The sequence below is a fragment of the Bradyrhizobium sp. MOS003 genome (assembly GCF_003020125.1).
Classification (GTDB): domain Bacteria; phylum Pseudomonadota; class Alphaproteobacteria; order Rhizobiales; family Xanthobacteraceae; genus Bradyrhizobium.
Genome location: NZ_PYFW01000002.1, coordinates 113,014 through 167,971 on the forward strand (window position 1 = coordinate 113,014; position 54,958 = coordinate 167,971).

General features: G+C 64.2%; 57 protein-coding genes and 2 tRNA genes (2 of these 59 running past the window's edge). 29 read left to right on the forward strand and 30 right to left on the reverse strand.

All coding sequences use genetic code 11. The annotated features are described in order from the left end of the window. Positions 1 to 80, forward strand: the end of a protein-coding gene (locus C7G42_RS10905; protein ID WP_106949017.1) for a hypothetical protein. It extends 157 nt beyond the left edge of the window; 80 of the gene's 237 nt are visible here — the last part of the coding sequence; the start codon falls outside the window, past its left edge; it ends in the stop codon at positions 78 to 80. 18 nt (positions 81 to 98) lie between these two features. Here C7G42_RS10905 and C7G42_RS10910 read toward each other — a convergent pair whose 3' ends face one another. The 4 genes from C7G42_RS10910 to dnaG form a co-directional block, all read right to left on the reverse strand. Next, complete coding sequence (locus C7G42_RS10910) at positions 99 to 473, reverse strand: thiol-disulfide oxidoreductase DCC family protein (protein ID WP_106949018.1); 375 nt, start codon at positions 471 to 473, stop codon at positions 99 to 101. 2 nt (positions 474 to 475) lie between these two features. Further along, entirely contained in the window at positions 476 to 871 is a 396-nt protein-coding gene (locus tag C7G42_RS34750) for a hypothetical protein (RefSeq protein WP_147250240.1), read from the reverse strand. A gap of 154 nt (positions 872 to 1,025) precedes the next feature. Next, a complete protein-coding gene (rpoD, locus tag C7G42_RS10915) occupies positions 1,026 to 3,185 on the reverse strand; it encodes an RNA polymerase sigma factor RpoD (RefSeq protein ID WP_106949019.1) in 2,160 nt (719 codons plus the stop codon). Between the two features lie 374 nt (positions 3,186 to 3,559). Then, positions 3,560 to 5,584: a DNA primase gene (gene dnaG, locus C7G42_RS10920; protein WP_106949020.1), complete on the reverse strand. Its 2,025-nt coding sequence runs from the start codon at positions 5,582 to 5,584 to the stop codon at positions 3,560 to 3,562. 162 nt (positions 5,585 to 5,746) lie between these two features. On the opposite strand from dnaG, the gene C7G42_RS10925 reads away from it, so the two are divergent. Further along, positions 5,747 to 6,310, forward strand: a complete 564-nt coding sequence (locus tag C7G42_RS10925; RefSeq protein ID WP_106949021.1) for a chlorite dismutase family protein — start codon at positions 5,747 to 5,749, stop codon at positions 6,308 to 6,310. Here the strand turns inward: C7G42_RS10925 and C7G42_RS10930 are convergent. Beyond that, on the reverse strand, positions 6,307 to 6,705 hold the full coding sequence (locus C7G42_RS10930) for a gamma-glutamylcyclotransferase family protein (protein ID WP_106949022.1): 399 nt from the start codon (positions 6,703 to 6,705) through the stop codon (positions 6,307 to 6,309). The two genes, C7G42_RS10925 and C7G42_RS10930, sit on opposite strands and share 4 nt — an antisense overlap. A 74-nt stretch (positions 6,706 to 6,779) precedes the next feature. Here C7G42_RS10930 and C7G42_RS10935 point away from each other — a divergent pair, with 74 nt between their 5' ends. Then, positions 6,780 to 7,586 carry an N-formylglutamate amidohydrolase gene (locus C7G42_RS10935; RefSeq protein ID WP_106949023.1) on the forward strand — a complete coding sequence of 269 codons (807 nt, stop codon included), beginning with the start codon at positions 6,780 to 6,782 and terminating at the stop codon, positions 7,584 to 7,586. Here C7G42_RS10935 and C7G42_RS10940 read toward each other — a convergent pair. The 3 genes from C7G42_RS10940 to C7G42_RS10950 form a co-directional block, all read right to left on the reverse strand. After that, positions 7,583 to 8,566 (reverse strand): DUF3592 domain-containing protein, encoded by a 984-nt coding sequence (locus C7G42_RS10940; protein WP_106949677.1) that lies wholly within the window; start codon positions 8,564 to 8,566, stop codon positions 7,583 to 7,585. The genes C7G42_RS10935 and C7G42_RS10940 overlap by 4 nt on opposite strands. Before the next feature lie 82 nt (positions 8,567 to 8,648). After that, on the reverse strand, positions 8,649 to 9,269 hold the full coding sequence (locus C7G42_RS10945) for a LysE family translocator (RefSeq protein ID WP_162308369.1): 621 nt from the start codon (positions 9,267 to 9,269) through the stop codon (positions 8,649 to 8,651). Between the two features lie 243 nt (positions 9,270 to 9,512). After that, positions 9,513 to 10,958 carry an LVIVD repeat-containing protein gene (locus tag C7G42_RS10950; RefSeq protein ID WP_106949024.1) on the reverse strand — a complete coding sequence of 482 codons (1,446 nt, stop codon included), beginning with the start codon at positions 10,956 to 10,958 and terminating at the stop codon, positions 9,513 to 9,515. 116 nt (positions 10,959 to 11,074) lie between these two features. Between C7G42_RS10950 and C7G42_RS10955 the strand changes: the two genes are divergently transcribed. From C7G42_RS10955 to C7G42_RS10965, 3 genes are read left to right on the forward strand one after another with little or no spacing between them, the layout of a single operon-like run. Then, entirely contained in the window at positions 11,075 to 11,389 is a 315-nt protein-coding gene (locus tag C7G42_RS10955) for an ArsR/SmtB family transcription factor (protein WP_106949025.1), read from the forward strand. Continuing rightward, entirely contained in the window at positions 11,382 to 11,852 is a 471-nt protein-coding gene (locus C7G42_RS10960; protein ID WP_106949026.1) for an SRPBCC family protein, read from the forward strand. Before C7G42_RS10955 ends, C7G42_RS10960 begins: the two co-directional genes overlap by 8 nt. Continuing rightward, positions 11,849 to 12,361: an SRPBCC family protein gene (locus tag C7G42_RS10965; protein WP_106949027.1), complete on the forward strand. Its 513-nt coding sequence runs from the start codon at positions 11,849 to 11,851 to the stop codon at positions 12,359 to 12,361. Before C7G42_RS10960 ends, C7G42_RS10965 begins: the two co-directional genes overlap by 4 nt. A gap of 18 nt (positions 12,362 to 12,379) precedes the next feature. Here C7G42_RS10965 and C7G42_RS10970 read toward each other — a convergent pair whose 3' ends face one another. Beyond that, positions 12,380 to 12,601: a hypothetical protein gene (locus tag C7G42_RS10970; RefSeq protein ID WP_106949028.1), complete on the reverse strand. Its 222-nt coding sequence runs from the start codon at positions 12,599 to 12,601 to the stop codon at positions 12,380 to 12,382. 263 nt (positions 12,602 to 12,864) lie between these two features. Here C7G42_RS10970 and C7G42_RS10975 point away from each other — a divergent pair, with 263 nt between their 5' ends. Both C7G42_RS10975 and C7G42_RS10980 read left to right on the forward strand, forming a co-directional pair. Then, positions 12,865 to 13,671: a transglutaminase-like domain-containing protein gene (locus tag C7G42_RS10975; protein ID WP_106949029.1), complete on the forward strand. Its 807-nt coding sequence runs from the start codon at positions 12,865 to 12,867 to the stop codon at positions 13,669 to 13,671. Beyond that, complete coding sequence (locus C7G42_RS10980; protein WP_106949030.1) at positions 13,671 to 13,862, forward strand: hypothetical protein; 192 nt, start codon at positions 13,671 to 13,673, stop codon at positions 13,860 to 13,862. The genes C7G42_RS10975 and C7G42_RS10980 overlap by 1 nt, the downstream gene beginning before the upstream one ends. A 27-nt stretch (positions 13,863 to 13,889) precedes the next feature. Here C7G42_RS10980 and C7G42_RS10985 read toward each other — a convergent pair whose 3' ends face one another. After that, on the reverse strand, positions 13,890 to 14,663 hold the full coding sequence (locus C7G42_RS10985; protein WP_106949678.1) for a DUF2189 domain-containing protein: 774 nt from the start codon (positions 14,661 to 14,663) through the stop codon (positions 13,890 to 13,892). A 240-nt stretch (positions 14,664 to 14,903) separates the two neighbouring features. Here C7G42_RS10985 and C7G42_RS10990 point away from each other — a divergent pair, with 240 nt between their 5' ends. Then, the gene (locus C7G42_RS10990; RefSeq protein ID WP_106949031.1) at positions 14,904 to 17,132 is read left to right on the forward strand and encodes an ATP-binding protein; all 2,229 of its coding nucleotides are present in this window, start codon (positions 14,904 to 14,906) and stop codon (positions 17,130 to 17,132) included. A gap of 78 nt (positions 17,133 to 17,210) precedes the next feature. On the opposite strand, the gene C7G42_RS10995 is transcribed toward C7G42_RS10990, so the two are convergent. From C7G42_RS10995 to C7G42_RS11025, 7 genes are all read right to left on the reverse strand, one after another. Next, positions 17,211 to 17,654, reverse strand: coding sequence for a hypothetical protein (locus C7G42_RS10995; protein WP_106949032.1), 444 nt, complete (start codon positions 17,652 to 17,654; stop codon positions 17,211 to 17,213). A gap of 2 nt (positions 17,655 to 17,656) precedes the next feature. After that, positions 17,657 to 18,025 carry a nuclear transport factor 2 family protein gene (locus C7G42_RS11000; RefSeq protein WP_106949033.1) on the reverse strand — a complete coding sequence of 123 codons (369 nt, stop codon included), beginning with the start codon at positions 18,023 to 18,025 and terminating at the stop codon, positions 17,657 to 17,659. A gap of 82 nt (positions 18,026 to 18,107) precedes the next feature. Beyond that, positions 18,108 to 18,575, reverse strand: a complete 468-nt coding sequence (locus C7G42_RS11005) for a MarR family winged helix-turn-helix transcriptional regulator (RefSeq protein ID WP_106949034.1) — start codon at positions 18,573 to 18,575, stop codon at positions 18,108 to 18,110. A 9-nt stretch (positions 18,576 to 18,584) separates the two neighbouring features. Further along, a complete protein-coding gene (locus C7G42_RS11010) occupies positions 18,585 to 20,195 on the reverse strand; it encodes an acyl-CoA synthetase (RefSeq protein ID WP_106949679.1) in 1,611 nt (536 codons plus the stop codon). A gap of 131 nt (positions 20,196 to 20,326) precedes the next feature. Further along, complete coding sequence (locus C7G42_RS11015; protein ID WP_106949680.1) at positions 20,327 to 21,463, reverse strand: epoxide hydrolase family protein; 1,137 nt, start codon at positions 21,461 to 21,463, stop codon at positions 20,327 to 20,329. 129 nt (positions 21,464 to 21,592) lie between these two features. Continuing rightward, positions 21,593 to 22,048 (reverse strand): GatB/YqeY domain-containing protein, encoded by a 456-nt coding sequence (locus C7G42_RS11020; RefSeq protein WP_106949035.1) that lies wholly within the window; start codon positions 22,046 to 22,048, stop codon positions 21,593 to 21,595. Positions 22,049 to 22,099: 51 nt separating this feature from the next. Then, positions 22,100 to 22,810, reverse strand: coding sequence for an alpha/beta fold hydrolase (locus C7G42_RS11025; protein ID WP_106949036.1), 711 nt, complete (start codon positions 22,808 to 22,810; stop codon positions 22,100 to 22,102). A gap of 146 nt (positions 22,811 to 22,956) precedes the next feature. Here C7G42_RS11025 and carA point away from each other — a divergent pair, with 146 nt between their 5' ends. Further along, on the forward strand, positions 22,957 to 24,147 hold the full coding sequence (gene carA, locus C7G42_RS11030; RefSeq protein ID WP_106949037.1) for a glutamine-hydrolyzing carbamoyl-phosphate synthase small subunit: 1,191 nt from the start codon (positions 22,957 to 22,959) through the stop codon (positions 24,145 to 24,147). 41 nt (positions 24,148 to 24,188) lie between these two features. Here carA and C7G42_RS11035 read toward each other — a convergent pair whose 3' ends face one another. Then, a complete protein-coding gene (locus C7G42_RS11035) occupies positions 24,189 to 24,404 on the reverse strand; it encodes a hypothetical protein (RefSeq protein WP_094895092.1) in 216 nt (71 codons plus the stop codon). Positions 24,405 to 24,547: 143 nt separating this feature from the next. On the opposite strand from C7G42_RS11035, the gene C7G42_RS11040 reads away from it, so the two are divergent. Next, positions 24,548 to 25,069 carry a cupin domain-containing protein gene (locus tag C7G42_RS11040; RefSeq protein WP_199580836.1) on the forward strand — a complete coding sequence of 174 codons (522 nt, stop codon included), beginning with the start codon at positions 24,548 to 24,550 and terminating at the stop codon, positions 25,067 to 25,069. 119 nt (positions 25,070 to 25,188) lie between these two features. On the opposite strand, the gene C7G42_RS11045 is transcribed toward C7G42_RS11040, so the two are convergent. Further along, entirely contained in the window at positions 25,189 to 25,713 is a 525-nt protein-coding gene (locus tag C7G42_RS11045; protein WP_106949039.1) for a Dps family protein, read from the reverse strand. A gap of 104 nt (positions 25,714 to 25,817) precedes the next feature. Between C7G42_RS11045 and C7G42_RS11050 the strand changes: the two genes are divergently transcribed. Both C7G42_RS11050 and C7G42_RS34995 read left to right on the forward strand, forming a co-directional pair. Beyond that, positions 25,818 to 26,519, forward strand: coding sequence for a class I SAM-dependent methyltransferase (locus C7G42_RS11050; protein WP_106949040.1), 702 nt, complete (start codon positions 25,818 to 25,820; stop codon positions 26,517 to 26,519). A 54-nt stretch (positions 26,520 to 26,573) separates the two neighbouring features. Continuing rightward, positions 26,574 to 26,649: transfer RNA gene (locus tag C7G42_RS34995), tRNA-OTHER, on the forward strand. Positions 26,650 to 26,701: 52 nt separating this feature from the next. Here C7G42_RS34995 and C7G42_RS11055 read toward each other — a convergent pair. Beyond that, positions 26,702 to 27,073 (reverse strand): ArsR/SmtB family transcription factor, encoded by a 372-nt coding sequence (locus C7G42_RS11055; protein WP_106949041.1) that lies wholly within the window; start codon positions 27,071 to 27,073, stop codon positions 26,702 to 26,704. A gap of 113 nt (positions 27,074 to 27,186) precedes the next feature. On the opposite strand from C7G42_RS11055, the gene C7G42_RS11060 reads away from it, so the two are divergent. From C7G42_RS11060 to greA, 3 genes are all read left to right on the forward strand, one after another. Next, entirely contained in the window at positions 27,187 to 28,356 is a 1,170-nt protein-coding gene (locus tag C7G42_RS11060; RefSeq protein WP_106949042.1) for an MFS transporter, read from the forward strand. 144 nt (positions 28,357 to 28,500) lie between these two features. Continuing rightward, positions 28,501 to 31,965, forward strand: coding sequence for a carbamoyl-phosphate synthase large subunit (gene carB, locus C7G42_RS11065; protein ID WP_106949043.1), 3,465 nt, complete (start codon positions 28,501 to 28,503; stop codon positions 31,963 to 31,965). Between the two features lie 223 nt (positions 31,966 to 32,188). After that, positions 32,189 to 32,662 (forward strand): transcription elongation factor GreA, encoded by a 474-nt coding sequence (greA, locus tag C7G42_RS11070; protein WP_007596674.1) that lies wholly within the window; start codon positions 32,189 to 32,191, stop codon positions 32,660 to 32,662. A gap of 281 nt (positions 32,663 to 32,943) precedes the next feature. Here the strand turns inward: greA and C7G42_RS11075 are convergent, their stop codons facing one another. Next, positions 32,944 to 33,423 carry an Lrp/AsnC family transcriptional regulator gene (locus C7G42_RS11075; protein ID WP_027547667.1) on the reverse strand — a complete coding sequence of 160 codons (480 nt, stop codon included), beginning with the start codon at positions 33,421 to 33,423 and terminating at the stop codon, positions 32,944 to 32,946. 266 nt (positions 33,424 to 33,689) lie between these two features. On the opposite strand from C7G42_RS11075, the gene trxB reads away from it, so the two are divergent. The 5 genes from trxB to C7G42_RS35245 all read left to right on the forward strand — a co-directional run bounded on the left by trxB (position 33,690) and on the right by C7G42_RS35245 (position 37,550). Next, entirely contained in the window at positions 33,690 to 34,655 is a 966-nt protein-coding gene (gene trxB / locus C7G42_RS11080) for a thioredoxin-disulfide reductase (RefSeq protein ID WP_106949044.1), read from the forward strand. Between the two features lie 5 nt (positions 34,656 to 34,660). After that, complete coding sequence (locus C7G42_RS11085; RefSeq protein ID WP_026201990.1) at positions 34,661 to 35,584, forward strand: LysR family transcriptional regulator; 924 nt, start codon at positions 34,661 to 34,663, stop codon at positions 35,582 to 35,584. 458 nt (positions 35,585 to 36,042) lie between these two features. Next, on the forward strand, positions 36,043 to 36,951 hold the full coding sequence (locus tag C7G42_RS11090; protein ID WP_106949045.1) for a 4-hydroxy-tetrahydrodipicolinate synthase family protein: 909 nt from the start codon (positions 36,043 to 36,045) through the stop codon (positions 36,949 to 36,951). A gap of 175 nt (positions 36,952 to 37,126) precedes the next feature. After that, a complete protein-coding gene (locus C7G42_RS35240) occupies positions 37,127 to 37,273 on the forward strand; it encodes a hypothetical protein (protein WP_199580837.1) in 147 nt (48 codons plus the stop codon). Between the two features lie 130 nt (positions 37,274 to 37,403). Then, the gene (locus C7G42_RS35245) at positions 37,404 to 37,550 is read left to right on the forward strand and encodes a hypothetical protein (RefSeq protein WP_199580838.1); all 147 of its coding nucleotides are present in this window, start codon (positions 37,404 to 37,406) and stop codon (positions 37,548 to 37,550) included. Positions 37,551 to 37,629: 79 nt separating this feature from the next. Here C7G42_RS35245 and C7G42_RS11100 read toward each other — a convergent pair whose 3' ends face one another. Beyond that, positions 37,630 to 38,307: an AAA family ATPase gene (locus C7G42_RS11100; protein ID WP_028150667.1), complete on the reverse strand. Its 678-nt coding sequence runs from the start codon at positions 38,305 to 38,307 to the stop codon at positions 37,630 to 37,632. A gap of 383 nt (positions 38,308 to 38,690) precedes the next feature. Beyond that, on the reverse strand, positions 38,691 to 39,035 hold the full coding sequence (locus C7G42_RS11105; RefSeq protein ID WP_106949047.1) for a hypothetical protein: 345 nt from the start codon (positions 39,033 to 39,035) through the stop codon (positions 38,691 to 38,693). A gap of 435 nt (positions 39,036 to 39,470) precedes the next feature. Between C7G42_RS11105 and C7G42_RS11110 the strand changes: the two genes are divergently transcribed. The 3 genes from C7G42_RS11110 to C7G42_RS11120 are packed head-to-tail and all read left to right on the forward strand — an operon-like array spanning position 39,471 to position 42,508. Continuing rightward, positions 39,471 to 40,637, forward strand: a complete 1,167-nt coding sequence (locus C7G42_RS11110) for a CaiB/BaiF CoA transferase family protein (protein WP_106949048.1) — start codon at positions 39,471 to 39,473, stop codon at positions 40,635 to 40,637. Positions 40,638 to 40,639: 2 nt separating this feature from the next. Next, complete coding sequence (locus C7G42_RS11115) at positions 40,640 to 41,563, forward strand: HpcH/HpaI aldolase/citrate lyase family protein (RefSeq protein WP_106949049.1); 924 nt, start codon at positions 40,640 to 40,642, stop codon at positions 41,561 to 41,563. Between the two features lie 6 nt (positions 41,564 to 41,569). Continuing rightward, a complete protein-coding gene (locus tag C7G42_RS11120) occupies positions 41,570 to 42,508 on the forward strand; it encodes an AEC family transporter (protein WP_106949050.1) in 939 nt (312 codons plus the stop codon). Between the two features lie 131 nt (positions 42,509 to 42,639). On the opposite strand, the gene C7G42_RS11125 is transcribed toward C7G42_RS11120, so the two are convergent. Both C7G42_RS11125 and C7G42_RS35745 read right to left on the reverse strand, forming a co-directional pair. Beyond that, a complete protein-coding gene (locus tag C7G42_RS11125) occupies positions 42,640 to 43,548 on the reverse strand; it encodes a vanadium-dependent haloperoxidase (RefSeq protein ID WP_245427645.1) in 909 nt (302 codons plus the stop codon). A gap of 51 nt (positions 43,549 to 43,599) precedes the next feature. Further along, positions 43,600 to 43,887: a hypothetical protein gene (locus tag C7G42_RS35745; protein ID WP_245427648.1), complete on the reverse strand. Its 288-nt coding sequence runs from the start codon at positions 43,885 to 43,887 to the stop codon at positions 43,600 to 43,602. Between the two features lie 323 nt (positions 43,888 to 44,210). On the opposite strand from C7G42_RS35745, the gene C7G42_RS35750 reads away from it, so the two are divergent. The 3 genes from C7G42_RS35750 to C7G42_RS11135 all read left to right on the forward strand — a co-directional run bounded on the left by C7G42_RS35750 (position 44,211) and on the right by C7G42_RS11135 (position 45,174). Next, on the forward strand, positions 44,211 to 44,459 hold the full coding sequence (locus C7G42_RS35750) for an AEC family transporter (RefSeq protein WP_245427651.1): 249 nt from the start codon (positions 44,211 to 44,213) through the stop codon (positions 44,457 to 44,459). Between the two features lie 269 nt (positions 44,460 to 44,728). After that, a complete protein-coding gene (locus C7G42_RS35000) occupies positions 44,729 to 44,899 on the forward strand; it encodes a hypothetical protein (protein ID WP_158537582.1) in 171 nt (56 codons plus the stop codon). Positions 44,900 to 44,910: 11 nt separating this feature from the next. Next, positions 44,911 to 45,174, forward strand: a complete 264-nt coding sequence (locus C7G42_RS11135) for a hypothetical protein (RefSeq protein ID WP_106949051.1) — start codon at positions 44,911 to 44,913, stop codon at positions 45,172 to 45,174. 223 nt (positions 45,175 to 45,397) lie between these two features. Here C7G42_RS11135 and tenA read toward each other — a convergent pair whose 3' ends face one another. The 4 genes from tenA to C7G42_RS11155 all read right to left on the reverse strand — a co-directional run bounded on the left by tenA (position 45,398) and on the right by C7G42_RS11155 (position 48,653). Beyond that, the gene (gene tenA, locus C7G42_RS11140; RefSeq protein ID WP_106949052.1) at positions 45,398 to 46,072 is read right to left on the reverse strand and encodes a thiaminase II; all 675 of its coding nucleotides are present in this window, start codon (positions 46,070 to 46,072) and stop codon (positions 45,398 to 45,400) included. 376 nt (positions 46,073 to 46,448) lie between these two features. Next, on the reverse strand, positions 46,449 to 47,771 hold the full coding sequence (locus C7G42_RS11145) for a GSU2403 family nucleotidyltransferase fold protein (protein WP_158537583.1): 1,323 nt from the start codon (positions 47,769 to 47,771) through the stop codon (positions 46,449 to 46,451). A 182-nt stretch (positions 47,772 to 47,953) separates the two neighbouring features. Next, positions 47,954 to 48,030: transfer RNA gene (locus tag C7G42_RS11150), tRNA-His, on the reverse strand. 191 nt (positions 48,031 to 48,221) lie between these two features. Then, entirely contained in the window at positions 48,222 to 48,653 is a 432-nt protein-coding gene (locus C7G42_RS11155; RefSeq protein ID WP_094972995.1) for a phasin, read from the reverse strand. 521 nt (positions 48,654 to 49,174) lie between these two features. Between C7G42_RS11155 and C7G42_RS11160 the strand changes: the two genes are divergently transcribed. Both C7G42_RS11160 and C7G42_RS11165 read left to right on the forward strand, forming a co-directional pair. Beyond that, positions 49,175 to 52,582 (forward strand): PAS domain-containing sensor histidine kinase, encoded by a 3,408-nt coding sequence (locus tag C7G42_RS11160; RefSeq protein ID WP_106949054.1) that lies wholly within the window; start codon positions 49,175 to 49,177, stop codon positions 52,580 to 52,582. A 282-nt stretch (positions 52,583 to 52,864) separates the two neighbouring features. Further along, positions 52,865 to 53,908: an AI-2E family transporter gene (locus C7G42_RS11165; protein ID WP_245427653.1), complete on the forward strand. Its 1,044-nt coding sequence runs from the start codon at positions 52,865 to 52,867 to the stop codon at positions 53,906 to 53,908. 42 nt (positions 53,909 to 53,950) lie between these two features. Here C7G42_RS11165 and C7G42_RS11170 read toward each other — a convergent pair whose 3' ends face one another. Continuing rightward, positions 53,951 to 54,958, reverse strand: the 3' portion of a protein-coding gene (locus tag C7G42_RS11170; RefSeq protein WP_094895070.1) for a thiolase family protein. Its footprint extends 165 nt past the window's final position; the window shows 1,008 of its 1,173 coding nt (coding positions 166-1,173); the start codon falls outside the window, past its right edge — the gene reads right to left on this strand; it ends in the stop codon at positions 53,951 to 53,953.

Genomic DNA, 54,958 nt, shown 5'->3' on the forward strand with positions numbered 1-54,958 from the left:
ACCGCGAGATCGCCGAAAAGAGCGGCAAGCCAATGCTCGAGATCAAGCGGCTCGAGCGGGTCGGGGTGAAGAAGAAGTAGGACGACGCAAGCAGGCGCTCACCAGCGCCCGCTCCACTTGTTCCAGACAAACAGCAGATCGGCAAACCGGTCATAGACAAACCGGGTAAACGGCAGCGCCACGCGATTGCCGAACAGCGCCGCAAGCCACCCCTCCCCCGGCGTCAGCCTCCACAACGCAATCGCGACATCCGCACCGACGATGAGCCGCCCGGCCGCGTCGGTCGCATGCAGGCGACGCCTGATGTCGTCGAGCGAGGCGCCAAAGCGTGCCAGCGCGTCCGGCTGCTCGTTGATGTCCTTGAACTCGACCTTACCCGCCCGCACCAGCGCCAGCAGCTTGTTGCGCTGCCAGTCGATGCCGGCGTCGCAGACGGGACAGCGGGTGTTGTAGTAGATGGTGAGGCGAGGAATTTTCAGTTCACCACCTGCTCAAGTGTGAACGCCCCGCTCGTTGGATCGACGTGAGTCACCGGCATAACGAGGTTTTCTCGAGGATAGCAGTCCGCGATTTTTCGAGTCTGACCTTTTTCATCCTTGGGATTAGCTACGAGCACTCTCACGATGCCATCGCAATTGGCGCGAACCCAAGACAGATCTTCCATAAAGAAACGAAAGCCAGGACCATCAGACCAATCTCCGCGGTCGGGCCTCGAATAAACCATCTCCCCCGCTTTACCTTTGAACTCATCCATCCAAAGCGTCACCACGACAGTTTTGCCGTCTGCCGACCTTCCCGACCAGTTCCAATTCGCGTTGCGCGGCTGAACGCCATAAGTTTGAAATGCCTTCGTATGTGTCATTTTGCTCATCGATACATCCATCCTCGTTGCAACGAACAAGCGACTAGGCTTCACCAAGCTGAGTCCAGCCGTTTGGAGCGATAGATATATAAACGGCGGGCTTTCGGCCCGCCGTTTTCGTTTGGATGGATGCCCGGGTGAGCCCCGAACACTACAATCCGAATTAATTATCCAAGAAGCTCCGCAGCTTCCGCGACCGCGACGGATGCTTCAGCTTCCTCAGCGCCTTCGCTTCGATCTGACGAATACGCTCTCTCGTCACGCTGAACTGCTGGCCGACTTCTTCCAGCGTGTGGTCGGTGTTCATGCCGATGCCGAAGCGCATGCGCAGCACGCGCTCTTCGCGCGGGGTGAGCGAGGCGAGCACGCGCGTGGTGGTTTCGCGCAGGTTGGACTGGATCGCGGCGTCGATCGGCAGGATCGCGTTCTTGTCCTCGATGAAATCGCCGAGGTGTGAATCCTCTTCGTCGCCGACGGGCGTTTCGAGCGACAGCGGCTCCTTGGCGATCTTGAGGACCTTGCGGACCTTCTCCAGCGGCATGCCGAGCTTTTCGGCGAGCTCTTCCGGGGTCGGCTCGCGGCCGATCTCGTTGAGCATCTGGCGGCTCGTGCGCACGATCTTGTTGATCGTCTCGATCATGTGCACGGGGATGCGGATGGTGCGGGCCTGGTCGGCGATCGAACGCGTGATCGCCTGCCGGATCCACCACGTCGCGTAGGTCGAGAACTTGTAGCCGCGGCGGTACTCGAACTTGTCGACCGCCTTCATCAGGCCGATGTTGCCTTCCTGGATCAGGTCGAGGAACTGCAGGCCGCGGTTGGTGTATTTCTTGGCGATCGAGATCACGAGACGGAGGTTGGCTTCCACCATCTCCTTCTTGGCCTGGCGAGCCTCGCGCTCGCCCTTCTGCACGGAATGCACGATCTTGCGGAACTCGATGATCTCGAGGCCGGTCAGCGCCGCGAGCTGATGCACCTCGTGGCGGAGGTCCTTGATCCGGTCCTTCTCGTGATGGACGAAATTCTTCCAGCCCTTGGCCGAAAGCTTCGAGACACGGTTGAGCCAGCGCGGATCGAGCTCCGAGCCGGTGTAGTTGCGCAGAAAATCCTCGCGCGCCACGCCGTGGCTGTCGGCGAGACGCATCAGCCGGCCCTCGTACGAAACGAGGCGCTTGTTGATGTCGTAGAGCTGCTCGACCAGTGAATCGATACGCGCCTGGTTCAGGCGCAGCGACTTCACCTCGACGATGATCTCGTCCTTGAGCTTGCGATACTTGCGCTCCTGGTGCGGCGACAGCGAGGGCCCGTGCGAGGTGCTCTCGAGCTGGTTCTGGATGTCCTGCTCTTGCAGCTTGCGGAGCTTCTTGTAGCTGTCGGCGATCTTGTCGAAGATCTCGACGACCTTCGGCTTGAGCTCGGCCTCGATCGCCGCAAGCGACATCTGGTTCTCGAACTCGTCGTCCTCGTCCATGTCCGCTTCGGCGGCGGACTCGGCCGGATCCTTGGCCTCGCCACCCGGGCTGCTGCCGGGGGCGGGTTGCCCGGCGCGGAACGGGGTCGGCGCCGGCGGCGCGGCGGGCGGGGCGACATGCGCGGGCGCGCCGGTCGCGGCGGCCTGGCCGCCCTCGGCGGGCGCTTCACCGTTCTCGCCGGTGGGACCCGCGATCATCGCATTGTTCATGCCGGCCTTGGCGTCGGGGCCGGCATAGGTGGCTTCGAGATCGATGATGTCGCGGAGGAAGATCTTTCCTTCGTTCAATTCGTCGCGCCAGATGATGATGGCCTGGAAGCTCAGCGGGCTTTCGCACAGACCTGCGATCATCGCCTCGCGGCCGGCTTCGATGCGCTTCGCGATCGCGATTTCGCCTTCGCGGGAGAGCAGCTCGACCGTACCCATCTCGCGCAGATACATGCGCACGGGGTCGTCGGTGCGCTCGCCCGGCTCGCTCTTCTTGACCTCGGTGACGGCCTTCTGCGTGACCTCGACGAGCTCGTTGTCGGTCTCGTCCTCGCCGCCCTCGTCCTTGTCCTCTTCGCCTTCGCTATCGTCGGCTTCGGTGACGTTGATGCCCATGTCCGAGAGCATCGACATGATGTCCTCGATCTGCTCGGGCGAGGTCTGGTCGGACGGCAAAACTTCGTTGAGCTGATCGAAGGTCACGAAGCCGCGCTTCTTGGCCTGCTTGATCATCTTCTTCACTGCCGCGTCGGACAGGTCGAGCAAGGGTGACGGCGCGTCCTGGGAGTCCTTCTCCGGCGCGTCCGCTGCCTTGTCGTCTTTTTCCTTGTCCTTCGCCTGCAGCGTCTTTGCCTTGGTGGCCATCCATTGCTCCTAAACGCGCTTCATGCAGACGGTTGCCACGCCCGCGTGAAATCACTTGAACCTGTTGCTCGACGCTCTCGCTTCGCCAGATCTCGACACGGAAAGGGCGGCGCGCATATCTCTCGCCACCCCGACCCTTCTCTCGCCGGATTTGCCTAACGCTTCGTGAGCCTCTTTGTCGCAGCGGATGCAGGTGAAGTGCCAACAGTGATTGCGCGGATTCATTCCTGACGCGTCTGTTCTGCCTGCGGCCGCCTGGGGGCCAAAGTGCTACAAGACCGTTAAGCCTCGATTAACCCTGTTTTTGCCGCCAAACCTTGGATTTGGCGAGTCTTTTAGCGGTTCCGGCCTCGGCCGTCCGCATGATTCTTTCATCACACGCTCTTCTGGAACCGGCCCGACAGCTCGCCAAAACCCTCGATCAGGGCCTCGGTGCCATCGACTTCGGCCAGCCGGGCCTTCACGTCACGCAGCCACGCCATATTGGCCTCGCTGGGATCGTCCCCCAAGGCCAGTTCGGCGTCCTTCAGCTCTCTAAGTAGTGAATGGTACTGGCGATGCAAGGCAACCAGCTGGTGCCAGGTGGCGAGAACATCGTCGGGGGCCGCGCCCTCGCGGGCACCCCAGACGGCTTGCGTCGTGATGCCGTTTTCAACCCTTTGAAGGACTTGCGAAAACCCGCCCTTGGCGAGATCGCCACGCATCTTTTCGGCAAGCTCGCCGGGGTCCGGGGAGTGGTGATGGTCGTTGGCAAAGGCGGCGATGATGCCGGCCCGGAGCTTGTGGGCCTCGGGATGGGCCAGCTCCAGGGCGGCGACCTCCTCGAGGTGGTCGTGCAGCAGCCAGGGGTGATTCATCAGGATTTGCAGGATCAGGGCCTCCCGGCGGGAGATGGCGCTGCGCTGGCCGCGCATGATCGGGCTCGCCGCCAGCTGGGGACTCGCCGCCTGGTATGGGCCTGACGGTATCGGGGTAGGGCCCGGGACGCCGCGGCGCCCGCCCCCGAACCCTCCGCCGAATCCCTGGCCACCGAATCGATTCGCGCCGACCGCAGCCCGGGGCTGGAATTGGCGGGCGCCGCCACCCTGGCGGAAATTGCCCCGGCCGCCGAAGCCGCCGCGCCCGCCCTCGGGGGCAAAGGCACGCTGCAGCCGCTCGACGAAATCGTCGCGGTAATAGCGCCGCACCACCTCGTCGCGGATTCCGTTCGCGAGCTCCTTGATACGCGCCTCCAGCGCGGCGCGGCGCTCGGGGGTGGCGAAATTGCCGCCTTCGAGCTCGCGCGACCAGAGCATCTCGGCAAGCGGCTTGGCCGCCGCGATCACGTCCTCGACGGCGCCGCGGCCGCCGGAGCGCACGAGATCGTCGGGGTCCTGCCCCTCCGGCAGCAGCGCGAAACGAAGGCTCTTGCCGGGTGCGAGGAAGGGCAAGGCAAGGTCCGCAGCACGATAAGCCGCCTTCTGGCCGGCGCGGTCGCCGTCGAAGCAGAGGATCGGCTCGTCCGCCATCTTCCAGAGCAGTGCCAGCTGGCTTTCGGTGAGCGCGGTGCCGAGCGGCGCGACGGCGCCGGCAAAGCCTGCGGTGACCATGGCGATGACGTCGACATAGCCCTCGACCACGATCAACGCGCTGCCGTCATGGGTGGCTTTGCGCGCGGTCTGGTGGTTGTAGAGGTTGTCGCCCTTGTGGAAGAGCGGCGTCTCCGGGGAATTGAGGTACTTGGCCGGAACGTCCTTCTCCAGCGCGCGACCGCCGAAGGCGATGACGCGGCCGCGCATGTCCGTGATCGGAAACATCACGCGATCGCGGAAGCGGTCGTAGGGCACGGGAATGTCGTCGCCGGCCACCAGCAGCCCGGTCTCGACCATGTCCTCGACGGAGACGCCGAGCTTGCCGAGATGCTCCTTCAGCGCGAAGCGATCGGGCGAGGCATAGCCGAGGCGGAATTGCAATTGCGTCGCCGGCGAGATGGCGCGGTCGGCGAGATAGCCGCGGGCCTTGGCGCCGACGCGCGAGGCCAGCGTTTCCGCGAAATAGGTCGCGGCGAGATCCATGACGTCATGCAGCGTGCGGCGGCGCTGCTCCTGCCGCGCCGCATCCGGCGTCACCGCCGGCAGCGCCAGGCCCGCCATGCTGGCGAGCCGCTCCACCGCCTCGCCGAACGGCAGGCCGTCGGTCTCCATCACGAAGGAGATGATGTCGCCGTGCTTGCCGGAGGAGAAGTCGTGGTAAAAACCCTTCTGGTCGTTGACGTAGAAGGACGGCGTCTTCTCCTGCTGGAACGGGGACAGCCCCTTCCACTCCCGCCCCGCCTTCTTCAGCTTGACGCGCTTGCCCACGACTTCGGACACCGAAAGCCGGGCCCGAAGCTCGTCGAGGAATTGGGGCGTGAAGCGCATGATGCTGATTTCTGGGCTGAGTCGGGCGTTATGACCAACCGGATAGGCATATAGGGACGGCCCCGGGAAATACGAAGCATGTGTGGCTTCTCCCGGCTATTCACAGGCGAAAGTTTCGACGGAAAGCTTGAACCCCGCCCGGTTCCACGCTTCCATATCTCCATGTTCAGGACCTTTCGAGGCGGCCACAGCGGGGGCTGGCGGGTGATCTCCGTCGCACCCGTGACGGGCGAGCCCCTGCCCTTCATGCCGGCGCTGTCGGTCACCGACAGCGAGGCCATCGCGTTGCCGCTGGTGCCCTCGCGCAATGCGTGGCGGCTGGTCGGCGCGCCCAGCAGCTTGCGCTACACCGAGCGGCCCGAGAAGCAGCAGCTCACCGCCGTGCAGGCCGGGCTCGGCCGGGTGGAAGCAACCAGCGCGGCACTGATTCCGATCCGCAAATCGCAGGCTTGGTGGGACCTGACCCAGGAAGAGCGCCGCAAGATCTTCGAGGACAAGTCGCACCACATCGCCGGCAGTCTTCGTTTCCTGCCCGCGATCGCGCGCCAGCTCTATCACTGCCGCGACCTCGGCGAGCCCTTCGACTTCCTGACCTGGTTCGAATTCGCCCCCGCGCACGCCTCGCTGTTCGAGGAGCTGGTGGGGATGCTGAGGCGGACCGAGGAATGGAGCTACGTCGAGCGCGAGGTCGATTTGCGCGTGGTGAAGGAAGTGCTGTCGGCTTAGTGATCGAGAAACCGCCCGGACTCGATGATCGGCAAACCGGTGACGGGCCAGTTGTAGACATATGTCCAGGCCTTCCCGGCGGCGCCATCAGGCAGTGTTACATCGACCTGCTCGCGCAGATATTCGGTCGGCTCCGGAAAGCCCTCGCCGCAGGCCTCGTACATGTCGAGCTCGCCCAGCAATTCGTCAGGCACGCGCATCCGGAACAGCTCGCCGTGGACGATGTCGGAGGCTGCCTCGGACGGCAGCAAGCCCGGATAATGCTTCACCAGAACCAGCCGGCCGCGGCAGGTCGCTTCGCCCAGGAAATCCGCATGCCCCGCAAGCAGCCGCGCCATCGGATGGTCGAAGCCGCGCATCAGGGTGCCGTAGACGAAGAGGCGATCGGAGGTCATGCTGTTCTAACGTTGCGACGTCGGTGCAATATCGTTACTCGTTTAGACATGTATTCGTTTCATAGGCAATCAGGATGGACCTGCACAGGGCCGAGGCGACCGATCAGCTGCTCGGCGAAGACGACATTCCGCCCGTGCACGAGGTGAATGCGGCGGGGACTTCGCCCTTCCTGCTCACCGCGGATCATTACGGACGGATGCTGCCGCACGCGCTGGGCGATCTCGGCATCGCGGAAAGCGAGCTTGTCAGACACATCGGCTGGGACATCGGCATTGCCGGCGTCGCCGAGCGACTCGCAAAGCTGCTCGATGCGCATCTGATCGCACAGCGCTATTCGCGGCTGGTGATCGACTGCAACCGCCCGCCGACCGCGGCAAGCTCGATCCCCGTGATCTCCGAGGCCACCACGATCCCGCGCAACGAAGGAATTTCGGATGCCGAGCGCGCGGCACGGCGGCGCGAGATTTTCGAGCCCTATCACCATCGCATCGATGCCGCGATCGACCGCCGCCTGCATGACGAGCGGCCGGCGGTGCTGGTCTCGCTGCACAGTTTCACGCCAGTTTATGCCGGCGTCGCGCGGCCCTGGCACATCGGCGCGCTCTACAACCGCGACATCGTGCTGCCGCAGCTGCTGCTCAAGCATCTGCGCGCAGAGGGCGACCTCGTCGTCGGCGACAACGAGCCCTATGCGGTGAACGACCTCACCGACTACACCATTCCCATTCACGGCGAAGGGCGCGGCCTCGTCAGCACCGGCATCGAGATCCGGCAGGATCTGATCACCGACCACACGGGCCAGCAGAAATGGGCCGAGCGGCTGGCGCGGATCTTTGCCGAGATCGAGGTGGAGCTGCGGGCGGAGCGGCTGGTTATCTAGCCGCCGCGCGTTGCGACGAACAACGCCAGCGCGGCGAAGATCGCGGCGATGCCCCACAGCACATAGGCGATGCGGCCGGCGCCGCGCGCGTCGAGCGTGGCTTCCGCCGGATTTTCGGGATTGACGCGGACCTCGACGGTCGCGCCATCCTGGTAGCGTGCCATGAGCTTTCGCAGCATCTCGTCGGAGGCATCAGGCGTTCCGGCCGCGACGCGCGCGCATTCATTGGTGTAGCTGACGTTCTGATACTGATAGGTGTAGGTCACCCGCTTGCCGAACATCTCGGTGCCGCGACGCTCGCCCGGTTCGCTCGCCAGGCGATAGTCTTCGATCCCCGACAGCTTGATGGTACCCGGCACCACCGGCCAGCGCGTCGCCATCGACGCCTGTCTGTGCACGGCATACCCCATCAGCGCGATGACGAGGCCGAACGCGCCGAAGCCGACCACGAGCCCTGCAAGATCGGGCCGTCCGACGTGATGCGCGAGATAGGCATACGTCTGGTTGAGGCCGAAGGCCGATCCCAACACGATGGCAAGCACGATCAACGTGCCGATGCCGAGGCAGCCCCACAGGCCCTTGGGCAGGTCGCGCTCCAGCACGGCTTGATCGGGATGGCGCGGATTGTAATAGACGGTCACGACCCTGCCGGCCGGATATTTGGCGAGCTTCTCGGCGACCTCGAAATTGCCGAGGTCCTCGCCGATCGAGATGCGGTTGCAGCGCAGCTTCCGCCCGCCGACCGAATATTCGTAAGTCACGTTCGCGAAATTGCGGCTTTCGAGGCGAGAGCCCCCCTCGCGGTCGTCGTCGAAAACCTTGACGTCGCGCAACTCGGCGACCGAGGTCATGACCTTGCCCGGCGCTTGCGGCCAGTTTCGCGCCTCGCGCACCTGCCAGGTCTTGACGATGGCAGCGACCAGGATGAGCCCGAGCGGCGCGAGCAGCATCGCATAGACGAACCAGGGGAGATCGGGCACGGCAAATTCCTTCGTCAGCGGCAATGCCCGATTGGACGCATTGCGGCCGCGAAGGGTTCAAGCCGGACCGGCCATGGAAGGGCTATTTTGCCCGCGTCAGCGCCAGCCAGATACCGCCGCCGATCATGAAGCCGCCGGAGATGCGCGACATCATGCGGGTGCGGCGGGCCGAGAAGAATTTTCGCGCGCGGCCTGCCGCGATGGCGTAGAGCGCATCGGTCATCACGGCGGTGACCATGAAGGTGGCGCCCAGCAAAGCGACTTGCGGAAAGTGCGGCTGGTTCATGTCCATGAACTGCGGGATGAAGGCGCCGAAGAACACCAGCACCTTCGGGTTCGACAGCAGCACCAGGAAACCCTGCAGGAAGAAGCCGCCGCGCGGCGGCACCGGCGGCTCGTCGACATTGACACCCTCGACCGGCGCCCAGATCAGCTTGATGCCGAGCCAGACCAGATAAGCAGCGCCCGCAAAGCGCACCCAGTCGAACCAATAGCCCATGGTCGCCATCAGCGACGTCAGGCCGACCGCGACGATGCCGATGACGATGGCAAGCCCGGCTTGCGCACCGGCCACGTTGGTGAGCGCGGCACGCGTGCCGTGGCGCAGGCCGTTGGCGATGACGAGGGTCACGATCGGCCCCGGCAGCAGCGCCAGTGCAATGCAGGCGGCGAGGAAGGCGAAATAGGCTTGCATGGACATCATGGGAGGACTCGGCTCGTAGGGGCTTGCGGGTATTAATGCATGGGACGGGCGGGAACGGAAGCTGGATGAGCGCAACGTCTGCGCCTCACTACGAGTGTCATCCCCCGCAAAAGCGGGGGATCCAGTACGCCGTGGCGTCTCCGTACTTCACTGGCATCTCGGGCCCGCCTTCGCGGGGAATGACAGCGGAGAATGCGGAAGCGGGCGTACAACATCGACGTTTCATCGCCTCGCGCCGCATCGTCAATTCCTCGGCAGCCCGGCGGCGGCGCGCGCCGTCCCGGTCAGCTCCAGGATATGCAGGCCTGTATTGGCGCGATCGACGATGTAGATATAGCCGCGGTCATCGGTCTCGACATTGTTGGTCTGGATCGCGACCTTGCAGCGCTCGCCGCCCTCGATCGGGATGCAGCGCTTGTCGGTCGCAGCCGTGATCGAGGGAATGAAATGGCCGACTTCCTTCGGATGATAGGGATCGCGGATGTCGAGCGCGCGCACGCCGGCATTGAAGAAGGCGATGAAGGCCATCTTCATGTAATAGACCGGCGCCATGCTTTCGTTGGCGGAATGCGCACCGAACCGGCCGCCGCGCTGGCAGAACCGTCCGCTCGCCTCCGGCACGGTGTAGCTCGAGATCATCATCGGCCGCGTCTCGGTGGTGACGTCGGCGAACCACACCATCTGTCGCGCCTCGCCGCATTCGTTCAGGATGGCCTCGTCCACGATCATCACGATGTCGCGGGTCTTGCCGTCCTTGTCCTCGGCGAATTCAGCGATGGGCATGTCGAGCATCGGAAACGTCGTATGCGCGCCGTTGAAGGCTGACATCGGCAGGCGCGAAATCTCGGGATAGCGCAGATTGTCGGGCGTCGGCTCCTTCGGCCCGTTCAGCAGCCTGTCGCGGTCGACGATCTGCATAATGCCGTCCTTGTCGGTGCCGTAACCGAAATAGACGCGGTTGCCATTGGGCCCGGTCGAGATCGGCCCGTGCAGCTCGGTCGGCACCGCGCCGGTCGAACCGGGCTCCTGACCGGGCAGTCCGAAGTCGCGGATCTTCTGCGGGCGCGCGGGATCGGAGAGATCATAGATCTGCGTCATGCGCCGTGTGCGCCAGTCCGGCGCGCCCGAGACCAGATAGGCAATGCCGGTGTCGCATTCCCACCAGCTCTTGTGGGTGTCCTTCAGACCGCCAATGCGCGTGATGAGCACAGGGCTGGCGGGATCGGTGACGTTCCAGATCTCATGCGCCTCGCTGCCGAAGGTGCGCAGCATGTAGACTGCGTTGGGATCGCCCTTCGGCAACGCCTTGCCGTCGCAGACCCGCACCATCTGCGCGCCGCCGGATTCGTACTTGCCCTCCTGGCCCGGCAGATGCCGCAGATATTTCGGACGCGTGGGATCGGTGACGTCGACGATGGAGGTTCCGTTCGGCTCGGCCTTTCCCGTCATCGGATTGACGGGCGCCGGCACATCATCGGTACCGCCGTGATGGCCGATATAGGCGATCCAGCGATTGCCCTGGTGATGGATGGTCGGCTGATAGGCGCTGCGGGCCTGGAGATCGTTGCTGCCGACGAGCTTCATGTTGGAGGCTTCAGGCGGCGCGCCGACGGTTTGCTGCTGCGCCTCGGCCGCGGTGCTGCACGCGAAAAGGGCGAGGGCGGCAGCAGTCAAGACGCAGCGGAACATCAATGTCCTCCCGGAACCAATCTGTGCTGGCTGAGCTTCGACGGTAACACAGCCGAATGCGGACGCCAAAGACACCATCTTGACATGCAACCATTTGGTTGCCTATTATCCCGGTTATGGATGAGGTCTTCAAAGCGCTCGCCGATGCGTCACGACGATCGCTGCTCGACAGGCTTCACGCGAGGAACGGCCAGACGCTGAACGAGCTCTGCGACGGCCTTGCAATGACGCGGCAGGCCGTGACCAAGCACCTTGCGATTTTGGAGGAAGCCAATCTCGTCACCACCATCAGACATGGCCGCGAGAAGCTGCATTACCTCAACCCGATGCCGATCCATCAGATCGGCGAACGCTGGATCAAGAAATTCGAGCGCGGCAAGCTGGCCGCACTCGGCGAGTTGAAACGCCAGTTGGAGAAGCGCGATGAGTAAGCCGGACTTCGTCTACGTGACCTATATCGAGACCACGCCGGAAAAGCTGTGGGAGGCGCTGACGTCGAGCGAATTCACCAGGCAATACTGGTTCGGCGCCGAGGTCCGCTCCGACTGGAGGGTCGGCTCACCCTTTGCGCTCATGCTCGACGGCGAGGTCACCGATTCCGGCGAGATCCTCGAGGCGGATCCGCCGCGGCTTCTGTCCTACAGCTTCAAGCACCGGAAGTTCGAAGAACTGCGCGGCGAGCCGATCTCGCGCGTCGTCTTCACCATCGAACCGTTCGGCGCGCTCGTGCGTTTGACCGTGCTGCACGACGGCTTCGTCGAGGGCGGCAAATATCTCGGCGCCGTCTCCAACGGCTGGCCGGCGATCCTGTCCGGGCTCAAGAGTCTGCTTGAGAGAGGCAAAGTGCTCGCCATTCCCCGCACGGCCCTCAACAAGGGATTCGACGCAAAATGAAGCTCGATCAGTTCAAGCCGCTGACGGTCTACACCATCTACATCGCGTCCACGCCGGAAAAGGTGTGGGAGGCGCTGACCTCGGCAGAGTTCAGCCGCAAATACTTCTCCGGCTTTGCGGTGGAGATGGAGCCGAAGCTCGGCGGCAGCTTCATCGTGCGCGCGCCTGACGGCTCCGAGCACATCTCCGGCGAAGTCTTCGAATACGATCCGCCGAAGAAGCTCACAGTGAGCTGGAACGTCAACTGGCCCGACCTCGTCGCAAAGCTCGGCGCCACGCTCGTCACCTACGAGATCGAGCTCGCGGGCGAAGCCGTCCGCCTCACCATGAGCGAACGCCACGATCGCGAGATCGGCGACGACATCCTCGAAGGCGGTCGCACCGGCTGGCCCGCGATCCTATCGGGGCTGAAGAGCCTGCTGGAGACGGGCAAGGCGCCGCAGATCAAGATGGCACCGCCAGCGCAGATGCTGGCGGCGCTGAAGGCGATGGGGATCAAGACGCCGTAGCGTCCGGAATCTGCGCCCTCACCGCTTCTTCTTCACCGGCGGCTGAATCTCGTCGATCTTGCGACGGCAATCCCCTTCCGAATCGTGCGGGCCCGAGACAAAGGTCCCGCTGACCTTGATCGCGTACCAGCCAGACTCCACGCCGAGCCGAAGTGCTTCGTCCGTCTTGACCTGCCGTGGCGAGAGAGCTTGTATCGGTTGAGTTTGCATCGGGTGCTTTCGGTTGAAGTTCGATCTCATATCGAACGCATGTGGAATCTGTCACGCAGCCGTGGACGAGCGCCGCGCGTGCAGCATCGTGGCGCCGCGTGTGCGCAGAGACGACCGCTCTTTCCGACATTGACGGACCGTGCGCGCAATCGCGGCAATTAGCTATCGTTTTCTCGTTCGCGCCGCGCTTTTGCAGCGCCAAATGCCGCTCCCGATCGAATAAGACCGTCGAAGCCTTGTGTTCGACCGCTTCGTAGCCATCTTGAGAGCTCAGCCAAGGGAAAGTCTTTCGTATGAAGCTCCGCGTCGGGTTCGAGATGCTGTACGAGTTCCCGCAGCCGACGCCCATGATCATGGTGCTGGGCACGCACTTCACGCGCGCCTCCGACGTGATCGTGCCCGATCTGCTGACCACCAGCCCCTCCGTGACCATCAGTCCCTATCGCGACCTCTTCGGCAATTGGTGCAGCCGCCTCGTGGCGCCGGCCGGCAATTTCCGCCTTTCCGGCGATGGCATCGTTCGCGACAGCGGCCTGCCCGACCCCGAGTTTCCGAACGCGTGTCAGCACGCCGTCGAAGCGTTGCCGGCCGACACGCTCGTCTATCTGCTCGGCAGTCGCTACTGCGAGACCGATCGCCTGACGGATATCGCATGGAAATTGTTCGAGCGGACGCCGCCCGGCTGGAAGCGGGTTCAGGCCATCTGCGATTTCGTTCATCGCCACATCACGTTCGGTTATGAGCACGCGCGCGCCACAAAGACGGCCCGGGAAGCTTACGACGAAGGCAAGGGCGTGTGCCGCGACTACGCCCATCTGGCCATCACATTCTGCCGCTGCATGAACATCCCGGCGCGTTACTGCACCGGCTACCTCAGCGACATCGGCACGCCGAAGCCCTGGGCTGCGGGAGATTTCGCTGGCTGGTTCGAGGCCTATCTCGGCGGAAGCTGGCACATGTTCGATCCGCGCAACAACACGCCGCGGATCGGCCGCGTGCTGATCGCGCAGGGACGGGATGCCGCAGACGTTCCGATCACCCAGACCTTCGGTCCGAATAAACTGCTCAATTTCAAGGTATGGACCGACGAGGTCGCCTGATGACGGACAGCACCGCCGCGCTCAGCTCCGATGAATTTGCGTCGCTGACCGAAATCGGCAAGGGCAAGGCGCAAGGCGACATTCCGCAGGCGCACGGCGAGCGCCTGGTCGACCTGGGTTATGTGATCAGGCGGCTTGGCGAACTCGAACTGACCTCCTCCGGCACTCGTCGCCTGGCAGCGGGCCAATAGCGCGCCGCCGCTACGTCCGGCTCCCTCTTACGCCACCGGCACCACCAGCCGCCGATAGAGATGCCATGTCGCATGCCCGAGCACCGGCAGCGTCACGATCAGCCCGAGAAAGTACGGCAGCGCCGAGACGATCAGCAGCATCACGATCAGGCCGGCCCACGTGATCATCGGCAACGGACTCGTCACCACCGCCCGCACGCTCGTCACCATCGCCGTGACGAAATCGACATCGCGGTCGAGCAGCAGCGGAAACGACACCACGGTCAGCGAGAACAGGATCAGCGACAGCACGGCTCCGACGGCATTGCCGATGCCGAGGAACAGCAGGCCTTCATTCGTGGTCAACACCACGGTCATGAATTCCTGAAGGCTGGAGAACGAGGCGTGCAGACCGAGCAGGAGCGCGATCAGGAGCCGGACCTGGTACATCCAGACCACGAACACGAACAACGTGACGAACGCCATCCAGCCGATCTCGCTGCGCGAGCGCACGGCGGACCAGATCGCGCCGAAAGAGACCGGCTCGCCGCGCTCGCGGCGGCGGCTGATCTCGTAGAGACCGATCGCCACGAACGGTCCGATCAAAGCGAAGCCTGCCGCCAGGGGATAGACGAGATAGACCATGCCAAAGGCCGTGAAGCACAACATGATGGCGATGCCGCCGGCGGCGTAGAGCCCGCCGAAGCAGAGACCGTAGAACGGCAGCGCCTGGAAATCGCGCAGGCCCTCGACCAGCGCCTCGGCGATATCGGTCGCCGCGACGGGACGCACCACCGGATCGACCTTGCCCGAGATGGACATCAGCTTCCTCCACACATCGGCGCGATCTTTCGCCGCGCGCATGCGCGATATTAGCGCCGCCGCGCGCCGGCGCAACTTGATGCCGGCTGGCGCGAGGCGTGGCAGCGAGGCGACAATGCTCGCGGTGCGAAATCCTTGACCGTTGATGCATTTTCCCGCCAATGGCTATGGACTGCGCAGACGATGGTGCCGCAAATTGTACCTCCGAGCAGATACGCCTGAGAGCGGACCGCCCCACCGATGAGCCTGCGTACCCGGTTACTGATCCTCGTCATCGCAGCCATGCTCGTGCCGGCGATCCTGGTCGGGCTGCGCTTCGTGCAGAATCGGGCCAGCGAGATCGACGCGGCGCTGGCCAATCTAGCCGCATCCGCGGACGACATTGCCGCCGATCTCGACGAGAAGATCCAGGGCACCGCCCAGCTTCATTATGGGCTCGCCCGTGCCCGCGACCTCGACACGCGCGACAAGGCGGCGTGCTCGGCGTTTCTGTCCGATGTCCGCCAAGAATATCCGCAGTTCACGGGTATCCTGACCATCGATCCCGACGGCAGCCTGTTCTGTGACTCGCTGCGAACCAACCGCACGCTCGACCTGAACGACCGTGGCTATTTCAAACAGGTCAAGGGGCTTACGGGCGTCGTCGCGGTGGAGCCGGTGTTCGGCCGTCTCACCGGGCTGTCGGTGCTCCAGATCGCCTACCCCGTGCGATCGGAGGCGGGCGCACTGAAGTTGGTGCTGCTCGCGTCCTTCAACCTCAACAAATTCGTGGAATTTCACGACAAGCGGCTGCTCGCCGAGAAGGACATCCTGCTCGTCGACGCCAAAGGTACGGTCCTGGCCGCCCCCAAAGGCGGCGGCTGGAGCGAGCCCGTCGGCGGGTCGATTGCCGGCTCCGACCTGTTCCGGTTTGCGGCAGCACCCGACGGCGAACCATTCCGGGAGGTCACCGACCGCGAGGGCCGCACGCAGATCTGGGGCGTTGCCCGCTCGCCCTCGATCCGCAAGGCCGGTCTCTACATCCTGGTCGGACGCTCCAAGGACGGGCTGGTCGCGGCGGCGAACCGCCGGCTGTACGAGGACCTGGCGATTCTCGCGGTGGCCTCGCTGCTGCTGCTCGCCGGCCTGTGGATCCTCACGACCGTGAGCATCGGCCGCCAGGTCGGGCGGCTTGCCACCATGGCGAAGAGGCTCGGGCGCGGCGATCTCAGCGCGCGCATTCCGGAGCCGCATCCGGGCGGCGAACTCGGCGGGTTGATGACCCTGCTCAACAGCACCGCCGAATCGCTCGAACAGCAGCGCGCCGCCATCGCGGATCTCAGCCACAAGCTCAGCCAGTCCCAGAAGATGGAAGCCATGGGCCAGCTGACGGGCGGCGTTGCGCATGATTTCAACAATCTCCTGACCGTCATTCTCGGCAACTCGGAGCATCTCGCCGACAGGCTTGCGGGCAACAAGGAATTGCACAGGATCGCCGGCGATATCGCGACCGCCGCCGAGCGCGGTTCGGACCTCACACGGAGCCTGCTCGCCTTCGCGCGCAAGCAGCCGCTGCGGCCGCGAGAGATCGACATCGCCGAGCAGGTGACCGGCATGAAGCAGCTGCTGCGGCGGACCCTTGGCGAGCACATCGAGTCCAGCTTCACCTTCGCGCCCGATCTATGGCTCGCCAGCGTTGATCCCGGCCAGTTGGCGACCGCCGTGCTCAACCTCGTGCTCAACGCGCGCGATGCGATGCCCGACGGCGGCAAGCTGGCGGTCGAGGCGCGCAACGCATCGCTCGGCGAGTCCGATCTCGACGTCAACGGCGAGGCGCGGCCCGGCGACTACGTCATGCTGGCTGTGAAGGATACCGGAGCCGGGATGAGCAGCGAAGTGTTGGGGCGCGCGTTCGAGCCGTTCTTCACCACCAAGGAGGTCGGCAAGGGGACCGGCCTCGGCCTGAGCATGGTCTACGGATTCGTGCAACAATCCGGCGGACTCGTGCAGATGCAGTCCGAACCGGGACGAGGCAGTACGATCAGGCTGTTCTTTCCCCGTCTAGCAACACCGCCGGGCGAGGACTTGCGCCCCGCGCAGGCGACCGTCACACACGCAGGACACGAGACCGTCCTGCTCGTCGAAGACGACGACATGGTGCGAGCTTATGTCGAGAACGAGCTCAGAACGCTGGGCTACCGGGTCATCGCGACGTCGAACGGACCCGCAGCGCTGGAGGTGTTGCGCCAGCCCGAGGACATCCAATTGCTGTTCACCGACGTCGTGATGCCCGGCGGCATGTTCGGGCCGGAACTGGCGAAGCAGGCAGCCGAGCTTCGGCCTGATCTCAAGGTGCTCTTCACCTCCGGCTACAGTCAGGATCCAGTCAAGACGCCGGACGGAATCAACGCCCGCATTCTGACCAAGCCGTTCAAGCGTCAGGAGCTTGCCGCGATGCTGAGGTCCGCGCTCTCGGAGCCGTCGCGATGAGTCCACCTGTCCCCAGCGGGGAGAGGCGATCCGAGTCGCGGCCAGTGCCGAATTCAACTCAGCAGCATTCGCTCGTTTTCAGGAAGCCATCGCGAGGCGGAGCGCCACCGCGAGATTGGCCGCGAACAGGCCCGCGTCGATGATGAAGATCCTGAGCATCGGGCCCTTCAGCACCGGCCAGTAAGCGACGCCAACGCGTCCGCCACGCATCAGCACCGGAAGATTATAGGCGAACTGGCTGAAATGGCAGGCGGAGAAGAACAGGAACAGCGCGAACTGCGCCTCGACCGGCTGGAAGAAGAGCGGACGCGCGGCCAGAAGGTAGAACGACAACAGCCCGATCGGCAAATTCATCCCGCCCAGGAACGCCACGCTCGCCGCCAGGGTCGGCGCGATCGGATTGCTGCGCTCTTCCCGCGGCAGCAGGATCTTGAGCGTGTTGCGTTGCGCAATGCTGAACTGAACGAAGGCGCCGCCGAACCACAGCGCGTTGAGAAGCAGGACGATATCCGAGAGGCGCATGATCATTTTCCGTAAAAGGCTTCGCTGCGGACGACGCGGCCGGAATCGTCGAAATCCATGAACTCGCTGGCGCGGGTGTCGCCGAGCTGCCACCACACGACCAGCCGCGCGATCGTATCGTCCCAGCTCCAGCTCAGAATCTTCAGGTCGGCGCTTTCGACATGGCCATAGGCCTTCCGCCAATAGGCGCGGATGTTCTCGGCACCGCTCACGACGGGCGAGCCGGTCAGCGTCAAAGCCAGCGGACTGCGCATCTGCGCGTCCGTGGCGAAATGCGCGACGACGGCGTCGATATCGACCTTGGACCAGCTCGCGCACCAGGCCGCGACAAAGGGTCCGGCCGCCGCGCGATTCATTGCCTGTCCGCCCATGATGCGGCCCTCCCCTCGCTCATTGGCGAGGAGAGTGGCAAAGCCGCCACCTCATGTCAACCATATTGACTTGAGAGTTTCGTCAACTGCGGTCGGCGATCGCCCCCATGACCGCCATCCATGCCGCCGCCCCGGATGCGCCGACGCGATCGAACGCCTGGCGCATGACGCTACGCTCATGGTCGGATGCGCGCTGCTCGATGCGCTGCCCGGCCGCCGTCAGACGCAACAATTTGGAGCGATGTTGCTCCGGCGAGCGCTTCGACGTCACGAGCTTCCGCTCTACCAGCAGATTGAGCGGCCGGCTCAGGGCTTGCTTGGAAATGCCAAGGACCTCGAGCAGCGAACCGATCGCGATATCGGGCCGGCGCGCCACCACGTAGAGGATGCGATGATGCGGCCGCGACAGGCCCTGCTTCGCGAGGTATTCGTCGGCCTCCAGCGTCATGCCGCGCCAGCCGTAATACATCAGCTCGAGCGCCGCATCGAGATCGTGCAGCTTGTCGAGCGAGGCGCGGTGGAGCCCCGCGGCTTGAGACGTCTTTGCCATTGTCGGAAGCTAGCCCTTCGCCCGCAATTCGCGCCGCAGCACCTTGCCGGTCGCCGTCATCGGCAGCGTCTCGGCGAATTCGACGAAGCGCGGATATTCATGCGCGGCGAGCTGCACCTTGACGAACTCCTGGATCTCGCGCGCCAGCGCGTCGGTGCCGGTGAAGCCCGGACGCAGCACGATCCAGGCCTTGATCGATTCGGTGCGGATCGGATCGGGGATGCCGACCACCGCGGCCATCGCCACGGAGGGATGCTTCATCAGCGTATGCTCGATCTCGGAGGGGCCGACGCGATAGCCGGCGGTGGTGATGACGTCGTCCTCGCGGCTGACATACCAGAAATAGCCGTCTTCATCCTGCACGCCGAGATCGCCGGTGAGCAGGAATTCGCCGGCATATTTCTTCGCCGTCGCCTCCGGGTTGCGCCAGTATTCGAGCATCGTGCACGGGCACGGCTGGCGCACGCCGATGATGCCGCGCCGGCCGCGCGGCAATTCCTCGCCCTTGTCGTTGACGATGCGGACGTCGAAGCCCGGCGTCGCCTTGCCCATCGATCCCGGGCGGATCGGAAACAAATTGGAGTTGCTGCCGATCACGAGGTTGCACTCGGTCTGGCCGAACACCTCATGCGCGTCGATGCCGAAGGTCTCGCGCACCCAGCCGAGCAGCTCGCCGCCGAGCGATTCACCGCCGGTGAAGATGCTGCGCAGCTTGACGCCCGGATGCGTCACGCCGGCCTGCCGCATCAGCTTCAGCGCGGTCGGCGGCAGGAACACGTTGCGGACGCCGAGGTCGGACATCATCTGCATCGCCGCCTGCGGCTCGAATTTTCGCGCGCGATGGCCAACGAGAGGAATGCCGTGATACCAGAATGCGAGCAGGCCGTTGACCAGGCCGCCGATCCAGGCCCAGTCCGCCGGCGTCCACATGAGATCGCCGGGCCTGGGTAAGAAGTTATGGCACATCTCGACATTGGGCAGATGGCCGAGCACGACGCGGTGCGCATGCAGCGCACCTTTTGGATTTCCTGTCGTGCCCGAGGTGTAGATGATCAGCGCGGGATCGTCGCATGAGGTGTCCACTCGCGCGAAATCGGGCGAAGCGGCCTTCACCGCATCCCAGAACGATGTCGTGCCGGCGGGCGCGCGCTCGCCGACGACATAGACATTCTTCATATCCGGCAGGCGGTCGCGGATTTTCGCAAGCTTCTCCCAACCGCCCTCGTCGGTGACGATGGCTTTGGCTTGCGAGTTCGACAGGCGGAATTCCAGCGCGTCCTCGCCGAACAGTGCGAACAGCGGGATCGAGATCAGGCCGGAGCGGAACGCCGCCATATGCGCAACCGGCAATTCCAGCGATTGCGACAGGAACACCGCGACGCGGTCGCCGCGGACAAGCCCGTCCGCCTTCAGCACATTGGCAAAGCGCCGCGAAGCTTCGCCGACCTCGTCGAAGGAGGTGCGGCTGGTCGCACCGTTCTCGTCGACATAGACCAGCGCGAGCCGTCCGGTGCCGTCGGCATGCCGGTCGCAGCACGCCTCCGCCATGTTGAAACGCGCCGGGATGTCCCAGCGGAAATTGCGGACGAGTTCGTCGTAGGTTGCGGCTTCGGTGAGCATGGCTTGGTCGTTTCCCAGCAACTCCGTCATGGCCGGGGCTTGTCCCGGCCATCCACGTTCTTCTTGCTTTGGCGACACTCTAAAGCCGTGGATGCCCGGGACAAGCCCGGGCATGACGGTCAGGCGCGCAGCTACCGCACCGTCGCAAAGAACTTCCGGACATCGCGCACGAACAGCTCGGGCTGCTCGAACGCGGCGAAATGGCCGCCCTTCTCCATCTCGCTCCAATGGGTGATGTCAGGGAAGTTCGGCTCCATCCATCGCCGCACCGGCGTGATGATCTCCTTGGGAAACACCGCCACGCCGGTCGGCACCTTGACGACGGGCGTGGTGCGGCGCTTGCCAAAACTTTCCCAGTAGAGCCGCGCCGAGGAGGTCGCGGTTTCCGTCGTCCAATAGAGCATGACGTTGTCGAGCAGTTCGTCCCGCGTGAAGATGTTTTCGGGGTGGCCGTCGCAATCGGTCCAGGCCCAGAATTTCTCTAGGATCCAGGCCGCCTGTCCGCTCGGAGAATCCGTCAAGCCATAGCCGAGCGTCTGCGGGCGCGTCGACTGCTGCTTGGAATAGCCGGAGTCGAGATCGACATAATGCTTGAGGCCGGCGAGCGCGCGCTTCTCTTCCGCTGTCGGCTCGCCCTCGACCTTCGGCGCCGCGTTGAAGGCGAGCGTGATGTGGATGCCGGCGCAATGGACCGCATCCTGCGCACCGAGCGATGTCGTCACCGCCGAGCCCCAGTCGCCGCCTTGCGCGCCATAGCGCGTATAACCCAGCCGTTCCATCAGCTTGGCCCAGGTCGCGGCGATGCGGTCGACGCCCCAGCCGGTCGTCCCGGGTTTGGCCGAGAAGCCGAAGCCCGGCAGAGAAGGACAGATCACGTGGAACGCATCGGCGGGGTTGCCGCCATGCGCGGCTGGATCGACCAGCGGCGCAATCACCTTCTGGAATTCGACGATCGAGCCAGGCCAGCCATGGGTGATGATCAGGGGCAGCGCCGACGGCTCCTTCGAGCGCGCATGGATGAAGTGGATGTCGAGCCCGTCGATCTCGGTGGTGAATTGCTCAAAGCGATTGAGTTTTGCTTCGCGGGCACGCCAGTCGTAGCCATCAGCCCAGTAGCTGCAGATGTCCCGGATCCATTTCAGCGGCGCGCCCTGGCTCCAGTCGTCGACCAGCTCTGCCTCCGGCCAGCGGGTGCGGGCGAGACGCGACTGCAAATCGGAGAGCGTGTCGTCGCTGATGGCGATGCGGAATGGTTTGATGGCAGTCATCGGTTGCCTCCCCTTGTTCTTCTTGTCATTCCGGGGCGCGCGAAGCGCGAGCCCGGAATCCATTGGTCAACAGAGATGGCGGCGCGACAGATTCCGGGATCGACGCTGAGCGTCGCCCGGAATGACGACCTAGCCCGACAGCGCCGCCTTCACCAAGCCGCTGGCCTTGCCGAAATCCATCTGCCCCGCGTACTTCGCGCGCAGCACCGCGATCACCTTGCCCATGTCCTTCATGCCGGCGGCACCCGTCTCGGCGATCGCATCCGCGATCACCTTCTTCACCTCGTCCTCGGCCATCTGCTTCGGCAGGTATGCCGAGATCACCGCGATCTCCTCGCGCTCCTGGGCTGCGAGCTCGGCGCGACCACCTTTTTCGTAGAGCTCGACCGATTCCTGCCGCTGCTTGATCATCTTCTGGAACACGCCGAGCAGATCGGCATCCGAGAGCGGCGGCTTGCCCTGCCCGCGCGCGTCGATGTCGGCGTTCTTGATGGTCGAATTGACCATGCGCAGCGTGGACAGCTTGCGCTCGTCCTTGGCCTTCATGGCCTCCTTGACCGCATTGTTGATGTCGTCGCGCAGCATGATCGTGATCCCCTCGAGTATCTGACGCCTGATCTAGGCCGTTCGCGGCCCCTAGACAACCTCGGTTCCGAGCCATTCGGAGAGCGCGCGCACCGTCGCTTCCGGCTGTTCCGGCTGCGGCAGGTGTCCGCAGCGATCGAGGATCACGAGCCTTGCGCCGGGGATGCCCTCGGCCATCTCCTTCGAGAGCGCATTCGGGATGGTGTTGTCGGCATCGCCCGTCAGCACCAGCGTCGGACATGTGACGGCTGAAAGCGTCGAGCGCGAATCCACCCGTGCGATGATCGCGGTCTGCTGCCGCAGATAGCCCTCGACGCCGACATCCTCATCCTGCGCATGCACCAGCTTCAGAATTTCGGCATCATCGCGCCGTGACGGATGCACCAACTCCGGAAAGCTCTCCTCGCGAATCGCGCGAAGCTCGCCGCGCCTTGCACGGTCCATCAGGCCGCGGCGCCGCGCGGTCGCCTCCGGCGTGTCGGGCCGCGCCTGGGTGTTGATCAGCGCGAGCTTCGCCACCCGCTCGGGCGCCTGGCGCATGATCTCGAACGCGATGTAGCCGCCCATGGAATGGCCGGCGAGTGCGAAGCGCGGCGGCGCCTCGCTCAGGATGCGGCGGGCGATCGCCGCCATGCTGTCGTCGCGGATATGGTTGGCGACCATGACCGGGCCGAAACGCCAGAGCGCGGGGATTATTTGTGCATAGATCCGGGCCGAGGAGGCCAGCCCCGGAACCAGGACAATCGGGGTCGTCCGGTCCATTATTGCCTCGCAAGCCCAGGAATTTGCCGGAAATTGTGCGTCGGAGCTTAAGTGCCCGGGACGGCCTGTCAAATATGCAAAAACGCATGTGAATCTGCCCTCTCCCGCTTTGACGGCGGCCCGCGCGAGGACTATGAAACGCGCTCATGACACAACATGACAACGATACCGCCTGGCCGGACCATAAACCGACCGCGCTCCTCGTGCTCGCCGATGGCACGGTGCTCGAAGGCTTCGGTCTCGGCGCCGAAGGCCACGCCGTCGGTGAGGTCTGCTTCAACACCGCAATGACCGGCTATGAGGAGATCCTCACCGATCCCTCCTATGCCGGCCAGCTCATCACCTTCACCTTCCCGCATATCGGCAACGTCGGCACCAACGACGAGGATATCGAGACGGTGAACATGGCGGCGACGCCGGGCGCCCGCGGCGTGATCCTGCGCACCGCGATCACCGATCCCTCGAACTATCGCGCCACCAAGCATCTCGACGCCTGGCTGAAGGCGCGCGGCATCATCGGCCTCTCCGGCATCGACACCCGCGCACTGACCGCGCTGATCCGCTCAAAGGGCATGCCGAACGCCGTGATCGCGCACGCCAGGAACGGCGAGTTCGACCTTCATGGATTGAAGGAAGAAGCGCGCGAATGGCCGGGCCTCGAGGGCATGGACCTCGTGCCGATGGTCACGAGCGGCCAGCGCTTCAGCTGGGACGAGACTCCCTGGGTTTGGGACAAGGGCTTTGGCCGTCAGGACAAGGCCGAGTTCAACGTCGTCGCCATCGACTACGGCATCAAGCGTAACATCCTGCGCCTGCTCGCCGGCGTCGGCTGCAAGGTGACGGTGGTGCCGGCGACGACTTCGTCCGAAGACATTCTGGCAATGAAGCCGGACGGCGTGTTCCTGTCCAACGGTCCCGGCGATCCGGCCGCGACCGGCAAATATGCCGTGCCCGTGATCCGGGACGTCATCAAGTCGGGCACGCCGACCTTCGGCATCTGCCTCGGTCACCAGATACTCGGCCTCGCCGTCGGCGCGAAGACGAAGAAGATGCATCAGGGCCATCACGGCGCCAACCATCCCGTCAAGGACGAGACCACCGGCAAGGTCGAGATCACCTCGATGAACCACGGTTTTGCCGTGGACGAGACCACGCTGCCGAAGGGCGCGACGCAGACCCACATCTCGCTGTTCGACGGCTCCAATTGCGGCATCCAGCTCGACGGCAAGCCAGTGTTCTCGGTGCAGTATCACCCCGAGGCCTCACCCGGCCCGCGCGACTCGCACTACCTGTTCCAGCGCTTCGCCGATTTGATGCGGCAGAAGAAGAGCGCGTAAGACGCAAGACCGCCCGGCGGAAGAATCCGCCGGGGCCCGCGTCACGGACGCATGAACATGAAGTCCGTGTCGGGATCGCAGTTCTCGGCGATGAAGCGCAGCTCGGCCTGAATGTCGGCGATCGACCGCGTCTCCAGATATTTCGAAATCACGAGACTGAGTAAAGCACGGCAAACGGCTTCGTGCCCAAGGCCGGAGGTCTCCGCCTCGGCAACGGCCGCGGAAAAATGGCGCTGCGCAACGTCGGATGCGTACATGGCGTTCCCTTTTCTTTCGCGTCGATGTGCCCGCCATTGGCCGCGCGTGCCTTGATCTCCGTCAACCCGGCGCGCGGACCGGCAGGAACAAACCGGGCGAGCATCGTCTTTATTTCGTGATAGTTGTGACCCGGAGCCCTGTCATGTCTGCCGTCCGAGACAACGCCGAGCCGCTCGCCATTGTCTTCGAGGACGACGGGCTCGTGCCGAACAACATCCTTCCCTTCCTGGTCTATCAGGACGCGGTGAAGCTCGATCCCGCGCGACCTGAAGACACCATCGAGGATCTGTTCGCGGCGAACCGTTGGGGCGGCACGTGGCGCAACGGCGTCTATGATTATCTGCATTACCACGCGACGGTTCACGAGGTGCTCGGCGTCGCGCGCGGCAGTGCTCGCGTCCGCTTCGGCGGCGACCACGGCCAGGAGCTCGAGATCAAGGCGGGCGATGTCGCGATCCTGCCCGCCGGCACCGGCCATCAATGCATCAGGGCGAGCGACGATTTCTGCGTGATCGGCGCCTATCCGCCGGGCAGCAGGATGGAGATCACACGCGCAACCCCGGAGAACCACGCCAAGGCACTGAAGACGATTCCAGAGGTCGCGATGCCGCCGGCCGATCCGGTGACGGGCAAGGATGGGGCGTTGATGAGATTGTGGCGGTAGCCAAGAGAACGGTGTCGTAGGGTGGGCAAAAGCGCGCGCTTGCGCGCTGTGCCCACCACTCTCAGTTCGTGGGCACGCTTCGCTTTGCCCACCCTACAAGAGCTCCCCCTTCGATCCCACTACGCCTCGTTGCCGCCTTCCTGACGCGTCGCCTCGAACAGGAACCACGTCCGGCGCTCGGTCTCGTCGATGAAGTTCTCGAGCAGGCTGGCGCTCGCCACGTCTTCGGCCTTGTCGCAGACGTCGTGCGCCTTGCGCATCGCCGCGGCGACATGCTTGTTGTCCTGCATCAATTCGCGCAGCATCTCGCGCGGCGGGACGTAGTCTTCGTTGTTGTCCTTGATGGTCTGGAGCTTTGCGACCTGGCCGATGGACTTCAGCGTGGTGCCGCCGATCTTGCGGACGCGCTCGGCGAGCTGGTCGGTGGTGGCGAAGATCTGGTCGGACTGCTCGTCGAGCAGCAGATGGTAGTCGCGGAAGTGCCGGCCGCTGACGTGCCAGTGGAAATTCTTGGTCTTCAGATACAACGCAAACGCGTCGGCCAGAAGCACGTTGAGCGCCTCCGAGACCTTCTTGACCCCGTCGGGCGACAGATCGGTGGGGGTATCGAGATCGGGCGAGACCTTGTTGCTGGTTTTGCTCACGGGGGACCTTCCTGTTAGGACGCGGACATTGACGGCGCGCCGTCGCACCCCTAACGCAAGGCGGGCAGCGCGGTTCCAAGATAGGAACCCCCGGGCGGGATACCATGGACGATTGGATCGATTATTACGACTCGACGCACACGATCTATGTCAGCAAGCTGCATCGCGACTTGCATTTCCAGATCATCGCCCGGGACATCGTCGGCTACATCCCCTCGCCGGAGGCGACCGTGCTGGACTATGCCTGCGGAGAAGCGCTGTCGGCAAGCCAGGTGGCATCGGCTTGCGGCAAGCTGATCCTCGCCGAGCCCGCACCCGGCGTGCGCGGCAGGCTGATCGCGCGGTTTGCCCCGAACACGAAAATCCGCGTCCGCTCGCTCGACGACGTCCGCAAGATGCAGGACCAGTCGATCGACCTCGTCGTGATGAACTCGGTCGCGCAATACATGTCGCCCGATGAGCTCGATGCCGCGCTCCGCACCATCAGGCGATTGCTGACGCCTTCCGGCAAGCTGGTGCTCGGCGACGTCCTCCAGCCCAATGTCGGCATGTTCAGGGACGTCATGGCCCTGCTCGGCTTCGGCCTGCGCCACGGTTTCTTGAAGGACGCGCTGGTCGGGCTGATCAGCACCGCGCTGTCCGATTATCGTCATCTGCGCACGCGCATCGGGCTGCAGCGCTACAGCGAGGAGGAGATCGCCGCGAAGCTGAGAACGGCGGGGTTCGCGGTCCAGCGCGCCCACACCAATATCGGCCATAATCGCTGGCGCATGACCTTCATCGCGCGACCGCCTCTGGTTCGTTAAGCATAACAATTAGCCGTTGTGGCTTGTCTCACTGCAATCGGACATGATCGCCGTGGCCCGGTGGCGGAAGCGTCTACGCGAGGGCGGTGCAACGCTCTTCATCCTGGTTCAAATCCAGGCCGGGTCTCCACGCTTCGTAGCTGGAGCGCAGCGGAAGCGTAGACGGACTGCTCGCGCAAACCTCAACCCGCCTCAATCACGTCACTCTCCGTCGACAGCAGCAGCCGCTCGGCATCCTTGCTCGCGGATTTGATCACCGCATCGAGCAGCCCGGGAAAACGCGCGTCCAGATCCTCGCGGCGCAGCCGCATGAAGCGGTTGGTGCCGGCCACGCGCGTCAGCATCAGGCCGCATTCGCGCAGTTTGGCGAAATGGTAGGCGAGGTTGGACTTGCCGGCGAGGCTGTAGAAATCCCCGCAGCAGAGCTCGTTGCTGACATGTTCCTGCTGGGCGAGCTGGTAGACGATCGCCAGTCGGATCGGATCGCTGAGGCAATCCAGAACCATCGGCAATTCGATCTGTTCACGGGTGGGATGAAGAGGTGTGCGGCTCATGATCCGGGAAACATAGCGAGGCTGCCGTAATGTTCAATAGTTCTTGAACCAATTGACTTGGAGGATCCTCATACCCAATAGTTCAATAACCGTTGAACATAGGATATCGTCTAATGAGCGTATTCTGGCTGGCCTTAGCTGCTTTCGCGATCGGCACTGAAGGCTTTGTGATTGCAGGACTTTTGCCCAGCATTGCAGCAGATCTGCAGATTTCGGTCTCGGCCGCCGGGCAATTGGTCACCGCCTACGCCCTCACCTACGCCGTGGGCTCGCCGATCCTGGCGGTGTGGCTGAACAACATCGACCGCCGGACCGTGCTGGCGCTGGCGCTGACCACCTTCATCGCCGGCAACCTCGCGGCCATGATGGCATCCAACTACGCCCTGTTGCTGGCTTCGCGGATGCTGATGGCACTGGGTTCCGGCCTGTGCATGCCGACGGCGCTCGCCGTGTCGGTCGCGATCGCCTCGCCCGAACGGCGCGGTCGCGCCGTGGCGCTGGTGACCTCGGGTCTGACGGTCGCGACGGTCATCGGCGTCCCCATCGGCAATCTCGTCGGCAGCCTGTTCGGCTGGCGCGCAACCTTTGCCATGGTTGCGCTGATCGGCGCGGTCGCGCTGGTCGCCCTCCTTTTCGGCCTGCCCCGCGGCTTGCCGCGCAACACGGCCTCGCTCGGCGAACGTCTGGCGGTGGCGCGTCACGGCCATGTCGTAACCGCGCTTGTGATCACGATCCTGTGGGCGCTCGGCGGCTTCACCGTGTTCACCTATTTCGCGGTCCCGCTGCGTGGGCTCGGCTTCGATGCCTCGCAAATCAGCCTTGCCTTGCTGGTGTTCGGCGGCGCGGCCGCAATCGGGAACATGCTCGGCGGCACCCTGGCCGACCGGCTCGGGACGCTTACCACCGCCGCCCTCGGGCTCGCCGGCATGGCGAGCGCCCTCATCCTGCATTCGCTGGTCCTGAAGCTGATGCCCGGACAGGCGCATTATGCGGTGTTGGGCGCGATCTTCCTCTGGGGCATCTCCGGCTGGGCATTCTATCCGGCCCAGGTCGCCAGCATCATCCGGATCGAGCCGCAGGCTTCGATGATCGCGCTGTCGCTCAACGCTTCCGCCATGTATCTCGGCTTCGCCCTCGGCGGGGCGCTGGGCGGCGCGGTGCTGGCCACCCTGTCGCCGACCGACCTGGGCTGGATCGGCGGATCGAGCGTTGCGGCCGCACTTCTGGTGCATCTCGCCCGTGGCTGGCAGGCCCGGCCAAAACCGGTCAAAATTGCCGGTTGATGGGCGTTTTTCGGGGTTTCGCCGCTGCGGAATCTGGTCTAAGACCCACCCGCGCGCGAGGGAGACCCCCGCGCTCTCGGCTTCAGGGGACGCGCGGCAAGCGCGCCCTTTTTTTGTGCCCAAATTCCAGTCCGGCGAGAGTTGATGCCCAAACGTACAGACATCACCACCATCCTGATCATCGGCGCCGGTCCCATCGTGATCGGCCAGGCCTGCGAGTTCGACTATTCGGGCACCCAGGCGGTGAAGACGCTGAAGGAAGAGGGCTATCGCATCGTCCTCGTCAATTCCAATCCGGCCACGATCATGACCGACCCGGAATTGGCCGATGCGACCTATATCGAGCCGATCACCCCCGAGATCGTCGCAAAAATCATCGAGAAGGAACGTCACGTCATTCCGGGCGGTTTCGCGCTGCTGCCGACCATGGGGGGCCAGACCGCGCTGAACTGCGCGCTGTCGCTGCGCCAGCAGGGCACGCTGGAGAAGTTCGACGTCGAGATGATCGGCGCCACCGCCGACGCGATCGACAAGGCGGAGGACCGCCAGCTTTTCCGCGAGGCCATGACCAAGATCGGGCTCGAGACACCGAAGTCGCGGCTCGCCAACGCCTCCGCCTTGAAGAAGTCCTTCCGCGACAAGCGTCAGGCCGAACGCGAAAAGCTCTCGGGCGCGGCCCTCGAAGAGCACGATCGGCAGTGGGCGCTCGGCGAAGGCGACCGCCGCAAGCGCTACCAGGAATATGCGCTCGGCCAGGCGCTGATGGCGCTGTCCGAGATCGGGCTGCCCGCGATCATCCGCCCCTCCTTCACCATGGGCGGCACCGGCGGCGGCATTGCCTACAACAAGGAAGAGTTCCTCGACATCATCGAGCGCGGTCTCGATGCGTCTCCGACCAACGAAGTGCTGATCGAAGAATCCGTGCTCGGCTGGAAAGAGTACGAGATGGAGGTGGTGCGCGACAAGAACGACAATTGCATCATCGTCTGCTCGATCGAGAACCTCGATCCGATGGGCGTGCACACCGGCGACTCCATCACGGTCGCGCCGGCGCTGACGCTGACCGACAAGGAATACCAGATCATGCGCGACGCCTCGTTGGCGGTGCTGCGCGAGATCGGCGTCGAGACCGGCGGCTCCAACGTGCAGTTCGGCGTCAATCCCGAAGACGGCCGCATGGTCGTGATCGAGATGAATCCGCGAGTGTCGCGCTCCTCCGCCCTGGCTTCGAAGGCCACCGGCTTTCCGATCGCCAAGGTCGCGGCCAAGCTCGCGGTCGGCTACACGCTGGACGAAATCGCCAACGACATTACCGGCGGCGCCACTCCGGCTTCGTTCGAGCCGACCATCGACTACGTCGTCACCAAGGTGCCGCGCTTCGCCTTCGAGAAATTCCCGGGCGCCTCCACCACGCTGACCACATCCATGAAGTCGGTCGGCGAAGTCATGGCGATCGGCCGCACCTTCCAAGAGAGCCTTCAAAAGGCGCTGCGCGGGCTCGAGACCGGGCTCACCGGCCTCGACGAGATCGAGATCGAGGGTCTCGGCCGCGACGACGACAAGAACGCGATCCGCGCCGCGCTCGGCACGCCGACGCCGAACCGGATTCTCCAAGTCGCACAGGCCATGCGGCTCGGCTGGTCGAACGAGGAGATCTTCAACTCCTGCAAGATCGACCCCTGGTTCCTCAGCGAGATGCGCGGCATCGTCGACATGGAGGAGAAGGTCCGCAAGAATGGCCTGCCGGGCAATGCCTTCGGCATGCGCACGCTCAAGGCCATGGGCTTCTCCGACGCGCGGCTTGCCGTGATCGCGCAGACGACCGAGGCCGAGGTGACGGCGAAGCGCCACGCGCTGGGCGTTCGCCCGGTCTACAAGCGCATCGACACCTGCGCGGCCGAATTCGCATCGCCGACCGCCTATATGTACTCGACCTATGAGGCGCCGTTCGCAGGCGCCCCGGCGGACGAGAGCACCCCGTCCGACAAGAAGAAGGTCATCATTCTCGGCGGCGGCCCGAACCGTATCGGCCAGGGCATCGAATTCGACTATTGCTGCTGTCACGCCTGCTTCGCGCTGCATGACGCCGGCTACGAATCCATCATGGTCAACTGCAACCCGGAAACGGTGTCGACCGACTACGATACCGCCGACCGGCTCTATTTCGAGCCGCTCACCGCCGAGGACGTGCTGGAGATCATCGCCAAGGAGCGCACCAACGGCACGCTGCACGGCGTGATCGTGCAGTTCGGCGGCCAGACCCCGCTGAAGCTCGCGCGTGCGCTGGAAGCCGCCGATGTGCCGATCCTCGGTACCTCGCCCGACGCCATCGACCTCGCGGAAGATCGCGACCGCTTCAAGCGCGTGCTCGACAAGCTGCGGCTGAAGCAGCCGAAGAACGGCATCGCCTATTCGGTCGAGCAGGCTCGGCTGGTCGCGACCGACCTCGGCCTGCCGCTGGTGGTACGCCCCTCCTATGTGCTCGGCGGCCGCGCCATGCAGATCATCCGCGAGGAGAACCAGCTCAGCGACTATTTGCTCGGCACGCTGCCGGAGCTGGTGCCGGCCGACGTCAAGGCGCGTTATCCGAACGACAAGACCGGGCAGATCAACACCGTGCTCGGCAAGAACCCGCTGCTGTTCGACCGCTACCTCTCCGATGCCACCGAGATCGATGTCGACTGCCTCTGCGACGGCAAGGACACCTTCATCGTCGGCATCATGGAGCACATCGAGGAAGCCGGCATCCATTCCGGCGATAGCGCCTGCTCGCTGCCGCCGCACTCACTCGACGCCAAGATGATCGAGGAGCTGGAGCGGCAGACCCGCGAGCTCGCCCTCGGCCTCGACGTCGTCGGCCTGATGAACGTGCAATACGCCATCAAGGACGGCGACATCTACGTGCTCGAGGTCAATCCGCGCGCCTCGCGCACGGTGCCCTTCGTCGCCAAGGTGATCGGCACGCCGGTCGCCAAGATCGCCGCGCGCGTCATGGCCGGCGAGAAGCTCGCCGACTTCAAGCTGAAGAAGGCGGACTTCAAGCATGTCGGCGTGAAGGAATCGGTATTCCCGTTCGCCCGCTTCCCGGGCGTAGATACCGTGCTTGGTCCCGAGATGCGCTCGACCGGCGAGGTCATGGGCATCGACCGTTCCTTTGCGGTAGCGTTCGCCAAGAGCCAGCTCGGCGGCGGCACGCGGGTGCCGCGCAAGGGCACGGTGTTCGTCTCGGTGCGCGAGAGCGACAAGACCCGCATCGCCGAGGCCGTCCGCGAATTGCATTCGCTCGGCTTCAAGGTGCTGGCGACATCGGGCACTCAGCGCTTCCTGACCGACCAGGGCATCCCGACCGAGAAGGTGAACAAGGTGCTGGAGGGGCGGCCGCATATCGTCGACGCCATCACCAATGGCGACGTCCAGCTTGTCTTCAACACCACGGAAGGCCCGCAGGCGCTCGCCGACAGCCGATCGCTGCGGCGCGCGGCCCTCTTGCATAAAGTGCCGTATTACACCACTCTTTCCGGGGCCGTGGCGGCCGCGCAGGGCATCCGCGCCTATCTCGGCGGAGACCTTGAGGTACGTACCCTGCAGAGCTACTTTTCGGAAACCTGATCGCGAGCGGCAGGCCGAGCCTCGAGGGGTTAAGCCATCCGCTAAGTGACTGGCAATGAAGCCACAATGGCCGGAGGAACTGTCCGGCCATGGTGGTTGTTCTGTTCCGGCGCCAAGCCCACATAACGTTCCGGTGGCCGCGTGTTCAGCGCCGGGAATACCGACGAATCAAGGTTGCCGCGCCCCTTTTTGTGGGGCGCGTGACCGAAGGACGAGAGAAGATATGGAAAAGGTTCCGATGACAGCGGGCGGCTTTGCCGCGCTCGGGGAAGAATTGAAGAAGCGCCAGTCCGAGGACCGTCCGCGCATCATCGAGCATATCGCGGAGGCGCGCTCGCACGGAGACCTGTCGGAGAACGCGGAATATCATGCCGCGAAGGAAGAGCAGTCCCACAATGAAGGCCGCATCGCCGAGCTCGAAGACAAGCTTGCGCGCGCCGACATAATCGACATCTCGAAACTGTCCGGCGACACCATCAAGTTCGGCGCCACCGTGACGCTGGTCGACGAGGACACCGAGAAGAAGACGGTGTGGCAGATCGTCGGCGAAGTCGAGGCCGACGCCAAGAAGGGCCGCATCTCCATCACCTCGCCCCTCGCCCGCGCGCTGATCGGCAAGAAGAAGGGTTCGACCGTCGAGGTCAACGCCCCCGGCGGCGCCAAGGCGTATGAAATCACCAAGGTGGAGTGGCGGTAAGGATTTGCCGCTGCGCTGACGTTTGAAAAAGGCCGCGCCCAGCGCGGCCTTTTTGCTTCGGCGTTTGGCCGGCGCGAGTTGACATGCGCTCTCACCGCACGTCAACGACGGCGCATGTGGGCAACAGCGCGCTCGACTGTCGTGTCCCGGGCGCGGTGCGGCACGGGGTGACGCTCAGCAGAACCGGGACCCAGCAGGCGGCACGACACATGGTGGAGATGGGCCCCGGCTCTGCAGCGCATCACTTCGTGCTGCGCAGCGTCCTGGGCACCGGACCAGCCTTACCTCCGCCCCTTCACATCCAGCGGCACGGCTGCCTCGTATTTCGAATTATGCAGCACCAGCGACGTCCGCACATTCCGCACGTGCGGCGCGGCGGTGAGATGCGTGACGAAATCCTGGAAGGTCGCCATGTCGGGCGCGACGCATTTGAGGATGAAATCGACCTCGCCCGACAGCATCCAGCATTCCCGCACCAGGGGCTCGGCGCGAACGAACTCCTCGAAGGCACGCAAATCCGCCTCGGCCTGGCTGGACAGGTGCACGGCGGCGAACACGGTGACGTCGAAGCCGAGCTTACGGGCGTCGAGCAGGCCGCGATAACCGTGGATGTAGCCCTCCTCCTCCAACGCCCGGACCCGGCGCAGGCAGGGCGGCGGCGAGATGCCGACCCGCTTGGCCAGCTCGACATTCGTGATTCGACCGTCGGCCTGAATTTCGGTGAGAATTTTCAGGTCGATCTCGTCTAGGTTCCGCGACACGTGAATGGAACTCCTGGCCTTTGCGGCGGTATTGGTGGGTTTCTCGGAATCCTCATAGCCCAGTCCAGACCTCTAGCGCAATTTTATTGCGCGTGCACCGCAATCGACTTTTGTTCCCTGTTGGAAAAATCCGCTGACAGGCAATGCAATTCTTGCATAGCTCACCAGAAGGCTTAGATTAGCTCTGATATTTCAGCGCCTCCGCGAGGCCTCCCGGCACGTTCCGCGCCCGCGCTGCAAGTCCCCCGTGCAAAGGCGCCTGTCGAATGTCCGCTCCTGTTCATGCAAAGGTCGTCATTATCGGCTCCGGCCCCGCCGGCTACACCGCGGCGATCTACGCCGCGCGTGCGATGCTCGAGCCGATCCTGATCCAGGGCATCCAGCCGGGCGGCCAGCTCACCATCACCACCGACGTCGAGAACTATCCGGGCTTCGCCGACGTGATCCAGGGCCCTTGGCTGATGGAGCAGATGGAGAAGCAGGCGGTGCATGTCGGCACCAGGATCATCTCCGACCTGGTGATCAAGCTCGACACCTCGCAGCGGCCGTTCCGCCTCACCTGCGACTCCGGCGACGTCTATCTCGCCGACGTGGTGATCCTGGCCACGGGCGCCCAGGCGCGCTGGCTCGGGTTGCCGTCCGAAGTCAAATTCCAGGGCGGCGGCGTGTCGGCCTGCGCCACCTGCGACGGCTTCTTCTACCGCAACAAGGAGGTCGTGGTGGTCGGCGGCGGCAATACCGCAGTGGAGGAGGCCCTGTACCTCACCAACCATGCCTCGCAGGTCACCATCGTGCATCGCCGCGATCACTTCCGGGCCGAGCGCATCCTGCAGGAGCGCCTGTTCAAGCACCCGAAGATCCAGGTGATCTGGGACAGTGCCGTCGACGAGATTTGCGGCACCGAGAACCCCAACAAGGTCACCCATGTCCGCCTCAAGAACGTCAAGACCGGCGCGCTGACGGATTTGAAGACCGACGGCGTCTTCATCGCCATCGGCCACGCACCGGCGACCGAGCTCGTGAAAGACCAGATCAAGCTCAAACCGTCGGGCTATGTCGAGGTCGCCCCGAACTCGACCGCCACCTCGGTGCCCGGCCTGTTCGCCGCTGGCGACGTGGCGGATGAAACCTATCGCCAGGCCGTCACGGCCGCCGGCCTCGGCTGCATGGCAGCTCTCGAAGCCGAACGTTTCTTGGCCCTGCGCGCCAGCGAGCGCGCGGCAGCGGAATAAAGATCATGCCTCGAACACGCGACGGATTTACGGATATGGACTGGGACAAGCTGAAGGTGTTTCACGCAGCGGCGGAAGCTGGCAGCTTCACGCATGCGGGCGAGCAACTCGGCCTGTCGCAATCGGCGGTGTCGCGCCAGGTCTCGGCGCTGGAGCAGGAGCTTTCGGTCTCACTGTTCCACCGCCATGCCCGCGGCCTGATCCTCACCGAGCAGGGCGACCTCCTGTTCCGCACCGCGCATGACGTGTTCATGCAGCTCCAGGCGGCGCGCGCCAAGCTGACCGACAGCCGCGAGCGGCCGAGCGGCGACCTCAAGATCACCACCACACCCGGCGTCGGCATCAATTGGCTGATCCCGCGGCTCGGCGAATTCACCGCGCTCTATCCGGAGATCCGGATCTCGCTGATCGTCACCGACGAGGAGCTCGACCTGTCGATGCGCGAGGCTGACGTCGCGATCCGCACCCGCAAGCCGACTCAGCCGGATCTGATCCAGCGCAAACTGTTCGCGATGGGCTTCCACGCCTATTGCTCGCCGGAATACATCAAGCGCTTCGGCACGCCGCGCACGCTGGAAGAGCTCGACTCCCACCGCATCATCACGCTTTCGGACGGCAACTTCGCGCCACATTTGCAGAACCGCAACTGGCTGGTCGAAGCGGGCCGCAACGGCTCGGGTCCGCGCGAAGCCTATTTCAGGGTGAACAACATCCTCGGTCTGGTCCGCGCCTGTCAGCAGGGCCTCGGCATCGCCGCGCTGCCCGACTACCTCGTCGAGGAACAGAGCAAACTCGTGCAGCTGTTCGGCGAGTCGGATTCGATCCAGCTCGATACGTATTTTGTTTATCCCGAGGAGTTGAAGACGGTCGCGCGTGTGCAGGTGTTCCGCGACTTCGTGGTCAGCAAAGCGCAGCGCTGGCCGTCCTGATTTCCGCATGACTGACATGCGGCCTCGGCTGTTGCTGCGGGCCGCTCGTCAAGCTCATACTGTTTGCACGCTGAGCCTTCGCGTTGCGCATTTGTCCCCCTCCTCCAGTGGCGCGGGAGTTCAGTAATCCCTCTTGGAAGGTGATTGTGTCGGCCTCACGTGGCCAATACCTTAAGCCGGGCTCTCTGGGCCCGGCTTTTTTTCGTTCAAATTAGCCGTCGCCCTCCGCGTGTATTGACAGTTCCAGGCATACCCCGCATCATTTGCAGATGATCACGAAGTCGTGCGCATTCTCGTCGAAGGCGATCGCCTCGAAAAAAGGCCCCCATTCGGGGACCTCGGAGTTTTGCGCGCGCTAGACCGACTTCGTCATCGCTGCAATCCCGAAAACCCCGCCGCCTGGACGGGGTTTTTTCATGTGCCCTCCGTCTCAGGTTTCCCGAGAAGGAGATGGAAACATGACCGGACTTGAAGATCATTTGCACGGGCTGTGGCTGCCGCTGGTGACGCCGTTTCAGGGTGGCGCGCTCGACGAGCGATCGCTGCGGCGGCTGACGCGACATTACAGCGCGCAAGGCATCGACGGCTTGATCCTGGGGGCGACCTCCGGCGAAGGCATGACGTTGCGCGACGCCGAACTCGAACGTCTCGTCGCCATCGTGCGTGACGAGATGGCCGCGGGCGGGCGCACCTTGCCGATCTGCCTCGGACTATCAGGCGCGGACACCTCGCGGCTGCAGGATCGTCTCGACGAGACCGCGGACTGGCCGATCGATGGCTACCTGATCGCAAGCCCCTATTATGTGCGGCCCTCGCAGCGCGGATTGCTGGCGCATTTTGAGACGCTTGCCGATCACGCCGCATGGCCGCTCGCGCTCTACAACATCCCCTATCGCACCTCGGTGAACATCACCAACCAGACCGTGCTGCGTCTGGCCGAGCACCCCAACATCGTCGGCTTGAAGGATTGCGGCGCGAGCCGCGAGCAATCGATCGCGCTGTTGCGCGACCGCCCGAAGGAATTTCGCGTGCTCACCGGCGAGGACGCCAACTTTTTCGAGGCGCTCGGCGACGGCGCCGACGGCGGCATCGTTCTGTCCGCCCATGTCGAAACTGCGACGTTTGCGGCGGTGTATGCGGAAACGAAGCGCGGCAACCAGGATGCGGCGCTGGCGCGCTGGCACGAGGTCGCCGATCTGACGCGGCTGCTGTTCACCGAACCGAGCCCGGCGCCGGCGAAGTACTGGCTGTGGCGATGCGGCCTGATCGACAGTCCCGAGGTGCGCCTGCCGATGGTGGAAGTGAGCAGCGAGCTCGCCGCCGCGATCGATCGCGAGATCGAGCGGCGGACGATGGTTGCGGCGTAATCTCGTCCTCTCCACCCGCGCTGCTTTCCTTCTCCCTTGCGGGAGAGGGAAAGAGCGCCGCCCGTGGTTAACCGCGCCCCAACGGCCTTCGCTGCTGCCGCAGGCTGCATCCACGCCTCGTTTACGCAATCGCGCCTATCGTTTGCTCCAGGACTTTTCACGAGGGGGAATCACCATGGGGCATCGCAACCGGCCTACGGCCGCGCAGCAATTCGCGCCGGCCGATCTTTTTCAGGGAATTCTCGTCGTATCGTCATTCGGGTTCTGGGCCGTGATGCTCGGCCTGATGCCGGTGCTGCTGTTCCGGGTCTGGCTCGCTTGAGGCGGCGCTTCGCGCGGATGGTTAAGCCGGGGTCACAAATGCGCTCAAAATGCGAGCGGGATTGCCAGCCGGAATTTTAAAACATCCGGTCTATGGTCACGCCCAAGCGAAGAAATCGCGGGGGGCATTTGTGAATAGTCATAACGAAGTGGCGTCGCATTACGACGCCGGTGAGCAGAGCTTTACCGCCGAGGACATTCTCTGGGCCGTCGGCATCTGGTCGGTGATCCTGACGCTGTCGCCGGTCATCGTGTTCTACATGCTGATGGTGGCGTAGCCCTGCTTCAGCAGATCCCGAAAACGCAAAACGCGCGGACATCCGCGCGTTTTTCGTCCGGGGAATGAATTATAAAAAATTACGCAGCCTGCTTGTGCATTGCGCCGGACGCCGACGCCGTGCCGCGAATGGCCTTGACTGAACGCTCGATCGCCGCCCACAGCCTTGCGATTTCCTGAGCCGCACGACTCTCGGCCTGATATTCCCGCGCGCCTTCGCCGTGGCTCAGCGCCATCAGCAGATCCGAACGGTTGGTGATCTGGCCGCCCCACACCGGAGCCCGGAATTTCGCCAGCGCTTCGCGGGCGATGGTGACGATCGGGCTTTCGGACTCGTCGCGGCGCGCCGGGGCACCGTTGAGCACGACCGCGTAGGGCTTGCGCGCGGCGCGGCACATCTGGATGGTTTCCTGCACCGCGTTGACGTCGAACACGCCCGGACGCGCCGGGATGACCACCATCGTCGCGTTCTTGATCGCGTCGTCGACGACGGCCGAGAGGTTCGGCGGCGTGTCGATCAACACCCACTCATACCCGTCGCGCTTGGCAGCGGAGACGATGCCGCTGACGGAGTTCACGGCCGCCTTGATCGGCGGTTCGTTGGTGCCGCGCAGCTTGTGCCACAGCGTCAGCGAGCCCTGCGGGTCCGCGTCCACGAGCATAACCTGCTTGCTCGCCTTGATCTGTGCGGCAAGATGTGCGGCGAGGGTACTCTTGCCCGAGCCGCCTTTACGCGATGCGAAAACAATAACGTTCATACCTTCGGCCTCCAGATTGACCCCAGAGCGTGAAAATGAATCACCACGCTGATTCGTGAAAGAAAAATTTATCGAGGGTTGCGTTACGGCCACGAAATAACAAGGCGTGTTGGCTTTTGAGTCACACTGCGTCGCGGAACGAGCCGCCGAGCACAGGAAATTGCGGCTCTCGCGAGCGTCTGTGCGTTTTTTGAGCAGTCTTGCGAGATCGCGCGGGACGCAACCTTGCCGGGCAAACCCTGATCCGACTCTTTCCCATCCGGCGTTCGTAATTGCCGCAGGCAGCAGCACGGCCGGCGCGAACAAAAGGAGTCCGCGGGCTGGCGCGGAGCTGATGGCCGTAAGCTGACGAAGGTTTCAGACAGGAACGCGGGGGCCCGCGCTCAGCCTTCGGTGGTCTTTTTCTTCTTGGCGGCCGGCTTGGTGCTCTTCTTCGCGGTCTTGGGCGCGATGTTGGTCGGCTTGCCGGCGCGCTGCTCGCCCGGCTCGGGTCCGCGGCGGAAGAACACCGCGCATTGCGGCGACAGCTGCGCCTTCTTCTTGATCATGCAGGCGGTGATGGCATCGACGTTCGGCACGAACTCGCCGCACAGCCGCATCGCATCCGGCGAGCAGGCCTGCTGCTCCTCCGGGGTATAGGCGAAGCCGGTACCGGGCTGGATCAGCACGGCCAGGGCCATCCCCAGGGTCGCAGCAGCCAAGGATGTCTTGAAGCGAAGCGCCGGCATCGATTCCCCCACATGTCGAGTCGGAGGGAATAGTGGGTGAACGGCGGTTCGTTGGCAACGAGGGGGGATGCGAATGCCGAAACGTGTGCGGTCTCGGCAACAGGGTGGGCGGCCTTTACCCGCAGTCGCTCGGAAAGCATTTGAGACGCGGAACTGTCTGCGACGTCATGGCCGGGCATGACGACCACGTGAAAGAGTGGGGGGACGACAGCGAGCACGGAGCCACCCAACCCAAAATTTGCGAAAACAACCCCATGCACAGTAGCCAAGTCACGGTAATGCCTGGATATTTCCACGCCATTTTTAGGATTTTGCGAAGTCGAATTTGACTCGTCGGGCAAAACGGGGGCATGATGCCATCATCAAAAAGATGCGCGTGGGGTGGTCGACTGGTCTCCTGCGCCGGTCGAAAAGCGCACGAGGGGAAGCGATCTCATGGAAGGGAATGAAGCGGAGCTGCCGCTGTCGGGCGTCACGGTGGTCTCGCTGGAGCAGGCGATCGCAGCGCCGCTGGCCAGCCGGCACCTGGCGGACTGGGGCGCGCGGGTGATCAAGATCGAGCGGCCGGGCGCAGGCGATTTCTGCCGCGACTACGACCACGTGATGAACGGCATGTCGAGCCAGTTCGTCTGGACCAACCGTTCCAAGGAAAGCCTCGCCATCGACATCAAGAGCGAGGACGGCCGCAAGGTGCTCGATGCCCTGCTGCCGCAGGCCGACGTGTTCATCCAGAACCTCGCGCCCGGTGCCGCCGAGCGGCTCGGCCTCGATGCCGCATCGCTGCTTCGGAAGCACCCGCGCATCATCGCCTGCGACGTTTCGGGCTACGGCACCGGCGGCCCCTACAGCGACAAGAAAGCCTATGATCTCCTGGTGCAGTGCGAGGCCGGCGTGCTCGCCATCAACGGCACCGAGGCGGAGCCGGCCAAGGTCGGGCTGTCGGTGGTCGATATCGCGACCGGCATGTACATCCTCAACGGCGTGCTGATGGCGCTGTACCGCCGCGAGCGGACCGGCAAGGGCACCGCGTTCCAGGCCTCGCTGTTCGACTCCATCACCGACTGGATGAGCTATCCCGCCTTCTACACCCACAGCACGGGACGGCCGCTGCCGCGCACCGGCGCCAGGCACGCCACGATCGCACCCTACGGGCCGTTCCGGGTCGGCGACGGCAACACCATCTTCTTCGGCATCCAGAACGACCGGGAATGGCGATCTCTGTGCCGCGTCGTGCTCGGCGACGCCGGCTTTGCGGATGATCCGCGCTTCCGCACCAATCCGCTGCGGATGCAGAACCGCGACGATCTGCAAGGACATATCGAGCAGCGCTTTGCATCCATGAGCAGCGAGGAGGTGCTGCGGCTGCTGGATGAGGCTTCGATCGCCAACGCGCATCTGAACTCGGTCGAGGCTTTCCTGGAGCACGAGCAGCTCCGCGCGCGGTCGCGCGTGCAAAGCGTGGACTCGCCGTGCGGCCCGGTGATGAGCTTCCTGCCGGCGCTGACCATTCCAGGCGTCAAGCCGCGGATGGATCCGGTGCCGGATGTGGGCGAGCACAACCAGGCCATCCTCGGCGAACTCGGTCTTTCGAAGGAGATTTGACGATGGCTTCGCTGCGGCCCATGCGGGCCTACCTCGCCGTCCCCGCGCATCGCGCCCGCCTCGTCGCCAAGGCAGCAGCCTCAGCGGCGGATGCGGTGTTCATGGATCTCGAGGACGCGGTTCCGCCGTCGGAGAAGAGCTTCGCGCTGAACGAGGCCGTCCAGGCACTCGCCTCGCTCGACTGGGGCAGCAAGCGTGTCACGGTGCGGATCAACGCGGTCGACAGCCCCTTCATCGCGCAGGAGATCCGCGCGCTGGCGGCGCTGCCGCGGCTGGATGCGGTGATCGTGCCGAAGGCGGAGCGCATGAGCGATATCGCCGGCATTGCCGAGCAGATGCGCGCGGCCGCGCCCGATCGCGCCGCGCCGGTGGCGCTGGACTTGCTGATCGAGACCGCGCTCGGCCTCGTCAATGTCGACGCCCTCGCCGCGTGCCACGCAAGCATCGCCGCGCTGCATCTCGGCGTCGGCGATTTCGCAGCGTCGATCGGCGCCCGTTCCTCCGACATCGGCGTGTCGCCGGACGGCTACCGGCACATGGGCTCCGCGCAAACCGGCTACGCCTCCGCTCCGCTCGACCTGTTCGCCTATCCGATGATGCGCCTTCTGGTCGCCGCCCGCGCGTTTGGCCTCATCGCCATCGACGGCCCCTGCGGCGCATTCCGCGATGCAGGGCTGACCGAGAGCAGCGCGCAAAAAGCCGCGGCGATGGGGTTCGACGGCAAGCAGGTCATCCATCCCGACCAGATCGAACCGACGCTGCGTGCCTTCGCGCCGTCGGACCAGGAGCTCGCGCAGGCGCGGCGGATCGTCGATGCGATGGAGCAAGCCGAGGCGCAAGGCCAGGGCGCGGTGACGCTGGACGGCAAGATGATCGACTATGCCAATGTGCGGATGGCGCGCCGGATCATCGAGCTGGGGTCATAGCGGCGCATGGCCACCTTGCTGATCGTCGCGCCGGTGTTCGCGCTGATCGCGGCCGGTTATGGCGCGGTGCTGTTTCGCTTCGTCTCGGAGAGCGCGCACAAGGGCATCAGCGAATTCGCCTTCAGCATCGCGATCCCTGCGCTGCTGTTCCGCACCATCGTCGTGTCGGAATTCCCCGATGTCAGCCCCTACCGGATGTGGGGCGCCTATTACGGTGCGCTGGCGCTGACCTGGATCGCGGCGCTCGCGATCTCGGCGCTGCTGCGCGCACGGCGCGAAGACCGCGAGGACGGCGTCGTGTTCGCGATCGGCTCGGTCTACGGCAACATCGTGATGCTCGGCATTCCGCTGGTGCTCTCGGCGCTCGGCAACGAGGCGGCGGGCCCGATGGCGCTGATCCTGTCGGTGAACACGCCGCTGCTCTGGCTCTGCGGCATCCTGCAGATGGAGCTGGTCAGCAGCAAGCGCACCGGCTCGGCCTTCTCGGTGATCCGCCCCGTGCTCGCCGACCTCGCCCGCAACCCGCTGATGATCGCGATCGGCTTCGGCGTGGTCTGGCGCTTCACCGGTCTCGGCCTTACCCCCGTGGTCGACCGCACCATCGAGCTGCTCGCGCAGGCGGGCTCGCCGACCGCGCTGATCGCGCTCGGCATCAATTTGTTTCGCTTCGAGGTGAAAGGCGAAAAGCTGAGCATTCTGGTGATGTGCGCGCTGAAGCTGGCGGCGATGCCGGCGGCCGCCTTCGTGCTGGCGAAGCTGCTCAACCTGCCCCCGGTTGCCGCCGGCGTGGTCGTGCTGTTCGCGGCAATGCCGACCGGCGCGAACGCCTACATCTTCGCGGTGCAGTATCAGCGGCTGGTGAACCCGGTGTCGGGCGCGGTGGCGCTGGGCACGCTGCTCGCAGCGGCGACGTTGCCGGTGGTGGTGTGGGTGGTGGCGGGGTGAAATAAGCGTGCCCCCAGATGCAAGACGTCTCCTTTCGGAGCGGACAACAAGCCGCAATGAAAGGCAGGCAGAGCACTGGCGCCCTGCCCGCCATGTTCAGACGTTTACGGCTCTGCCTGGATGCGAAACCCTTACTGCTTCGGCTCAGCTCGCGCTTCCAGCCCTCGAAGCTGTGTCCCGACAGTCAAGTCACCGATTTTTCGGCCCATATCCTTTCCGACCTCTGTCGAGAAACGATAATGGAAGCCGGCATAGATGCGCGCATTGGCGACCTCGTCGCTATAATCCTGAATCCTGGACCATTTGCGAGTCACGCCAGGCGCGGTGGGACTGGTCATCGACAACTCCACTTCGTCGCCGGCGATCGACCGGAGGACTGTGGAAACCGCAGCCGATATGATGCAATGGGCGCAGGGGTATTCGGGATGCATTGGCGTTTCCCCCAGCGGCAACCAGGACGCTTCGCGTGGCGTCATCGGGTTGTGCGTGATGTCCGCGTTGCGAATGGCCGTCACTGGCCGCCAGAAATTGTAGTGATACTTCGCATCAAAGACGGCAACGATGGCGTCGTTCGCAGCGATCTCGGCGAGGGCAAACAGACGAGCGCAATCGACGACGTCCATGTGCCTGGCCGATGCGACTTGCCGGATGATTGGATTGAAACTGGGAGGCCCGACCAGGAACCAGAAGCGTCCGATCGCCGTCTGCTCTGGTGTCCGGGTGGTGCTGTTGCGAGCACCGAGCTCCCGAATTTCGTTGACGTCTCTGGTCCAGATCTCCGAATCGAGCGCCGGTGGTGGCACTGGACGGAATTGTGAGCCCGACGTGATGACCCAAGGGGAAGTTGCTCCAGACGTCGACGAGGCCGGCACTACGGTCGGCACATAGACGCCCGGGGCTGTATAGGGGCGATAAATCTCTTGCGTGTCACTGCCGTCATCCCTGCGCAACGCTATCACGCCGGAAGCGGCAATGTTTCCAAGCTCGATTCCATTCGCCTTGCCGTCCGTATCCGGGATGCCGGAAAGCGATGCCAGCAACGCCGCATCAAGGGCTGATCTTTGGTCCGGGTAGAATGTCAGAAGAATGTTCTAAGCCGCAGCCGACGCTGCGGCTTCCTTGGATGTTGAGCGGTCTGCTACGAGATCCAGCTTGTAAGGAGTGTACCGCCTTTCGATCGCGTTGACGGCCTCGAACATGGCCACGTGAAGGATCGACATCGTTCGGGCCTGCGACGCAGGCAGAACCTTCTTTTCAGCCGCAATAGCATCTGCTTTCGCGTTCCAATCCATGATGACATCGGCACGCGCGGTGCCGACGCAAACTGCGAGAGCGGCTATGATAAAGAATGGAGATTTCGTTGCAAGGAACGTCTTCATCTTCATGCTCCTCATTGACAAGAGAGCGACACTTGTACGGACAGACCGCGCAAGAACATGGAAGTGCAGAACGATCTTAGGATGACAGCAAGTCTGCTGCTGTGAGACACTTTACAATTATCGTTGCCGTGGCTCCAGAATACTGAAGCTTGTGATTCAAAGAGTAAGATCGACTGCCTTACCTGATGCGTGACCCGCCATCTCAGCAGTCTCCGTACACCCATCAGATGCTTGGCGTAGCGGGATCGGCGGATGTGCTGATGGCGCTGGGCATCAACCTGCCTGCTTCGAGGTGAAGTGCGGGAAGCTCATCATTTTGGTGGATGTGCGCGCTCAAGCTGCTGGCAATGCCGGCGGCCGCTTTCGTGCTGGCAAAACTGCTCGGCTTGCCACCGGTCGCAGCCGGCGTGATCGTGCTGTTCGCGGCGATGCCGACCGGCGCCAACGCGTATATTTTTGCGGTTCAGTACAAGCGGCTGGTGAACCCGGTGTCCGGCGCCGTGGCGCTGGGCACGCTGCTGGCGGCGGTGACGTTGCCGGGGGCGGTCATGGTGGTGGCCCGTCTCAACTAGCCCGCCATGCGCCCCCGCTCCGGCAAGTCGCCATCCGCCGGATCAACGCAATCCCAGGAACGACAGAATGATGCCAACCACGACCACGAGACCGACGATATAGATAATTCCGTTCATTGTTCAGCTCCTCAGCGTTCTTCCTGCCGAACTACAAACACCCTCCCCGCCGAAAAGGTCCCCCGCATCGATTGCCTATTTTTCCCGAACGCAGGAACGAATGACCTCTCAGCGGCTTCTAAATCCGGGATTGTCTGGAGGAAGAGGGATCGATGAGCACCTGGCACCAGATCGCGAGTGCGACGACCACGATTGCATTCTCGGTTTGCCTGTTCATCGCGTCGCAGATGTACGTGGCGTCCCGCTTGTCCGCTGCAGAATTCTCCACCTCGAACGTCATGAAGCTGCGAAACGCAGGGTATCGCGTGCCGCGCGGTCATTGAGCCGGACCGGCATGCCGCTTGCCATATCGCTGATCGTGGACGGCTATGTGCGCTTGGGAGATCGCACGTCTCTGGAGACGCTGCGCGCCCACCGGGTCGAGATGCTGGAGTCGGCGAGATCGATCGCCGAAATGGACACCAGCCTGATGATGACCTCCCTCGAGGAAGACATCGAGATCATCGAAACCGGATTGTCTCGACTGAACGCTCAGCGCGAGGAGCAGGAACTTGCACCCACGCCGCTCAGGCAGCCCAATCCACAATCGCGTCAATGAAGGTCCGGGCCTGGCGGATCGCGTCCGCCCTGGTCGCGCAGACCCCGACCGAAACGGTTCGGCCCTTTCCGACGGTCCACTGCCAGCCGGATAAATAGCGCATCTCAACGATGGAAAAGCTGACGCCGCGATGTTCCACGGAGGACCTCCGCTGACATGTTGCTGTGCGATAAGACTACGCGAAATGATGAATTTGGTCCAGCGGGGGCGGCCGACAAAAGGGCTATTGAACACGCGGGCCCGCGCGCCAGGCCATCTCCCAGAAGTCTGCTTCGAGCCGGGTGGCTTCCTTGAAGATCGCAATCAGCTCGGCCTCGCGGGCCGGCGTGGCGTAGCGATCGGCGAGATACTCCATGTGCGCCCGCGCCTTGGCCGCGACCTCCTGGTACGGCGCGCCGGCATATTCGGCTATCCAGACGCGATATGCGTTGGTCGCAGCGTCCGCGAGGGGCAGTGCGGCGAGCCGCGTTGCGATCTCCGCGTACCCGATCACGCAAGGCGCTAGCGCCACCTTGAGCGCCAGCAGATCGCCGCGCATGCCCGCATCCAGCACGTAGCGCGTATAGGCCAGCATTTCGGCCGCCGGAGGGGCCTGCTCGAGGTCGCTCGGGGACAGGCCCCATTCGGCACAGAGCTTCACATGCAGGTTCATCTCGACATCAAGGATGGCCGACAAGCCGGCCGCTGCTTCACGCATGTCGGCAAGGCTGGGCGACTTGTAGACCGCGAGCGCGTAGGCGCGCGCAAACTCGATGAGGAACAGATAGTCCTGAACGAGGTAGTGACGAAACGCAGCTTCAGGGAGCGAGCCGTCCGCCAATCCGTTCGTGAAGGGATGCTCGGTGTAGGCCTGCCACTCAGCGGATGCTGCTGTCTTGAGACGCTCGAAGAAGGTCACGATGGTTTCCGCCGGGGTTGCTTGTGCATGAACATCTTTGGCTCGCTACCGATAGCGCATTGCGAACGGAGGAGCTACTGCGACAGTGCACAAACTGGATTTGAGCGGCGTTGCGGATGGGGCGCTCTCCGCGTCGGGAGTTTGTGCACTGTCACCGTAATCCAGCGAAGTACGCGGATAACTTCGATAAGATTAAGCCTCGCACGTGCGGACAACCGCCACGAACGAAAGTCTTGATGAACTGCACTTATTGGGCAAGGTCCCGCAAGAATGGAGTGCCCCCTCCCGCTACTGCGACTTCAGCGGAACGGGAGACAAGTAAACGTCCCCACTGTTCTCCTCTGGCTAAAAGACGGTGCTGTTTCGGAAGCCAAGCTCAACCGCGAGACGGCCGCCCTGCGGAGCCCCGAACGTCCGACGTCTTGACGAGCACAGCATCGGGCTCCTCGATTGGACCATTCAAGTATTTCGCGCGCGCCATCTGCTCGATCTTCGACCGGCTCCTGAGGAAAGCCTGCACCCTTCCGTCCTTGTCGAGGCCGTCGGTCCCGAAATGGTCGTCGAGCGCCTCCCGGCTGATCGCGCAGGACACCTGCCGGCCAAGTGCTCGCCCTGCGAATGCAACGACGTCCCGGCTTAAATCATAGCGCGGAGGGGCGCTGTCGAACTCCAGATCGATGCCCGGAATAAGAGACCGGATGGCGCCGACCGTCCTCAGCGTCAGGTCACGCGTGGCGCTCTCGACCCCTGCCAGTCCTTCTTCCAACAGTTGGCGCCATGTTGGACCGCGCTCGCGTGCTTCGTCCCAGGCTTCCTTCAAATCGTGCGGCCTCAGCTCGGAAAGTGTCAGCAACAACGCCGCGGCTTGCTGAATGTCCTTATCGCGCTTGGCCGTCCCGTCTCTTCGGCGCCTTGAAACAATGAGCTTGTGGATCGCAAATCGCGCGGGCGCCGGAACGCGAACGGATATTCCTGCACCGTGCAGTATCACCGCCGGTTCGGGATCATGGATCAGGTAATCCAGGAAGCGAAGCGGCTGCGCGTCGGTTTGCAACGCAGGCAGAGCCTGAGGTTCGCCCGTTCCCTCGCCGGTATTGGGCGTGAGGAAATCCACTCGCACACCGCCCTTTGCCACATAACTCGTCACACGCCTTCCATCCACGACGTGCGGCACAGCCCGGAAAGTCGCGTCGACGTTCTTCAAGACATCGATGGCGGGGGGCGTGCTGTCTCCGACCGCCACAGAGGCATTCCTGAATTGAGCGTTGTCGATGTCGCCCGTTTGCAGCAGGGCGCCCGGAAGCCTGACGCCCAGCATCGCCGGATATGCCTGAAATGCGACGGTGCCGACGAGCACGCCGCGGAGTCGAAACACTCCTGCGTCGGCCAGCGCAGCCAGGACGTTGCCGATCTCCGGAAGCGGCCGCGGCAAACCGAAGGATCTGACGAGCGTCGATGCGAGCGCACGCCTTTCCTTGATGTCGTCACGATGCTCCTTGTGACGCGCGATCCGCTCCAACAGGTCGGGAGTTTCCGGGCCGACATATCTTTGGCTTCGATTTTCGCCGGTGCCGGTTTGAAAGTACCAATACTTTCGATTCTTTACCGTCTTGGCGATGAACGAACCGTCTTCCGCGAACGCATTGTCAAACGCCGCATTGATGCTGCGGTCCAAGAGTTCGGCGTAGATGGTTTGCAAGACCAGCTTTGGAGGTGCCACGGCTTCCCCACTGCAGTTATACTCTTTTCGCATATTGAGTATAACAGACTTCCACATGTTCCCAAGTGGTTATACGCGGTTCGCAGAATGATGATAACGCCGCCACCAAGGGTGGGCGATCGCAGATCCGTTCCGTGATGTGGGCGAAGTCTCGTCAGCACTGGTACAGTTGGGTGGGCTCGAACCACCGACCTCCTGTTCCACAGACAGGCGCTCTAACCAACTGAGCTACAACTGCATCCTCGCGAGCCGCCTTGGGCGCCTGAACGGGCCGTCGACCTAAGGGGGCTGGACGGGGCGGAAACTAGGTGCAACGGCCGTTTTTGGCAAGGCCGCAAAACCCCGAAATCGCGCCTCGAACAACGTTATTTCCAAAGCAAAACCCGGGCACTGGGCCCGGGTTTCTTAATCAATTCAGACCCGATCCGCTCAGGCGGCGGGGTAGAGCTTGGCGGCGGAGGCCTTGATCGGCTCGGCGGCGGCGGTGGCGGCGCGCTGGGCGATCTCGGCGAGTTCCTTGGCCTGGGCCTGGAAGGTCTCGAGCTGGGTCTTGGAATGGCCGGTCCAGAGCGCGAACGCGTCCTGCGGCGACTTCACGCTGAACAGCTGCTGGGTGAACTCGAGCTGGGCGGTGGTGTTCGCCTTCATGAACTCCATCACCTTGGCGGCGTATTCGCTCGCGCCCTTGTGGGCGGAGGAGAACACGGCCTCGACGGTGCCGTTATGGCTTTCGGCGGCGTCCTTGAACTTGGCGTAGTTTTCGCGGGCCTGCGAAACGCCCTTCTCGGCGAACGCACGCATCTGCTCCGGAACCTCGAACGGAATGACGGAGGCAGAGAATGGATCAGTCGCACCTGTCATGGGTTGTCCCTCACACTAATTGGAAAATGGGTGAGCCGTCTGGCGCGCCCGCCGGGCCCCCATCTGGGCCTGCATTCAGCGGAGCGAAGACCGGATACGTGAAACAAAACCGCTCGCCCAACGTCGGGTAGTATTGCTGCCTATCATGTCAACATTGTGCATCGCAACGCGCCAGCAGGGTGCACTGCGAAATTTAATCTAGGACAGGGTGAGGTTCCGGTATGGGGGAACCGGGGGTTGAAGGTGGAAACGCGGCTACCCCGCTGTCATTCCGGGGCGCGACGAAGTCGCGAGCCCGGAATCCATTCCGCCACCATCTATGCGGGAGAGCGCCTCCCCGAATCCCTTGGATGAGCCGGGCGGCGGCTTGCGGGGTCGGCCGGATTAAGGTTATCGCGGCTTAGGGCCGCCGCCGGGGCGTGGGGCCGTGGACCTGCCCGCGGGCGCGGGCGATACTAACCCTTTCTTAAGGCTGTCATTCCGGCAGCCGCCAGCTTCACGCGTGAGACACAGCCGGTCGGATGACGAGTTCGGATTTCCAGTTGCGAGGTGTGGGCGATCCCCGGCTGGCCGTGCATGCGACCTCGCCGCTCGCGACCTGGCTGTGGTCGATCGACGGGACGCGCGTGCTGTGGGCCAATCCGGTCGGCGCGAGACTGTTCGGTGCAGCGAATGGCTCGGTGCTGGCGGAGCGGAGTTTTGGACCGGCAGACGGCCATCGCCGCCAGATCGCCCGGCTCGCCAGGCAGTTGCCGGCCAACGGCACCGTGCGGCTCGAACGTCTGCACGGCTTCGGCGCCCGGCTCGGCACGCTGATGACCTGCGCCTGCGCCCGGCTCGACTTTGCCGATGGCGGACACGCGGTGCTCGTCACCGCGATGGACCCGGCCTTGCGCACCATGCCGCTGGTCGAGCGGCTGCATCGCCTGGTCGAGGGCGTGAAGACGCCGATGGCGGCGTTTGCGCCTGACGGACTGTTCGTCGGCGCCAGTGTCGCCGCCCGCGCCCTGCTCGGCTTTCGCGATCTCGGCGAAGCGGGCCTCGAACAGGCGCGCAGCGATGCGCTTCGCGACGGCCGCGCCGAGACGCCGATCGGCATCGGCCAGATGGTGCTGCAGCGGGTCGGCCGGGGGGCCGATGTCGGGCTGGTCGCGCTGATCGAGCCTGCCGCGCAGGCTGCGCCGGAAGCGGCCGTGCCGGAGAGCACGCCCGAGGTCGCAGCAAGCGACGTGCCGGTTGAACCCGCGCCGCAGACTGAGGACATGCCAAGCAAGCCGCCGCCATCGCAGGATGCGCAGGCCGGCATCGCGCTGTTCGACGCCTTCGCCGAGCCAGTCGAGACAACTGCAGCCGCCGCACTGCCATGGGGCGAGGCGGCAGCGGAGATCGCGACGGACGAGCTAGCCGCCGCGGATCCGGGCGAGGAGACCGTGCCAGAACCGGAGCCGGACGCGCCCGAGCAGAGCGCTGACGTCGCGCCAAAGACTCCGGTTGAAAACCCGCATCAAGCCATCGTGTCGCCGCAGGCTGCGCCGATCACATCAGGCATGGTCGAGCCGCCGTCGGGACGGGAATCGTCGGGCCATGAGCCGCCCGCACCGCGTCAGCATCCGCTGCGCTTCCTCTGGCAGATGGATGCAGAGGGCCGCTTTGTGCTTCTCTCCGACGAATTCATCCACCTGATCGGCGCGCGCACCGCCTCAAGCTTCGGCCGCCCCTGGCACGACATCGCCGGGCAATTGTCGCTCGATCCCGATGGCCGCGTCGCAGAGGCGCTTGCAAGCCACGACACCTGGGCAGGGATCACCGTCAACTGGCCGGCTGACGGCGGCGAGCATCTGCCGGTCGAGCTCGCGGGCCTGCCGGTCTACGATTCCTCGCGCAACTTCGCCGGCTTCAAGGGCTTTGGCGTCTGCCGCGATCTCGACGGCCTCAATCGTCTGGACGCGCTGAGGCGTTTTGAGCTGGTGGCCGAGCCGCCGGCCGAACCAGTCGCGGAGGCGCCGCCGCCGCCGATCAAGCCGCCCGAACCCGAGCCCGAGCCGACGCCCGAACCTGAACTGCCAGAGCCCACCAGCGACGCGAATTCACACCCAACCGATCCGGACAAACACGTGGAAACGCCAGTCGAAACCCCTCCGAATGTCGTGCCGTTCCGCCCGCACGGCGATGTCAGATCATCAGGTGATCAGAGATCGCCGACGCTGACGCCTGTCGAGAACAGTGCGTTCAACGAGCTCGCCCGGCAATTGTCCGAACGCCTCGAACGCGAGCGCGAGACGATCGCCACCGAGGCTTCCGAGCCCGTGGTGGAGATCACCACCGAGCCGCCGGCGCCGGAGCCCGAGCCGCCACACGCTGCGGCCGAATGGCTGACCGAGCCTGCGCCGCCGGCACGCGGCGCAAGCGCACGCGACCGCACCCTGCTCGACCTGTTGCCGACGGGCATCCTGATCTACCGGCTCGACCGCCTGCTCTACGCCAACCCGGCGTTTCTCGCGCGCATGGGCTATGCCGGCCTGGGCGCGCTGGAGGACGCCGGTGGGCTCGATGCGCTCTATGTCGAACCCGGCGTGTCCTCGGCCAGCAGCACCTCGCAGGCCGGCACGCCTGTCACGATCAGCGCGACGCTCGCGACCGGCGAGCAGCCGCTTGCAACCACGGAAGCGCATCTGCACACGATCGACTGGGACGGCGAGAGCGCGCATGCGCTGATCTGCGCGCTGCCGCAGGCAGCGCCCGTCATTGCCGAGACGATCGTTGCCGAATCCCTCGTCGCCGAATCCTTCCCCTTCGCGCCCGAGCTGGACTCTCCGGCCGGCGAAGCCGAGGCCGAAGACCTCGCCGCGATCCTCGACACCACGGCCGAAGGCATCGTCATGTTCGACGCCGAGGGCAACATCCACGCCTGCAACCGCAGCGCCGAGGCGCTGTTCGGCTATGACGGCGAAGCGTTGCTCCAGCAGAACCTGGTGACACTGTTCGCGCCGGAGAGCCAGCAGATCGTCTCCGACTATCTCGACAGCGTGAAGAGCCAGGATATCGCGAGCCTGCTCGACCACGGCCGCGAGGTGCTGGGACGCGAGAAGAAGGGCGGCGTTCTTCCGCTCGCGATGATCATGGGCCGCACGCGGCCCGACGGCCCGAACTTCTTCGCCGTGTTCCGCGATCTCTCCCACGCGAAGAAGGGCGAGAACGAGCTGACGCAGGCCCGCCACCTCGTCCACAGCGCGGCCAACGCCAAGGCCGACATGCTGGCGCGGATCAGCCACGAGATCCGCACGCCGCTCAATGCCATCATCGGCTTTGCCGAGGTGATGATCTCGGAGCGCTTCGGCACGCTCGGCAACGATCGCTACGGCGAATACATGAAGGACATCCGCGCCTCCGGCGAGCGCGTGATCGCCATCATCGACGATCTGCTGGAGTTGTCGCGGATCGAGACCGGCAAGCTCGACCTGAATTTTGCGAATTTGAACCTCAACGACCTCGTCGAAGCCTGCGTGACCGTCATGCAGCCGCAGGCCAATCGCGAGCGCATCATCATCCGCACCTCGCTCGCGCATGCGCTGCCGCAGGTCACGGCGGACGCGCGCGCGATGCGGCAGATCACCATGAACCTGATCTCGAACTCGATCCGGCTCGCCAGCGCCGGCGGCCAGGTCATCGTCTCGACCGCGCTGTCCGACCGCGGCGAGATCGCGCTTCGCATCCGCGACACCGGCCATGGCCTTTCCGAGCGCGAAGTCGCCGCAGCGATGGAGCCGTTCCGCACCCCGCCGCCCGGCGATGCCGCCGACAGCGCAGCGCTGAGCCTGTCGCTGACCAAGGCCCTGGTCGAAGCCAACCGCGCCCGCTTCAACATCAAGAGCGCAGGCCACGGCACGCTGATCGAAGTGGTGTTCGCGCCGGTGGTGGCGGGGGCGTAGGCGCTGCATCTGTGGGACGGGTACGCCAGTCCCGGCGGACGAGGTGTAATTGCCGGTTTTTCCCGGTAGGAACCGAATGGCCTGTCGCGGCTTAAAAGCACACTTGCTTTGCACCTCACTTGCTTTCCTCCTTACCTGCCCTTCCGCCATGACCCAGCCTCTCAACGACTCCTGGTCCTGATGCCCGGCCGAGCGAAATCAGCGGCGACCAAGCCTGCGGCCGTGACGCGGGCTGCGAGTGACGCCCAACGGAAGCCGCTTCCCTCCGGTGCGAGTGCGCGCATGAATGCCCGCATCGCGCTTGCTCTCGCGCTGGCCGCGCTCGGCCTGTGGACGGCAGCCGGCTTCCTGCCGGCGCTGATCTGGGCGGCGATCCTGGCAACGACCTTGTGGCCGCTCTACACCACATTTTCACAACGCATCACATCCGGCCCTTCCACCGCGGCCGCCCTGATCTTCACGCTCATCGTCGCTCTCGTGCTGTTCACTCCGATGGCGCTTGCGATCTATCAGATCGCCGAGCAGGGCGACGTGCTGGTTGGCTGGGTGAAGCGTGCCGGCGAGAGCGGGGTTGAAGTGCCCGACTGGCTTGCCCGCCTGCCGATCGCCGCCGAGAGCCTGCAGCAATGGTGGCGCAATAACCTATCGGATCCCAAAGCTGCCACGGCCTGGCTCAAGACCATCAACATGGACGACGCGTCGAACCTGCTGCGGACGTTCGGCGCGCAATTGCTGCACCGCCTGTTCCTGATGTTCTTCTCGCTGGTTGCCCTGTTCGTCCTGCTCCGCAACGGCCGCCTGCTCGCAAGCCGCTTTCTCGAGACATGCGACAAGCTGTTTGGGGAAGCTGGCGAGGGTTTGATGGAGAAGATGGTCCAGGCCACGCGAGGGACCGTCAACGGCACCGTCCTGGTCGCGGCCGGCGAAGGCCTGCTGATCGGCGTCGGCTACCTGATCGCCGGCGTTCCCAATGCCATCATCTTCACAATTCTCACCACGGCGCTGGCGATGCTGCCGTTCGGCGCCTGGGCCGCCTTCAGCGCCGCTGCGCTGCTGCTGGCCTCAAGCGGCGGCAGCGGGGCCGCAGCAGCGGCCGTCTTCATCTGGGGTGCGATCGTGATGTTCGCCGGGGATCATTTCGTCTGGCCCACCCTGGTGGGCGACTCCGCACGGCTGCCATTCCTGCTCGCGTTCGTCGGAATCTTCGGCGGCCTGGCCGCGTTCGGTTTGATGGGCCTGTTTCTGGGCCCGGTCATCATGGCGGCATTGATGGTGGTATGGCGCGAGTGGATCTTCCGACCCGTCGTCAGCGATACCGCGGCTTGATCCGGCGCGGGCGCTCTGCGCCGCGCCGGATCGTTTCAAGCCTCAGCTGTAGATCTCGAACAGGCCGGCGCCGCCCTGGCCGCCGCCGATGCACATCGTCACCACGCCCCACTTGGCCTTGCGGCGTGCGCCTTCCTGCAGCAGATGGCCCGTGCAGCGTGCACCCGTCATGCCGAAGGGATGTCCGATCGCGATCGAGCCGCCATTGACGTTGTACTTGGCAGGATCGATGCCGAGCTTGTCGCGCGAGTAGAGGCACTGGCTGGCGAAAGCTTCGTTGAGCTCCCAAAGATCGATGTCGTCGATCTTCAGGCCATGACGCTTCAACAGCTTCGGCACCGCGAAGATCGGGCCGATGCCCATCTCGTCGGGCTCGCAGCCCGCGGTCGCCCAGGCGACGAAGCGGCCGAGCGGCTTGAGGCCGCGCTTCTCGGCGTCCTTGGCTTCCATCAGCACCACGGCCGCCGCGCCGTCGGAGAGCTGGCTGGCATTGCCGGCAGTGACGAACTTGCCCGGGCCCTTCACCGGCTCGAGCTTGGCGAGCCCCTCCAGCGTGGTCTCGGGCCGATTGCACTCGTCGCGGTCGACGACGTAGTCGACGATGCTCTCTGCCTTGGTCGCCTTGTCGACGACCTTCATCCTGGTCTTCATCGGGACGATCTCGTCCTTGAACTTGCCCGCCTGCTGCGCCGCCGCCATACGACGCTGCGACTCCAGCGAATACTCGTCCTGGTATTCACGGCTGAGCTTGTAGCGTTCTGCAACGATGTCGGCAGTGTCGATCATCGCCATGAAGATGTCGGGCGCGACCTTGAGCAATTCAGGATCGATCGATTCCTTCGGCGTGCCGCCGCCCGGCATCGAGATGCTCTCGACGCCGCCTGCGACGATGCAGTCGGCACCGTCGGAACGGATCGAGTTGGCGGCCATCGCGATGGTCTGCAGCCCCGAGGAGCAGAAGCGGTTCACCGAGACGCCGGCCGTGGTCTTCGGCAGGCCGGCGAGCAGCGCGGCCTGGCGGCCGATGTTCGGCGCGCCGTGGGCGCAATT

Excerpts from the sequence above, each read along its gene's own strand:
- C7G42_RS34750 (WP_147250240.1), bottom strand. The coding sequence starts at position 871 with ATGAGCAAAATGACACATACGAAGGCATTTCAAACTTATGGCGTTCAG.
- rpoD (WP_106949019.1), bottom strand. The coding sequence starts at position 3,185 with ATGGCCACCAAGGCAAAGACGCTGCAGGCGAAGGACAAGGAAAAAGAC.
- dnaG (WP_106949020.1), bottom strand. The coding sequence starts at position 5,584 with ATGCGCTTCACGCCCCAATTCCTCGACGAGCTTCGGGCCCGGCTTTCG.
- C7G42_RS10925 (WP_106949021.1), top strand. The coding sequence starts at position 5,747 with ATGTTCAGGACCTTTCGAGGCGGCCACAGCGGGGGCTGGCGGGTGATC.
- C7G42_RS10930 (WP_106949022.1), bottom strand. The coding sequence starts at position 6,705 with ATGACCTCCGATCGCCTCTTCGTCTACGGCACCCTGATGCGCGGCTTC.
- C7G42_RS10935 (WP_106949023.1), top strand. The coding sequence starts at position 6,780 with ATGGACCTGCACAGGGCCGAGGCGACCGATCAGCTGCTCGGCGAAGAC.
- C7G42_RS10945 (WP_162308369.1), bottom strand. The coding sequence starts at position 9,269 with ATGATGTCCATGCAAGCCTATTTCGCCTTCCTCGCCGCCTGCATTGCA.
- C7G42_RS10950 (WP_106949024.1), bottom strand. The coding sequence starts at position 10,958 with ATGTTCCGCTGCGTCTTGACTGCTGCCGCCCTCGCCCTTTTCGCGTGC.
- C7G42_RS10955 (WP_106949025.1), top strand. The coding sequence starts at position 11,075 with ATGGATGAGGTCTTCAAAGCGCTCGCCGATGCGTCACGACGATCGCTG.
- C7G42_RS10960 (WP_106949026.1), top strand. The coding sequence starts at position 11,382 with ATGAGTAAGCCGGACTTCGTCTACGTGACCTATATCGAGACCACGCCG.
- C7G42_RS10965 (WP_106949027.1), top strand. The coding sequence starts at position 11,849 with ATGAAGCTCGATCAGTTCAAGCCGCTGACGGTCTACACCATCTACATC.
- C7G42_RS10970 (WP_106949028.1), bottom strand. The coding sequence starts at position 12,601 with ATGAGATCGAACTTCAACCGAAAGCACCCGATGCAAACTCAACCGATA.
- C7G42_RS10975 (WP_106949029.1), top strand. The coding sequence starts at position 12,865 with ATGAAGCTCCGCGTCGGGTTCGAGATGCTGTACGAGTTCCCGCAGCCG.
- C7G42_RS10980 (WP_106949030.1), top strand. The coding sequence starts at position 13,671 with ATGACGGACAGCACCGCCGCGCTCAGCTCCGATGAATTTGCGTCGCTG.
- C7G42_RS10985 (WP_106949678.1), bottom strand. The coding sequence starts at position 14,663 with ATGTCCATCTCGGGCAAGGTCGATCCGGTGGTGCGTCCCGTCGCGGCG.
- C7G42_RS10990 (WP_106949031.1), top strand. The coding sequence starts at position 14,904 with ATGAGCCTGCGTACCCGGTTACTGATCCTCGTCATCGCAGCCATGCTC.
- C7G42_RS10995 (WP_106949032.1), bottom strand. The coding sequence starts at position 17,654 with ATGCGCCTCTCGGATATCGTCCTGCTTCTCAACGCGCTGTGGTTCGGC.
- C7G42_RS11000 (WP_106949033.1), bottom strand. The coding sequence starts at position 18,025 with ATGGGCGGACAGGCAATGAATCGCGCGGCGGCCGGACCCTTTGTCGCG.
- C7G42_RS11005 (WP_106949034.1), bottom strand. The coding sequence starts at position 18,575 with ATGGCAAAGACGTCTCAAGCCGCGGGGCTCCACCGCGCCTCGCTCGAC.
- C7G42_RS11010 (WP_106949679.1), bottom strand. The coding sequence starts at position 20,195 with ATGCTCACCGAAGCCGCAACCTACGACGAACTCGTCCGCAATTTCCGC.
- C7G42_RS11015 (WP_106949680.1), bottom strand. The coding sequence starts at position 21,463 with ATGACTGCCATCAAACCATTCCGCATCGCCATCAGCGACGACACGCTC.
- C7G42_RS11020 (WP_106949035.1), bottom strand. The coding sequence starts at position 22,048 with ATGCTGCGCGACGACATCAACAATGCGGTCAAGGAGGCCATGAAGGCC.
- C7G42_RS11025 (WP_106949036.1), bottom strand. The coding sequence starts at position 22,810 with ATGGACCGGACGACCCCGATTGTCCTGGTTCCGGGGCTGGCCTCCTCG.
- carA (WP_106949037.1), top strand. The coding sequence starts at position 22,957 with ATGACACAACATGACAACGATACCGCCTGGCCGGACCATAAACCGACC.
- C7G42_RS11035 (WP_094895092.1), bottom strand. The coding sequence starts at position 24,404 with ATGTACGCATCCGACGTTGCGCAGCGCCATTTTTCCGCGGCCGTTGCC.
- C7G42_RS11040 (WP_199580836.1), top strand. The coding sequence starts at position 24,548 with ATGTCTGCCGTCCGAGACAACGCCGAGCCGCTCGCCATTGTCTTCGAG.
- C7G42_RS11050 (WP_106949040.1), top strand. The coding sequence starts at position 25,818 with ATGGACGATTGGATCGATTATTACGACTCGACGCACACGATCTATGTC.
- C7G42_RS11055 (WP_106949041.1), bottom strand. The coding sequence starts at position 27,073 with ATGAGCCGCACACCTCTTCATCCCACCCGTGAACAGATCGAATTGCCG.
- C7G42_RS11060 (WP_106949042.1), top strand. The coding sequence starts at position 27,187 with ATGAGCGTATTCTGGCTGGCCTTAGCTGCTTTCGCGATCGGCACTGAA.
- carB (WP_106949043.1), top strand. The coding sequence starts at position 28,501 with ATGCCCAAACGTACAGACATCACCACCATCCTGATCATCGGCGCCGGT.
- greA (WP_007596674.1), top strand. The coding sequence starts at position 32,189 with ATGGAAAAGGTTCCGATGACAGCGGGCGGCTTTGCCGCGCTCGGGGAA.
- trxB (WP_106949044.1), top strand. The coding sequence starts at position 33,690 with ATGTCCGCTCCTGTTCATGCAAAGGTCGTCATTATCGGCTCCGGCCCC.
- C7G42_RS11085 (WP_026201990.1), top strand. The coding sequence starts at position 34,661 with ATGCCTCGAACACGCGACGGATTTACGGATATGGACTGGGACAAGCTG.
- C7G42_RS11090 (WP_106949045.1), top strand. The coding sequence starts at position 36,043 with ATGACCGGACTTGAAGATCATTTGCACGGGCTGTGGCTGCCGCTGGTG.
- C7G42_RS35240 (WP_199580837.1), top strand. The coding sequence starts at position 37,127 with ATGGGGCATCGCAACCGGCCTACGGCCGCGCAGCAATTCGCGCCGGCC.
- C7G42_RS11100 (WP_028150667.1), bottom strand. The coding sequence starts at position 38,307 with ATGAACGTTATTGTTTTCGCATCGCGTAAAGGCGGCTCGGGCAAGAGT.
- C7G42_RS11105 (WP_106949047.1), bottom strand. The coding sequence starts at position 39,035 with ATGCCGGCGCTTCGCTTCAAGACATCCTTGGCTGCTGCGACCCTGGGG.
- C7G42_RS11110 (WP_106949048.1), top strand. The coding sequence starts at position 39,471 with ATGGAAGGGAATGAAGCGGAGCTGCCGCTGTCGGGCGTCACGGTGGTC.
- C7G42_RS11115 (WP_106949049.1), top strand. The coding sequence starts at position 40,640 with ATGGCTTCGCTGCGGCCCATGCGGGCCTACCTCGCCGTCCCCGCGCAT.
- C7G42_RS11120 (WP_106949050.1), top strand. The coding sequence starts at position 41,570 with ATGGCCACCTTGCTGATCGTCGCGCCGGTGTTCGCGCTGATCGCGGCC.
- C7G42_RS35745 (WP_245427648.1), bottom strand. The coding sequence starts at position 43,887 with ATGAAGACGTTCCTTGCAACGAAATCTCCATTCTTTATCATAGCCGCT.
- C7G42_RS35750 (WP_245427651.1), top strand. The coding sequence starts at position 44,211 with ATGTGCGCGCTCAAGCTGCTGGCAATGCCGGCGGCCGCTTTCGTGCTG.
- C7G42_RS35000 (WP_158537582.1), top strand. The coding sequence starts at position 44,729 with ATGAGCACCTGGCACCAGATCGCGAGTGCGACGACCACGATTGCATTC.
- C7G42_RS11135 (WP_106949051.1), top strand. The coding sequence starts at position 44,911 with ATGCCGCTTGCCATATCGCTGATCGTGGACGGCTATGTGCGCTTGGGA.
- C7G42_RS11155 (WP_094972995.1), bottom strand. The coding sequence starts at position 48,653 with ATGACAGGTGCGACTGATCCATTCTCTGCCTCCGTCATTCCGTTCGAG.
- C7G42_RS11160 (WP_106949054.1), top strand. The coding sequence starts at position 49,175 with ATGACGAGTTCGGATTTCCAGTTGCGAGGTGTGGGCGATCCCCGGCTG.
- C7G42_RS11165 (WP_245427653.1), top strand. The coding sequence starts at position 52,865 with ATGAATGCCCGCATCGCGCTTGCTCTCGCGCTGGCCGCGCTCGGCCTG.